General features: G+C 47.5%; 35 protein-coding genes and 5 pseudogenes (2 of these 40 cut by a window edge). 21 read left to right on the forward strand and 19 right to left on the reverse strand.

Translation table 11 applies throughout. The features are described from left to right. The 5 genes from OGY62_RS19270 to trpS all read left to right on the forward strand — a co-directional run. Positions 1–966 carry the 3' portion of a double-cubane-cluster-containing anaerobic reductase gene (locus OGY62_RS19270; protein WP_114847997.1) on the forward strand. 186 nt of this gene lie to the left of the window's left edge, so only the last 966 of its 1,152 coding nucleotides appear in the window; the start codon falls outside the window, past its left edge; its stop codon occupies positions 964–966. Positions 967–975: 9 nt separating this feature from the next. Then, positions 976–1,743, forward strand: a complete 768-nt coding sequence (gene yjiL / locus OGY62_RS19275) for a putative 2-hydroxyacyl-CoA dehydratase activator YjiL (protein ID WP_286460411.1) — start codon at positions 976–978, stop codon at positions 1,741–1,743. Then, the gene (locus tag OGY62_RS19280) at positions 1,740–1,991 is read left to right on the forward strand and encodes a putative Se/S carrier protein (protein WP_286460412.1); all 252 of its coding nucleotides are present in this window, start codon (positions 1,740–1,742) and stop codon (positions 1,989–1,991) included. The genes yjiL and OGY62_RS19280 overlap by 4 nt, the downstream gene beginning before the upstream one ends. Positions 1,992–2,107: 116 nt before the next feature. Further along, on the forward strand, positions 2,108–3,298 hold the full coding sequence (locus OGY62_RS19285) for an MFS transporter (RefSeq protein ID WP_286460413.1): 1,191 nt from the start codon (positions 2,108–2,110) through the stop codon (positions 3,296–3,298). Between the two features lie 253 nt (positions 3,299–3,551). Further along, positions 3,552–4,559, forward strand: a complete 1,008-nt coding sequence (gene trpS, locus OGY62_RS19290) for a tryptophan--tRNA ligase (RefSeq protein WP_115626317.1) — start codon at positions 3,552–3,554, stop codon at positions 4,557–4,559. 396 nt (positions 4,560–4,955) lie between these two features. Here trpS and OGY62_RS19295 read toward each other — a convergent pair whose 3' ends face one another. From OGY62_RS19295 to OGY62_RS19325, 6 genes are all read right to left on the reverse strand, one after another. Then, entirely contained in the window at positions 4,956–6,218 is a 1,263-nt protein-coding gene (locus OGY62_RS19295; RefSeq protein WP_012134247.1) for an aromatic amino acid transporter, read from the reverse strand. A gap of 106 nt (positions 6,219–6,324) precedes the next feature. Continuing rightward, positions 6,325–7,695 carry a tyrosine phenol-lyase gene (locus OGY62_RS19300; protein ID WP_049010418.1) on the reverse strand — a complete coding sequence of 457 codons (1,371 nt, stop codon included), beginning with the start codon at positions 7,693–7,695 and terminating at the stop codon, positions 6,325–6,327. 1,122 nt (positions 7,696–8,817) lie between these two features. Beyond that, positions 8,818–9,861 carry a Wadjet anti-phage system protein JetD domain-containing protein gene (locus OGY62_RS19310; RefSeq protein ID WP_353654541.1) on the reverse strand — a complete coding sequence of 348 codons (1,044 nt, stop codon included), beginning with the start codon at positions 9,859–9,861 and terminating at the stop codon, positions 8,818–8,820. Between the two features lie 19 nt (positions 9,862–9,880). Then, positions 9,881–14,311: a coiled-coil domain-containing protein gene (locus tag OGY62_RS19315; protein WP_286460415.1), complete on the reverse strand. Its 4,431-nt coding sequence runs from the start codon at positions 14,309–14,311 to the stop codon at positions 9,881–9,883. Positions 14,312–14,313: 2 nt separating this feature from the next. Further along, positions 14,314–15,210, reverse strand: a complete 897-nt coding sequence (locus OGY62_RS19320; protein ID WP_286460416.1) for a hypothetical protein — start codon at positions 15,208–15,210, stop codon at positions 14,314–14,316. Continuing rightward, entirely contained in the window at positions 15,147–16,688 is a 1,542-nt protein-coding gene (locus OGY62_RS19325) for a hypothetical protein (protein ID WP_286460417.1), read from the reverse strand. Before OGY62_RS19325 ends, OGY62_RS19320 begins: the two co-directional genes overlap by 64 nt. A 175-nt stretch (positions 16,689–16,863) precedes the next feature. Here OGY62_RS19325 and OGY62_RS19330 point away from each other — a divergent pair, with 175 nt between their 5' ends. The 4 genes and pseudogenes from OGY62_RS19330 (at position 16,864) to OGY62_RS19345 (ending at position 22,129) form a co-directional block, all read left to right on the forward strand. Continuing rightward, complete coding sequence (locus tag OGY62_RS19330; RefSeq protein ID WP_198447317.1) at positions 16,864–17,754, forward strand: BrxR family helix-turn-helix transcriptional regulator; 891 nt, start codon at positions 16,864–16,866, stop codon at positions 17,752–17,754. Between the two features lie 60 nt (positions 17,755–17,814). Continuing rightward, positions 17,815–18,930: pseudogene (locus tag OGY62_RS19335) on the forward strand (IS3 family transposase). Between the two features lie 31 nt (positions 18,931–18,961). Next, positions 18,962–19,378 (forward strand): annotated as a pseudogene (locus OGY62_RS19340) (phage polarity suppression protein); the annotation flags it as partial. A 429-nt stretch (positions 19,379–19,807) separates the two neighbouring features. Further along, on the forward strand, positions 19,808–22,129 hold the full coding sequence (locus OGY62_RS19345) for a P-loop NTPase (RefSeq protein ID WP_286460419.1): 2,322 nt from the start codon (positions 19,808–19,810) through the stop codon (positions 22,127–22,129). A gap of 41 nt (positions 22,130–22,170) precedes the next feature. Here the strand turns inward: OGY62_RS19345 and OGY62_RS19350 are convergent. The 7 genes and pseudogenes from OGY62_RS19350 to OGY62_RS19380 all read right to left on the reverse strand — a co-directional run bounded on the left by OGY62_RS19350 (position 22,171) and on the right by OGY62_RS19380 (position 34,424). Continuing rightward, a pseudogene (locus OGY62_RS19350) lies at positions 22,171–23,304 on the reverse strand (tyrosine-type recombinase/integrase). A 545-nt stretch (positions 23,305–23,849) separates the two neighbouring features. Continuing rightward, positions 23,850–26,999, reverse strand: coding sequence for a helicase-related protein (locus OGY62_RS19355; RefSeq protein ID WP_286460420.1), 3,150 nt, complete (start codon positions 26,997–26,999; stop codon positions 23,850–23,852). Next, positions 26,989–28,785 carry a phospholipase D family protein gene (locus tag OGY62_RS19360; protein WP_286460421.1) on the reverse strand — a complete coding sequence of 599 codons (1,797 nt, stop codon included), beginning with the start codon at positions 28,783–28,785 and terminating at the stop codon, positions 26,989–26,991. The genes OGY62_RS19355 and OGY62_RS19360 overlap by 11 nt, the downstream gene beginning before the upstream one ends. Further along, on the reverse strand, positions 28,779–30,008 hold the full coding sequence (locus OGY62_RS19365) for a DUF6361 family protein (protein ID WP_286460422.1): 1,230 nt from the start codon (positions 30,006–30,008) through the stop codon (positions 28,779–28,781). Before OGY62_RS19365 ends, OGY62_RS19360 begins: the two co-directional genes overlap by 7 nt. Before the next feature lie 180 nt (positions 30,009–30,188). Beyond that, a complete protein-coding gene (locus tag OGY62_RS19370; protein WP_286460423.1) occupies positions 30,189–31,919 on the reverse strand; it encodes a LeoA/HP0731 family dynamin-like GTPase in 1,731 nt (576 codons plus the stop codon). Next, positions 31,891–33,594 (reverse strand): DUF1269 domain-containing protein, encoded by a 1,704-nt coding sequence (locus OGY62_RS19375; RefSeq protein WP_286460424.1) that lies wholly within the window; start codon positions 33,592–33,594, stop codon positions 31,891–31,893. Before OGY62_RS19375 ends, OGY62_RS19370 begins: the two co-directional genes overlap by 29 nt. A gap of 2 nt (positions 33,595–33,596) precedes the next feature. After that, entirely contained in the window at positions 33,597–34,424 is an 828-nt protein-coding gene (locus tag OGY62_RS19380; protein WP_227505086.1) for an OLD family protein, read from the reverse strand. Between the two features lie 175 nt (positions 34,425–34,599). On the opposite strand from OGY62_RS19380, the gene OGY62_RS19385 reads away from it, so the two are divergent. From OGY62_RS19385 to OGY62_RS19395, 3 genes are read left to right on the forward strand one after another with little or no spacing between them, the layout of a single operon-like run. Beyond that, a complete protein-coding gene (locus OGY62_RS19385; RefSeq protein ID WP_286460425.1) occupies positions 34,600–37,491 on the forward strand; it encodes an SNF2-related protein in 2,892 nt (963 codons plus the stop codon). Between the two features lie 20 nt (positions 37,492–37,511). Further along, on the forward strand, positions 37,512–40,829 hold the full coding sequence (locus OGY62_RS19390) for a DNA methyltransferase (protein ID WP_286460426.1): 3,318 nt from the start codon (positions 37,512–37,514) through the stop codon (positions 40,827–40,829). Positions 40,830–40,831: 2 nt separating this feature from the next. Then, positions 40,832–44,209: a DEAD/DEAH box helicase family protein gene (locus OGY62_RS19395; protein WP_286460427.1), complete on the forward strand. Its 3,378-nt coding sequence runs from the start codon at positions 40,832–40,834 to the stop codon at positions 44,207–44,209. 47 nt (positions 44,210–44,256) lie between these two features. On the opposite strand, the gene OGY62_RS19400 is transcribed toward OGY62_RS19395, so the two are convergent. From OGY62_RS19400 to OGY62_RS19410, 3 genes are all read right to left on the reverse strand, one after another. Beyond that, positions 44,257–44,559, reverse strand: a complete 303-nt coding sequence (locus tag OGY62_RS19400; protein ID WP_286460428.1) for a hypothetical protein — start codon at positions 44,557–44,559, stop codon at positions 44,257–44,259. 140 nt (positions 44,560–44,699) lie between these two features. Further along, entirely contained in the window at positions 44,700–48,215 is a 3,516-nt protein-coding gene (locus OGY62_RS19405) for an AAA domain-containing protein (protein WP_286460429.1), read from the reverse strand. Between the two features lie 316 nt (positions 48,216–48,531). After that, positions 48,532–49,311 (reverse strand): HNH endonuclease, encoded by a 780-nt coding sequence (locus OGY62_RS19410; RefSeq protein ID WP_286460430.1) that lies wholly within the window; start codon positions 49,309–49,311, stop codon positions 48,532–48,534. Positions 49,312–49,471: 160 nt separating this feature from the next. Here OGY62_RS19410 and OGY62_RS19415 point away from each other — a divergent pair, with 160 nt between their 5' ends. The 5 genes and pseudogenes from OGY62_RS19415 to OGY62_RS19435 all read left to right on the forward strand — a co-directional run bounded on the left by OGY62_RS19415 (position 49,472) and on the right by OGY62_RS19435 (position 53,684). Then, a complete protein-coding gene (locus tag OGY62_RS19415; RefSeq protein WP_286460431.1) occupies positions 49,472–50,362 on the forward strand; it encodes a hypothetical protein in 891 nt (296 codons plus the stop codon). A gap of 138 nt (positions 50,363–50,500) precedes the next feature. Next, positions 50,501–50,695 (forward strand): helix-turn-helix transcriptional regulator, encoded by a 195-nt coding sequence (locus OGY62_RS19420; protein ID WP_001561320.1) that lies wholly within the window; start codon positions 50,501–50,503, stop codon positions 50,693–50,695. A gap of 79 nt (positions 50,696–50,774) precedes the next feature. Beyond that, positions 50,775–51,257: pseudogene (locus tag OGY62_RS19425) on the forward strand (ParB family protein); the annotation flags it as partial. Between the two features lie 51 nt (positions 51,258–51,308). Then, positions 51,309–52,715, forward strand: a pseudogene (locus tag OGY62_RS19430) (conjugal transfer protein TraG N-terminal domain-containing protein); the annotation flags it as partial. A 96-nt stretch (positions 52,716–52,811) separates the two neighbouring features. Further along, positions 52,812–53,684, forward strand: coding sequence for a phosphorothioated DNA-binding restriction endonuclease (locus tag OGY62_RS19435; RefSeq protein WP_286460432.1), 873 nt, complete (start codon positions 52,812–52,814; stop codon positions 53,682–53,684). 38 nt (positions 53,685–53,722) lie between these two features. Here the strand turns inward: OGY62_RS19435 and glgS are convergent, their stop codons facing one another. Continuing rightward, the gene (glgS, locus tag OGY62_RS19440) at positions 53,723–53,923 is read right to left on the reverse strand and encodes a cell surface composition regulator GlgS (protein ID WP_020845974.1); all 201 of its coding nucleotides are present in this window, start codon (positions 53,921–53,923) and stop codon (positions 53,723–53,725) included. 333 nt (positions 53,924–54,256) lie between these two features. Between glgS and OGY62_RS19445 the strand changes: the two genes are divergently transcribed. From OGY62_RS19445 to OGY62_RS19455, 3 genes are all read left to right on the forward strand, one after another. Continuing rightward, positions 54,257–54,547, forward strand: a complete 291-nt coding sequence (locus OGY62_RS19445) for a hypothetical protein (RefSeq protein WP_020845973.1) — start codon at positions 54,257–54,259, stop codon at positions 54,545–54,547. A gap of 64 nt (positions 54,548–54,611) precedes the next feature. After that, positions 54,612–55,517 carry an ArdC family protein gene (locus OGY62_RS19450; RefSeq protein WP_061382772.1) on the forward strand — a complete coding sequence of 302 codons (906 nt, stop codon included), beginning with the start codon at positions 54,612–54,614 and terminating at the stop codon, positions 55,515–55,517. A gap of 82 nt (positions 55,518–55,599) precedes the next feature. Further along, on the forward strand, positions 55,600–55,971 hold the full coding sequence (locus OGY62_RS19455) for a hypothetical protein (RefSeq protein WP_286460433.1): 372 nt from the start codon (positions 55,600–55,602) through the stop codon (positions 55,969–55,971). A gap of 26 nt (positions 55,972–55,997) precedes the next feature. Here OGY62_RS19455 and OGY62_RS19460 read toward each other — a convergent pair whose 3' ends face one another. Together OGY62_RS19460 and OGY62_RS19465 are read right to left on the reverse strand one after the other, a co-directional pair. Next, the gene (locus tag OGY62_RS19460) at positions 55,998–56,873 is read right to left on the reverse strand and encodes an erythromycin esterase family protein (RefSeq protein ID WP_286460434.1); all 876 of its coding nucleotides are present in this window, start codon (positions 56,871–56,873) and stop codon (positions 55,998–56,000) included. Next, on the reverse strand, positions 56,860–57,312 hold the full coding sequence (locus OGY62_RS19465; RefSeq protein WP_286460435.1) for a patatin-like phospholipase domain-containing protein: 453 nt from the start codon (positions 57,310–57,312) through the stop codon (positions 56,860–56,862). Before OGY62_RS19465 ends, OGY62_RS19460 begins: the two co-directional genes overlap by 14 nt. A 190-nt stretch (positions 57,313–57,502) precedes the next feature. Between OGY62_RS19465 and mobH the strand changes: the two genes are divergently transcribed. Continuing rightward, positions 57,503–57,671, forward strand: the start of a protein-coding gene (mobH, locus tag OGY62_RS19470) for a MobH family relaxase (RefSeq protein WP_286460436.1). Its footprint extends 1,421 nt past the window's final position; the window shows 169 of its 1,590 coding nt (coding positions 1–169); it begins with the start codon at positions 57,503–57,505; the stop codon falls past the right edge of the window.

Below are 57,671 nucleotides of genomic sequence, written 5' to 3' on the forward strand. Positions count from 1 at the left end.
GACGAAACCATCGAAGAAGCCGAAAAGGATCTGCCGCGCAATCTGTGTCCTCTGATCAAAAGCAGCTACGGCTTCGGCAAAACGGACAAATGCCCCTACTTTTATTTTTCCGATCTGGTGGTGGGCGAAACCACCTGCGACGGCAAAAAGAAAATGTACGAATACATGGCCGAATTTAAGGCCGTACACGTCATGCAACTGCCCAACAGCGCCAATGACGCCGCCTCCCGTGCGTTATGGAAAGCAGAGATCCTGCGTCTGCAACAGGCTGTGGAAACGCGTTTTGGCCACCCCATCAGCGAAGCCGCCCTGCGCGACGCGATCGTATTGAAAAACCGCGAACGCCGCGCGCTGGCCAATTTCTACCGCGTAGGCCAGCTTAATCCTCCTGCTCTTAGCGGCAGCGATATCCTGAAAGTGGTGTACGGCGCGACGTTTCGTTTTGATAAAGAAGCGCTTATCGACGAGCTCAACGGCATGGCTGACCGCGTGCGCCAGGAGTGGCAGGACGGCAAGCGGCTGGACGCCCGCCCGCGCATTCTGATCACCGGCTGCCCGATTGGCGGCGCGGCAGAAAAAGTGGTACGCGCCATTGAAGAGAACGGCGGTTGGGTCGTCGGATTTGAAAACTGCACGGGGGCAAAAGCCACCGAACAGTGCGTTGAAGAGACGGGCGATGTCTATGACGCGCTGACCGACAAATACCTCGCAATTGGCTGTTCCTGCATTTCGCCCAACGACCAGCGGCTGACGTTGCTCAGCCAGATGGTAGAGGAGTATCAGGCGGACGGCGTCGTGGATGTGATTTTGCAGGCCTGTCATACCTATGCCGTTGAGTCTATGGCGATTAAGCGCCACGTACGCCAGCAGCACAACATCCCTTATATCGCCATCGAAACGGACTACTCCACTTCGGATATCGGGCAACTCAGCACCCGCGTCGCGGCCTTTATCGAAATGCTGTAAGGAGCGCCCGTGACGTATTCGATTGGCATTGATTCCGGCTCCACGGCGACAAAAGGCGTTTTGCTGGCGGAGGGTGTTATCACACGCCGTTTCCTCTGCCCCACGCCGTTTCGCCCCGCCGATGCTATCCACCAGGCGTGGGAAGCGCTAAGCGCAGGGCTGGACACGCGCCCGTTTCTGACGCTAACCGGCTACGGACGCCAGTTGGTTGATTTTGCCGATAAACAGGTGACGGAAATCTCCTGCCACGGGCTGGGGGCGCGCTTTCTGGATCCTGAAACCCGCACGGTCATCGACATTGGCGGCCAGGACAGCAAGGTTATTCAACTGGATAACGACGGTAATCTCACCGACTTTCTGATGAATGATAAATGTGCCGCCGGAACCGGGCGTTTTCTGGAGGTGATTTCGCGCACCCTCGGCGCCAGCGTGGATCAACTGGATACGATCACCGACGGCGTTGAGCCTCATGCCATCACCAGCATGTGCACGGTTTTTGCCGAGTCTGAAGTAATCAGCCTGCGCTCTGCGGGCGTTGCGCCAGAAGCTATTCTTTCCGGCGTGATCAACGCGATGGCCAGACGTAGCGCCAATTTTATCGGCCGACTGTCTGCCGGGGGACCTTTGCTGTTTACCGGCGGCGTCAGCCACTGTGCGGCATTCGCGCGTATGCTGGAAAGCCACGTTGCGATGCCGGTTTACACCCATCCTGACGCGCAGTTTGCCGGGGCCATTGGTGCGGCGCTGATTGGTCAACGCCAGAGAAAACGCGGATGACGGAATATCTGTTTTTATTTCATTCGACGGTGGGCGTCATTCAGACCCGCAAAGCGCTTCAGGCTGCGGGAATGACCTTTCGGGTGGCGGATATTCCACGCCAGCTACGCGGCGGCTGCGGGTTATGTATTTACCTGCGCTGCGCCCCCGGCGAAGAAACGCGGTGGATTATCCCCGGTTATACCGAATCCATCTATCGCTGTGTGGATGATGGCTGGCACTGCGTAAAAACGATCGACGCCTGCTGAATTTCCCAACGCGTATACCTTGCCGGGCTCTCACACACCCTCTATTTTTTACTTTTTATTATCATTTACACATGTAATATAACAAACACAAATTAACGCGCTAAGTGAGAGCAAGTATGGTTCAGGGCAATGCCGATTCAAACCGTCATGCCATCAGTACGGCACTCTTCGGCTTAATGGTACTGACGCTGGGAATGGGGATCGGACGTTTTCTGTATACCCCGATGCTACCGGTCCTGCTGTCGGAAGGTCAGTTTACCTTCGCGGCGCTTTCCTGGATTGCCAGCGCCAACTACTCGGGGTACCTGGCGGGCAGCCTGTTGTTCTCCTTCGGCGCCTTTCACCTCCCCTCTCGCTTACGGCCAACGTTGTTGACGTCGGCAATAGCAACCGGGGGATTAATCCTTGCGATGGCGATATTTACGCAACCTGCCATCGTGATGCTGATCCGTTTTCTGGCCGGGGTCGCCAGCGCCGGAATGATGATTTTTGGCTCGATGATCGTCCTGCAACATACCCGTCACCCGTTTGTGATTGCGTCGCTTTTCTCCGGCGTTGGCGCCGGTATCTTGCTGGGCAACGAGTATGTTATCGCCGGTTTACGCTATGCGCTTTCTTCCCATGCGCTGTGGTCAGGCGCTGCCGTTATCTCCGCCGTGTTACTGCTGCTCCTGGCGCTCCTCATCCCTGCCCGCGCCCACGCGTTGCCGCCCGCTCCTCCGGCGCCGACGCATAATCCGCTGATGCGCTGGTGGCAACTGGCGCTGCTGTATGGCTTCGCCGGATTTGGCTACATCATCGTCGCCACCTATCTGCCGCTGATGGCGAAAAACGCGGGCTCGCCGCTACTCACCGCCCATCTCTGGTCACTGGTGGGACTGGCGATCGTTCCCGGTTGTTTTGGCTGGCTGTGGGCGGCAAAGCGCTGGGGCGTATTACAATGCCTGACGGCGAATCTGCTGATTCAGGGAGTCTGCGTCATACTCACGCTCGCCAGCGACGCACTGCCGCTTCTTATTATCAGCAGCATTGGTTTTGGCGCGACGTTCATGGGGACAACCTCGCTGGTGATGCCGCTGGCGCGGCAACTGAGCGTGCCGGGGAATATCAATCTGTTGGGTCTTGTCACGCTTACCTACGGCATCGGTCAGATCGTCGGCCCACTGTTAACCAGCCTGCTAGGCAGCGGCACGGAGGCGATCGCCAGCGCAACGCTTTGTGGCGCTGCGGCCTTATTTTTCGGCGCCGTCATCAGCATGATTCAACTTGTTAAGCAGCGGCAGTTTACGCAAAAAAGAGAATGCTGAAGAGCGCTGATGGCAAGCAGAGTGAACAGGTTGCCCATTAACAACCCTGACATAGCAGGTTTACCCCTGCGCTTAACCGTGATACGGTCATTTTTATGAATAAACAGACTGCGATTCCCCAACGCCATAACCGCTGGTGGCTGCCTGACTAAAGGCGGCACGGTTCTGTTTTATCCCCGTATTAATAGCCGCCGAAAGGCGGCTATTGCGTTCCAGAGACGTCTTTCGGTTTTTTCACGTAAAGGAGTCTTTGATGAACACAAAACCCACCATTCTGACCGGCGATCGCCCTACGGGCGCCCTGCACCTCGGGCACTACGTTGGCTCACTGCGCCAGCGCGTTGCTTTGCAGCATACCCATCAACAATTTGTGCTGATTGCCGACCTGCAAGGGCTGACCGATAACGGTACGAACCCGCAAAAGATCCGCGACAACATCCCGGAAGTGCTGGCGGATTATCTGGCCGCCGGGATCGACCCTGAACTCACCACGCTCTGCCTGCAATCCGCCTTACCTGCACTGGCGGAACTGACCATGCTGTATATGAATGTCGTCACTGTCGCCCGCGTAGAGCGTAATCCGACGGTGAAAAATGAAATTGCGCAGAAAGGCTTTACCCGCTCGTTACCGGTCGGATTTATGGTCTACCCCATCAGCCAGGCGGCGGATATCACCGCGTTTAAAGCGGAATATGTGCCCGTAGGAGACGATCAGTTGCCGATGATCGAGCAGACTAACGAAATCGTACACAAGATGAACAGCCTGCTGCCTGCCCCGCTGCTACGTCACTGTCAGGCGATTCTGAGCGACACCGGCCGCCTGCCCGGCATCGATGGTGGCGCTAAAATGTCAAAATCTCTCGGCAATACCCTGCAACTCTCCGCCAGTGAAGAGACGATCCACAAAGCGGTTAGCGCCATGTACACCGATCCTCACCACCTTAACGTCAGCGATCCGGGTCAGATCGAAGGAAATGTCGTGTTCACCTGGCTGGATGCCTTTCACCCGGACAAAACGAAAGTCGCGGCGATGAAAGCGCATTATCAGCAAGGCGGGCTTGGCGATCGCACCTGTAAAAACGAACTGGAAACCTGTTTGCAGGAGTTGATTGCCCCGATGCGCGAGCGGCGGGCAACCTATATTCAGGATAAAGGCATGCTGATGCAGATACTGCAACAAGGCAGTGAACGGGCGCATGAGGTCACACAGACAACGCTACGGGAAGTGAAACGCGGGCTGGGATTGCCCGTACTATTTTAACGCTTGTCAACCCGGCGGCAGAGTTGCCGATTCCACATTTTGCAGAGTGAACAAAAAGCTTTACACCGCGCACACGATAAGAACGACGCGGCGATCTTTTACGCAATGCCTGCGCTGACTAAAATAGCGCCTGCATTTTAAACAGAGGATTGTTGTTATGTTGTTCTGGAAAAAGATGGTGAAGAAGATCGACGCGTTCTCAACGTTGATTCCACCACGCTACTTCCGGGTGTAAATCCAGGCAGGCCTGTCAGCGACAGGCCTGATTGCTTTTATGAGTTTTATTCTTGCGCAGTCCGCATTTTCTTAACACCACCACCCACACCCTCAGCCAGGCGTAACGATAAACCAGCGGATGCTGTAACCTGAGTAATGTCAGAAACATAGCGCCTCCCGCTAACGGAACGTCGGCAGTAAACCAAACACATCCAGCACCACCGTCAGATACACAATCCCTCCGCCGACAATCACCAGATTCAGCACCGTATTGTTACAGGGGGCGGTATAACGCGCCGTGGCAAAACGCTTACGGGACGCTTTCACCAGAAATGGCGGCAGGATCACGCTCCAGATGGTAAACGCCAGTCCCGCATAGCCAATCGCATGGACAAAACCATTCGGGAAAAAGAAACAGACGGCAGCGGGCGGGAAATAGGTCACCAGCGCGGTTTTCAGTCTGCCGATGCCGTTATCCGGGAAGTGGAACAGATCGGCAATATAATCAAACAGACCCAGCGTAGCGGCCAGCAGCGAACTGGCAACGGCAAAGTTACCGAAAAAGGTCAGGATTAAATCCATATAGCGACTGGTAAACAGCCCACTGATGGCTTCCACAAACACATCAATATTGCCGCCTTTGGCAATGATCGGCGAAAACTCGGCGCGGCTGATATTGCCCATCGTCACCGCCAGCCAGAAGATATAGAGCAGCACGGCAAACAGGGTGCCAATCACGATGGAGCGCGTAATATGGGATACGCCGTGAGTGCCATACAGTTTCACCAGGCTCGGCACATTGCCGTGAAAGCCAAAAGAGATAATGCAGAACGGCAGCGTCATCAGAATGTAGGGCAGATATTGCGTATTCGGCAATGCGATGGCGACGCTATCGACCAGTTTCGCCACCTCAATATGGCCGATTAGCCCGGAGAACGTGGCAAAGAACGCCACAAACTTACCGACGATCAGAATGGTAGTGATCCGCCCGACCAGCAGCGAGCTGTACCAGGCGATTACGCCAACCAGCATACTGACGACAATAACGGAGATATTTGCCGGGAAACGAAAACCGCTATATTTAAACACCGTCTGCGCCATCACCGCCGATGACCCGGAGATATACGCATAGGTTAAAATATAGAGTACAAAACCAAAGGCGATGCCAACCACGATATTCCACTTTCGCCCTAATAGATCCTGAGTAAAGGTGTTAAAACTGGCTCCGGCACCATAGTGAAGGTTCACTTCCACCAGCATCAGGCCGGTTAATAACATCATGATGGCAATAACGATCAGAATAACAGAGGCGCCGGGAAACCAGACTCCCGCCATCGCAATAGGCAGGGAGAACATTCCCCCGCCGACTACCGTTGCGATGACAAGCATCGTCCCGCTAATAAGTCCGGGGGAACTCTGTCGTTCAATGGCATTAATATCCATGATAAATGTTCCTGTTGACTATTAATTATAATTACGGCTGTCATTTGTACATCTTCGGATAATAAAAAACAAAAAGCCCCATTTAAAAATGGGGCTATCAATATCATTAAATATAATCAAAACGTGCAGTAAAGAAGCGCAACTGCTTAGGCTCATAAATAAACTTCAGCCCGCGAATATCCTCTTTATGCTTATAGAGTTTAATAATGCCATCGGCCACCACATCCATATGCGCATAAGTATAAACGCGGCGTGGAATAGTCAGGCGTACCGTTTCCAGTTTTGGCCGGTGGTGATCGCCCGTCTCTTTATTACGCCCTGCGGAGATGATGCCACGCTCCATGCTGCGCACGCCCGTTTCCATATAGATGCTTGCCGCCAGACTCTGCGCCGGGAACTGGTCCTGGGTCAGGTGTTCGCAGAAGCGACGAGCATCGAGGAATACCGCATGGCCGCCTACCGGTTCAACAATCGGCACACCTGCCGCCTTCAGCTTATCGCCCAGATAACGAACCTGTTTCACACGGTGCTCAATGTACTCAAACTGCATGGATTCACGCAGACCAATGGCCATTGCTTCCATGTCGCGCCCGGCCAGACCGCCGTAGGATGGCATCCCTTCATATACCACCACCAGCTCTTTAGCCGCCGAGAACATCTCATCATCGTTCATGCACAGGAACCCACCGATATTCACCAGGCAGTCTTTTTTCCCGCTCATGGTACACCCATCGGCGTAGCTGAACATTTCATGGACGATCTCTTTGATGCTCTTGTTCTCAAAGCCTTTTTCCTGCTCTTTGATGAAATAGGCGTTCTCTACGCAGCGGGTTGCATCGTAGAAGACTTTGATGCCATGCGCCTGCGTCAACTCCCTGACGGCACGCATATTCGCCATCGAGACCGGCTGACCGCCCGCAAGGTTCACCGTCACCGCCAGACAGATATAGGCAATATTTTCGGCGCCCTTTTCGTCAATCAGTTTTTGCAGCTTTTTAAGATCGATATCGCCTTTAAATGCGATATTCAGACCGGCATCGTGCGCCTCATCACGGACGATATCCACAAAGGTGGCGCCATTTTTTTCCTGATGATAACGCGTGGTAGTGAAATACATATTCCCCGCAACATATTGCCCCGGTTTAATCGCCAGCTGCGATAGCAGGTTTTCCGCCCCGCGCCCCTGGTGCGTAGGAACAATATGTTTAAAGCCAAACAGCTCCTGAACCGTTCTTTCCAGATGATAAAAGTTTTCACTGCCTGCGTAGGCCTCATCACCAATCATCATCCCGGCCCACTGCTTATCACTCATGGCGTTCGTACCACTGTCCGTCAGCAGGTCGATATAGATATCTTTCGAGTTCAACAGGAAGGTATTGTAGCCCGCTTCCTGCATTTTTTGGATGCGCTCATCACGCGAGATCATAGATACAGTTTCAACGCTTTTAATACGGAAGGGTTCTGCCGGATAATTCATTTTGTTTCTCCAGTTAACAGTGGTCATGTTCGTATTAATGTGAAGTAAAGCATACCTGGTCCATCAATAAAGATTGATGGAATATAACTATCCGCCTCCTGATTCAGGGGGAGAAATAATGTGAGGGCACTATGCAAGATTTAATTCATGAAGAAAATAGCTCCGTCAATATTCGCCATTGGCGTAAATCATAAAATCTGTAAATACGCGTGATTTAAATCACATACCATTTTTTTACTGACTCAATTTCAACAAGTTATTTTTTATCTTTTGAATTGCAGTTTCCCTCCAGACGCGGTAAAAGAGAGAAAGCAGTGAAAACTTAACTTTCCAGCCTCTTTTCCGCTCACATTGTCGATTTTGTATACCAGGCTATTGTGAGATTGCGATCACCCTCCGTGCTTAATTTTGTGACTTACATCACTAAAAGTGTAAAGTAAAGTTTACGATACAGATCGATTTCAGAGATTACGATTTGCTTCAGGGATGAGGTTCACATTTTTTGGCATGGATTTGGGGAGAGTAGATAAGCAGCAAAGTTCACGTAGTTTGAGAATAAAAAGAGACCGTCGAACACAACGTTGCCAGTGGTTTTGATGAAGAACATTACTCTCTGCTGACGAGGTGGGATTCGCTATCCAACAGATACGCAAACAATGTGGCCCATCATAAAAGCTTTGATAAAGGAACGATTGGACCAAACGAGACTATGCACGTACAGATGTCGAAGATGATGAATGGAGGCAGGATTGTCGACAGGCTGTTCTGTGTTCCGCCGACAAGCCGATTGACGTGCCGTAAGGGCTTGTAGAATGGTACATGAGAGAGGTGTTAAGGGGATACAAGGCCGGACTTGCCTTTTCATTTAATTATTTGAAATATTAATGGGTTATGAGGATTTATTTTGGGAGGTTTGCCCCCAAAGTGGGACATAAAAATGAATACTGGGTGGAAGATCACAAAGTTGGATCTTTATTCTCAATAAATGGAGTCCATATGATTAGCAAATATATATCATCGGTCACGATAAATAATAAATCAGCAATAAAGATTACTCTCAGATAGGAGAACCCACCTTTATTATAAGTAGGCTATCCCCTAAAAAACACATTAGGATTCGAACTATATGACTAAACCTAAAGAAGCCACACCTTCTTGGGGTAGACGCTGATGGATCGCCAGAAGAGTCTTCATTTCTCGTAAAACAAACTGTGGCATCCAGCCACACTGTAATTCGAAATCAAACCGTTCGTTGTTGGCGTTCCCTTCTGATGTCATCAGGCCATTTAAGATCAGTTCATTATAAAGCCATTCATCTAAATGCAAGCTGATACCGTAATCGTTAAGCAACTTACAATGTAACTGATGGGCGATTTTTAAGCCCGCAACATCCAGATCGCCAAAATAAAGTAGCTGTTCTACCAGTTCGACCTTAAGAAGTTGTGACACGCACTCCGCCTGGCCGGAAACTTTGTTACCTGCGCCATAAATGACCAGTGACCAGCGAGTCTGAACTTGATTAAGTTGGCATAGTCGATAATACACATCAGAGTTTTCAACAATGATAGCAGGAAGATCGTGGCAGCGTGACGACTCATACGGTAAAGGTGGTGCACGTCGAAACGCGCCCATATCAGCCAAAGTCAGAGTGACATGCTTCCAACCGTCAGGTGGCATAGAATCCAGCGCTTTTTCGTCACCAAATATCAGCAGAGACCGCTCACGGTGCCCTAGAAGGCCAGGGAATAGTGGCTTGTCACCCTTAGTTTGGCGAAAGAGATATGTGTTTAGTTGCTGTAGGCGAGCCTTGATTGGCAGGGTAAGTTGTCCTGTAATACGTTGTGCTAACCAAGGATGCCAGGCTATTTCTGATGTTGCCTTCGTAGGAACGAGGGCTCCTTCGTAAACAAAATTACTTGGCAGGCTCATACCCCGCCAATAGCGCTGCCAACTCGCTTTGTGCTTAGGCTGAGCCCGCCAGTCCTTCTGAAGCAGTTGCGTAACTGCCTGACTCAGCAAATCAGGTGCATCCTGACTCAAGGCCTCCTGGCCGTGTACGCGTAACACCTCATCCAGCACCGCATTAGCTTTTACTGTACGAGCGGCCTTGCCGGCGGCAAGGCGATGTCTATTAGCTGTCGACTCAAGTCGGGATAGCCAGATCATTACACTATTCATCCCATCTCTACCTTAAGTTTTGTGACTTAGCAACCAGAGAAGCCGCCCACAGGGCATGGCGTTCTTTATCAACGGTTACCAAATCCCGCCGCCTCAGTTTTTGAACTTTGTTCAGGAAGAGATGGTTATCAAACATCGATTGGGCGTTTTCATCCGAAATACCAGTCAGGTAGATGAGCTGGATTTTATAGGCTTTGGCCATTTGGGTTTGAATTCGCATTAGATCATCGGCATTCGATTTACCCAGCGGGTTATCGGCTAACAAGAATCCTGCACTTGAAATACCCGTATCGTACTCTCGTACTTTACCAACCGTCACAAACAGTAAAAAGGCAGAGGTAAGGCGCTGTCCACCCGAACCTTCGAGTCGGGTGACAGGAGTCCATTGTGGACGGCTGGCATTCGTCTTCAGCAAACGCACCTCCAGTTCCCCTTCGCCAAATACCGACTGGACCAAATCAGCTGTCAAGGCGTCCCGGTTGGGCGCTCGGGGTATCTGTCCCCTAGTTATCCACTGCTGCAAGCGGCTGCTGGCAAAACCCCTGAGATCAGCGGCAACATCATTCAGTCGGTCGGTCATTTTGATAATGGGCCGACCAGGCAGTACGGGGCAATCCTCAGGAATTTTTACCGACATCGCGCGCTTGAGAAGTTTAATCGCCCCTTCCAGATGAGCAGTCAGATGGGTGACAGTCAGATCAATCGAACGCTGGAATTGTTCCAGGCTATCCTGCACAGCTTCAAATACCTGAGTGATCCCTGTACCGACCCTGTCCAAATCGCCCAGCACTTCATGATAAGTTACGATTGAGTCCAACTGCCGTAAATATTCCTGACTGGCTCGAGCGTCTGGCTCCTTAGCGGACTCTTCTTCGATCCTTTTACGGAATTGTCCCCAAACCGTAGAGACGTTTATATTTTGCTGTTTTAGCGCTTCATTTAGACCGGCATACTTTTGGCATTGTGTTGCCAGATCGTCAGCATATTCAGTAATGCTCTGAATTCTGCCTGGTAGACCCGCTGCTGAGGTCGGCGTAATGGGCTGGATCATCGCTTGAGCTGTTTTAGCATTCTGAAGCCGTTCTTTCACATTTGCCATCTTTTGCAGCTGCAGCTTTTTTTGTTCACACTGAAGTTTTAGCTGGTATTCAGTTTGATGGAGGTTGTTGACGATTTCGTCCAGAGACGTATGGATCGCTTCTATCCCGGTGGGTTTCTCTTCCCAGACAAAATCTTCGTCAAGTGCTTTACTAGCCTCCTCACAGCTTTGGGAACAATTTTGCAGAGTTACCTGAGAGTTAATTAGATTTTGCGTGAATTGCTTCTGCTGTTCGTTGAGGCGTACGATGCGGTTATTAATTACCGTTAGCTCATTGATAGCCGCCGCTTTTACCTCATCCGGATATGTATTGTAAGTGGGTTGAGCTATCAAACGCTCAGAGGCGTAACGTTGTGCCTGTTCAGCATCTTTTAGTTGTTGCTTGAGAGCGGTCACTTGATCACCGTTGGCTGCTTCGAGCAGTTTTTTGTGCGCCTGAGCAGCCATCTCATGGGCATCTTTGGGGCTTCGTCCTTCCATACCTTCAGTCGCCGTAATCTCTGAATAGAACGGCTCGTTACACAGATTACTCCAGTTGCCCATCTGGATATTTAAAAGGGTTTTCTCGGAGCGCTTGTTCTCCTTGATCTCGCTCAGCCGTTCCTGTCTCTCTCTCTGGGTGCAAAGAGTGTCCTTGCTTCGTTGAATCTGTGCAGCTAACTGCTCCAGTTTCATTATCGCCGTTTCACGCTTCGCCCATTCTGTTTCTACAAAAAGACTCAGTTTATCATGTGCTTTTTCTGCCTGAATTTTCTGCTGCTGGGCGTTGTTTAACCGCACCTGGACATCTCTCTTCTCGTCACGCAGTTTTTGCTCATCATGCTCAGCTTGCTTAAGTGCTGCATCAGCATTTTCCAGTATTAAGAGAGCCTGCTCCCGTTGGTCAAGCAGTCCCGCCCAATACTTACCATACTGTTCGTAATGCAAACGCCAGTCACTCCTGAAAGATTTCAGTACATTAAGGGCGCTCTCCGCAGCCTTCACACTGACCTCCTGCGACGCTACAATATTCTCCAGGTCTTGCAGCCTGGCTTCGTAAGCGGCCTGGCTATATCCGTGCTTATCGGGGTTTGAGAGGACGACCTGTACTAATTCAGACGTTTCTCGGCGGAGATCTTGTGCTTCATGCAGCAGGTAAATAGCAATAGGTGCCTTCTTCCAGAGCAGGATCTCACTAATTTTATGGACCTGTTCAAACGTTACATTGTCGAGTGCGACCAAGCTCAGGTAGCGGCCAGGGTTTTGATCGATCACCGCTGCAATCTTTTGTGCATCATCGTTGTAAACAGAGGCCAAATAGTGTGGAAATGTCCAGAGCTTATCCCGTGCAATGCCCGCCGCATAAAACGCTTCAAGTGCCTGATTGACCTGCTTAGCGACCAGTTCATGTCCCGTCTTCCTTAACTCGTCCAGTTCGTGCCGGGCTTGCAGTAAACGCTCTTTCATTCCATTCAGCGTTTGATAGTTTGCATTCAATACCTTGTCGAGCTGCAATCCACACAGCTCGCTGTGCCAACTCGTGTCTTCAATATCTAGGTCATGTTGCATTGACGTTGGCAGTTTTTGATAGGTTTTTGCTAAAACTAAGGCACTATCCACAGCTGACTGGTGTTTTTGTTCAGCCAGAATGAGTTTTTGCTGGGCCTCACTTTTCTCAATTGATGCCTCCCGCACAACATTCAGCTGTGCTTCCAGCGCCTGCTCTTTCTGATGATGAATTGTATTAGCCAGTTCTTCACTCTGCTTTGCATCGCGTAAGGTTAATTCCAGTCGGTATTGGGCTGCTACTGGTGTTTCATCCTTCTGGATCAACCCAGCTTCACATAATTCATTCCGTTGCGATTCGCCCTGCCGTTTGTCTCTTTTATATCTCTCACGATCCGCCTCCAGGCCACCCAGCATCTTTTGTAGTTCGTCGTATGATTGTTTAAGGGTATTACTTTCCCTATCCATCTGCCCTAATTCTTCCTCAAGCGTAGCCTCCTGCTGGCGATGCCTGTCGATTGCCCACTCTAATGTACCCAAGGCCTCGCCAGCAGTACGCTCGAAAATCACCTGTAGCGGTCTTTCCGTTTCACTTTGGAATACCTTCAGATCTTCATCTGCCTGGCGGTACTCATTCAGGGCCTTAGCATAGGCTTTGTAGTCTATAGCAGCGTGAGTAATCTCAATCTGGAGCTGATTGGTATCGGCTTCGTCTTGAAGCGCATCGACTATCGCTTTTTGTTTGTCGAACTGATGCTGCACAAGATCATATTCAAGCAGTGCTCTGCGCTTACCTAACTGCTCACGCAGAGACATCGCCTGGCCAATATGCGTTTGCAAACTATCCATGTTATCTTCAAGCTGCGTCTGTTCAACCTGAGCATCCCCGACAAAGGCTGCGAGATCGCGCATTGCTTCTCGGAAGCCATCATCCAGCAGTTGCTGCTGCGCCAAGGTGCTTTCCAGCTGTTTAGCCGGATCAAGAAACGCCAGCCAGTTAGCCAGCACATCCTTCAGGAAGGACTCGTTACGACGGATCCCCTCTAACTCTCCCTGACGTTCAACTTCATGCGCTACCAGTTCCCGCAGCCGCTCAGCCGCATCTTTAGACATGGTGCAGGCGAAGAACGCACCAAGGAAATCATGTTCAGTTTTGTGTTCGATAAAACGGGTCAGGCCACCTTCTTCGGAGTTGAAGGTCACCATTGTTTTGATAAGATCAACGTTAATTTGCTGTTCCAGCAAAAATGCTCGCCACTCGTTCTGTCTGGTGGTTTTACGCCAATGCATGCCACCTTCACTACCAGCCTTGAGATTAAGCCAGCTATCAAAACTGCGCAGGCTATTGGCATAGGGACGTAGCTCAGAATTGCGTTCCGCGCGGGAATAAGAAGGGATTTCATCAAACGGCGCGCCCATCAGGGAGTCGGGCGCATCACAAATAAACAGTGTGCGGTCAACATCATCTCCATTACGCTGATGAGCATGTCCCAGTAATAACGTTTGTCCTGATTCATTGACCATCTCAACCAAAACAACAGAGAGTTCTTTATAGAAGTAATTGCGGTAGTGGTATTCACTCTGGCGATGATTTGCCAGATATTGGGTGAAGTCACTAACGGACGGCTCAAAAATCGATAACAACAGCGCGATGTAGGTGGACTTACCGCCCCCATTCACAAGCTGCTGATAAGTACTGGTCACCACCTTCGCATTCCTGACGGGCGAGCGCAGGCCTTCAACAACAGGGCTACCGACCGCTTGAGACAGGCCAATATAGTCCAGTGTGAGGTCCTTGTAGAAAGCTTCTTCATGGCCTGCGCCATCCATATAAACCCGTTTAATCAGCCACATGCTTAAATCTCCGTCAAACGTTGCGTTTCTGTGGTTCCAGTTATAACTGGACGTTCATCGATCGGAAGAAACTCCAGGGTATCCGCTAATGCTGCGATATCGCTTTCAACTAAGTCGGAGGATCGCTCTTCAGTGGCTGAACTGATGCTCATGACAAAACGCACCGTCTCTTCGATGCCAGTATGGCGCAGATAATGTCTGAGTTTGTGGGTCGGATACCAGTCGGACTCTCCCGACAGACTGCTGTCTTCGGCCAGAAAGCCTTCCTCTTGCAACACTTGTATCCAGCGCATAACCATTTCTGTTTGTGAGCGAATACTTGAGACACGCCCTACCTTGTCGTTGTGAATACGGGGAATGCGTTCTTCCTGCACAAACCTGGCAGCCATAAGTAGACCATCTACGGTGTCGTCACTCTCGGCCTTGCGCTGGGCAATCACCTGGTCGGCAACATCATTGAGCCGGGCGACCACCGAGGTGGCATTAATGGCACGACTCTGACCGAACTCGACACGAACTGTGTCTGGAGTTGGAAACAAATCAGCCAGCAACGCAATCAGAGTCAACCCTGCAAACAGGCGCTGTTCTTTCCGTTCCTTACCCTGTTGTTCAATCGCTGTTTCAAGTAATAAGCGTTTGTTCAGCCAACCCAAGGATGGAGCAAACGGGCCTCGGCCATCTGCAGCCAGTAATACTCCGTATGTCTCACTAATCCCGAGATAACGCAGCTTCATTCCTGCTGCAACACCACGGATAATCTCAGCAAACAGGACATCACCTTGCAGATCAAGCGCGCACTGAACCGGCTCATCCCCCATTTTATATCCCAGCGAATTCATAATTGCCTGTGTGGCAATTTCGGCGTAGCGTTTCGCTTGTTGATGCGTGTTGTTGTACATAACGACTCCTCAAAGGGGTGTACGGGAGTGGCCGTTAACAGTTTGATATTGTTAGCCCGCCAGAGCGATGTTTCGATAGCATCGTCACCTATCTCTACTTCTATTGTGGGATCGCTGTTAGCCGCCAGACTGCCGATATGGAGTAAACAAACCTGTTGTTCTTGTTCCGATAATTCATCGCACTCATAGGCGTCGAAAACATCTCTAAAGCTCACATGGCCCCAATTCTTCAATTGGTTACTTACCCAATCACTGCATTTCTTAATCACAGATTCAGGGATACCTCTCAGTCTCAGGTTGGTTTCAATAGCTACTGGCTGATCGGTGGGATCCTGTATCTCATGTGGAAGTGCTTGTTCAAATTTATCGAGATAGAGATTCAGCAGTGCCTCAAGGTCAAACAATGTATGCCGATCGTCATCCTGACTTCGGGGAGCCAACAGGCGTGCAATGAGACTATCGATTTCCTTATCGACAGTTTCAGGGGAATGGGATAACAAGGGTTTGAGTACACCTTTTTCTAGCGTTTCCCGGAAAAGGGTATTATCTCTGGGAATAATGAGTTTCAGACGAGCTCGCTCAAAATCTTTATTCACATCCAGTAAGCAGTCTTGATAGCGCTGCGTAAAGGCGCAGACCTCAGCAAAAATCTCCTGTGCCTTACGTAGCTTATTTAATTTGTCGGGATTTAATTTCAAACTTCCTTCAACCAGCATTTCGGTGATGGCCGACATTGAGTTCTGGATATGTTCCAAAACCTCTCGTGTTTTATCAAAGGAATCATTGAGTACCGGACGAATATCGTGTGCATAAGATGCACTCAAATCACCAGACTGGGCGGCACGCACTTTCATCCGCATCCCAATCAGATATTGCTCCAGTTGCCGCTGTGTTGACTGGATTTGGTGAACTGCCTTGTCGATCTCACCGCGACGGATAGTTTTAAGCGTGCGCCAGGCCAGAATCGCAGCGCGTTCTATCGGCGTTTCATCCAAACGGAGGGTATAGAACAGCATTCCTTCATCGGTCAGCGACCAGAGAATATCATCTGAGCCGGATAGCTGGTCGTGGCGTACCAGACGGACTATCTGCTCTTCGGAATGCGTTCGTTGCGAGAAATCATAATAACGGAGGCGGAAAGGATCTTTGATCGCCGCAAAAATCTTGCTGGCCACTTGTGCGTAGTCGGATTCTTCTTGTCCCGGATAGGCTTCATTGAGGTGCCCAACCAGACATAACTCCGCTTCTTTACGCGTCATTCCTGGCTGGCGCTCGCGGTCAGCATAATAAAGCATGGCGTCAAAGAGATACATGATTGCCGCCAGCGCATCAAGCTCAACACCATCGAACGGATTGCGCTGAAGGGCTCTATATATTGAATCCAGCGTCCGCACGACCAGCAAGGCGTGAGATTGAATAGACAGCTCGCGACGTGCCATTGATTCATTACGAGCCTGCTCCAAAAACCCTAGCGACATAACATTCTCCCTCTGAGACGGAAGCCACTATAGTACGCCCCATCCAATTAAGCAAAGAAACTTTGCTTAATTTTCTTTGGTGGCAATGTTATTTGTTTTGATGCCATTCGCCTTCTATAATTAATCCGTATATCAAACCGCAACTGATTAACCTGCAAATAAGAATAAAACTGATATGTATTACTCAATGTTTCTTGAGAAACACAAATCCCCCCTCAGCCACGCACAATGGTTGCGCTTGCGCTATATTGAGCGCCAGCTACTGTGGGAACGAAAAGTCACTTCACGCATGATTGCTGAAGAGTTTGGCGTCTCGGCGCAACAAGCTCGTACTGATGTAAGAACCTATATGGAGGTAGCTCCAGGCAATGCTATTGAGAAGGGGGCCGGCCGAAAAGGGTATTTCCCCAGTACGACATTTTCGCCTGTTTTACTGGGAGACAACGATCTGGTCTGGCGTGCAACGGTAGAATTTCCCCCCCCGCAAGCGGCCCACGCGCAGGAAATTCCGCTCATCCATCGCGCAGTGCATAGCCGCACGCTGGCAATTTTTTTGTCAGCAATCGAACAGAAGGGACAAGTAAAAGTGACTTATGCGTCAATGGAAAACCCGGAAGGCATATCCCGTACACTAAGCCCTACGGTAATTATCACCGTTAATGGGCGCCAGCATGTGCGAGCCTATGATTGGGGTAGTTCGGCGTTTAAGGACTTTGTTTTGGCGCGATTTCTGGACTCGCCGGAACTGATTGTTCCTGCCCCCCCCCCTCCGCGCAAAGATACCGCGTGGGAGGTCGTGATCCCCGTGCGTTTTATCGCCAATCCAACACTAAACAAAGCGCAACAAGAGGTAATTAAGCGGGACTACATACTTGAACCATCTGAATTCAGTATTCGTGCACCAATGATTTTTTATTTATGCCCTGAAAACAATCTGCCTAAAACAGATGATGAATATGCACAAGCTACTGACGCCAGCAGCCACGGCCCCTTTGTCTACCCAGTTCTAGCTGTGCACGCCCAAACAGGTGAGCCTATTCATAAGTACCGCCATGCTGGCGAGTGAATCGCCACGGGTTTAACAGACATTTCAGAGTCATTTAAGATGGCTTAAAGAGAGGTGCACATGAGCAGTGAGCGTTATCCTGAAGAGTTTAAAATTGAAGCAGTCAAACAGGTTATTGATCGTGGCCATTCTATTTCCAGCGTTGCAACACGTCTCGATATCACCACTAACAGCCTTTACGCCTAGATAAAGAAGTACGGGCCAGACTCTTCCAATAACAAAAAACAGTCAGATGCTCAGGCCGAGATCCGCCGACTCCAGAAGGAACTGAAGCGGGTTACTGACGAACGTGACATATTAAAAAAGCCGCGGCGTACTTCGCAAAGCTGTCCGACCGAGGTACGCCTTTATCCGTGACAACACCTGTTGCTGGCCTATTCGTCTGCTCTGTCGGGTGCTGGACGCTCATCCGAGTGGGTTTTACGCCTCCACATTCACTCCGGCATCAGGCGGATCTGAGGCTGACAGGACAAATCAAACAGTTCTGGCTGGAGTCCGGTTGCGTTTATGGCTATCGCAAGATCCATCTAGACCTGCGAGATAGCGGGCAACAGTGTGGGATTAACCGGGTCTGGCGGCTGATGAAGCGTGCCGGGATAAAGGCTCAGGTCGGGTACCGAAGCCCACGAGCGCGTAAAGGGGGACCAGTATCGTGACACCCAACAGGCTCCAGTGGCAATTCAATCCGGAAGCTCCGGATGAACGTTGGGTAACGGACATAACGTAATCCGAATCCACGAAGACTGGCTGTATCTGGCCGTGGTTGTTGACCTGTTCTCGCGCAAAGTTATCGGCTGGTCAATGCAACCCCGGATGACAAAAGATATTGTCCTGAATGCGCTTCTGATGGCCGTATGGCGACGTAATCCCCAAAAACAGGTGCTGGTTCATTCTGATCAAGGTAGTCAGTACACAAGCCATGAGTGGCAATCGTTCCTGAAATCACACGGACTGGAGGGCAGTATGAGCCGCCGCGGTAACTGTCACGATAACGCAGTTGCAGAAAGTTTTTTCCAGCTACTGAAGCGTGAACGGATAAAGAAAAAGATCTACGGGACGCGGGAAGAAGCCCGCAGCGATATTTTTGATTACATCGGAATGTTTTATAATAGTAAGCGGCGGTATGGTTCGAGTGATCAGATGCCACCGACGGAATATGAAAATCAATATTATTAACAGCTCAGGTGAGAATAACCGCTCCCGAAGCCTGCAAACGCTGTGCGATATTATCGACGTAAAAAAATGGGAAATTAATCAGGCTGCTGGTCGCTATATTCGCTCCCATGAGGACGTGCAGCGCATCCGTAACCGACTGAATGATTTTATGCAGACGCACGGCGCGGAGCTGACCGCCGCTCTTGCACCTGAGTTGATGGGCTATAACAACCAGCATCACGCTGTAAAACACTGCGTGATGCAGCATTCGATGGATTACCTGCGTGAAGCGCTGTCGGTGTGGCTGGCCGCTGGTGAAAAAATAAATTATTCCGCACAGGATAATGACATTTTAACAGCCATCAGATTCAGGCCTGACGCGGCTTCACGGGATGATAATCGTGAAAAATTCACGCCTGCGCAAAACCAGAATTACGTCCGAAAACGCGCTGAACTGGCCGCGCAGTAGCCCTTCAAAAAATCCCCGTAAATCCTGCCCTTTTTCCGGAATTAAGCCATGCATTAGGTGCATGGTTTTGCATACGTTTTCACGTCCCTGCCTCTCCCGCCAGCGCCAGCTCTGGCGCTGCCTGAGGCCGCCCATGCAAAGAGACACATCGAGCGAGCAGACGTGGCAGGGGAGAGCATTGCGCGCCAATATGGTTAAATTTTTTAGCATAATTGAATTAGGTTGACTTCATAAAGTTTGTAGCAGTACGACGTTACATCCAGTGCTAACTTAACTGAAATGCATAAATCTCCACTAATCATGCTGTTATGATTTGTTGCATACATCAAAGTAATTGGGATAGATGCAATAAATGATATTGCATCACATCTGTTTATGAGCATAATTCAGAGGGAGCAACATAAACATGTGAACATAAATGGAAAAACTATGAAAATTGATAACCAACCTTTGCTTGAACACAGCCTAAAAAGTGGCATCAATTTATTTCTTGGTGCTGGTTTTTCAGTAGAAGCAAGCTCAAAAGATGGAAAACTCCCAGTCGGAAATGATTTAAAGGATGAATTACTTGATCATTTCAAAAGGAAAAAGCCATCAACTCTAGATCTCCCTCAACTCTGTCAGATATTAAGCAGCTCATCAAAAAAAGAACTTAAAGACTTTTTCATTAACCGCTTTACGGTTACAGAATTTGATGAACTTTACAAATCAATTGAAAACATTAAAATAAAATCTATTTTTACAACCAATATTGATGATCTAATTTTCAAAATATTCAAAGACAGCAGCAGATATTATATAAATGACATTCAACTTAGAGGCCCTGCGATAAGCAACGGTGAAGCCATTGATTATATAGGGCTACATGGGTGTGTGGCATATCCTGGCTCAGAGTTTGCTTTTTCACCTTTAGAAATTTCTTCTAGCTTTGAGAGAGATAAAGATAGGTGGTTCACCTACGTAAATAAAATTCAAACATCACCAACGTTGTATTGGGGCTACAGAGTCCAAGATGCAGGCGTATTACAAGCTTTATCAAACTCTTCTAATAAGGGTAGGCAAAGAGCTGATGCTTGGATCGTATTGAGAGAAGATGATGAAGAAGCCAGAGAGTACTACTCTTCGTTAGGTTTTCAAATAATAATTGGAGAAACTATAGAGTTACTCAAGTATTTCTCTAAACTTAAAAGCGATGATAAATCAATCCCCCAGAAGAATACTATTGAAAATAAGTTCGAAGAATATAAAATACCAACACTTTCCTCTGTTCCTGTACGTTCTCTCACTGAGTTTTTCTTAGGGGCAGAGCCAATATGGTATGATATCTTTACAAATAAAATTCATAAAACAAACCATTTGCAAAAAACAAAAAACGAGTCATTCAAATCTAAGCATGTATTAATTATCGGAGCACCTTTAACCGGCAAATCAACTTTACTAAAGCAATTATCTGTTGAAGCCAAAGAACTTGGCTCGGTTTTATATATCAATGAGATAACGCCAGAAAAAGCGCGACTGCTTTATAGAGAGATAAAGATTTCCAATGAGAAAGTTTATATATTTATAGATAATGCTGTGGATTCTTCTGAAGCAATACAAACGCTAATCCATCTACCCAACATTAAAATAATAGCCGCTGAAAGAGATTTCATTTACGACACTGTTTCATATCGATTCACACCTCAGCAGTTTAATATATTAGATGTGTCTGGCCTAAATGATTTCGATATACAATCGGTTATAGATAGCATTCCTCAAGGCATTAACAAACAGAATGACTCATTTTCTCATAGCGATGGTGATATAAATATTGAGCCAAGCTTCCTTGAGGTTATGACACATGTAATTAAAGACAACGCATTGGCAGATAGATTTGTAGAAGCATTAAAAGAATTTAAAAAAACGGCTGCACCAGAGCATGACTTGTTATTGTTAGCGTGTTATTTGTATAGTTGCCGCATACCAATCTCAGTTGATATTGCTGCTGCATATCTTAGAAGTTATAATTACGATGCATTAAAATCATTCCGAATGCTATCAAGTATGGATACATTCTTATACCCATATGAAGGACAGTTAAGCGTAGATAACCAAGCCTATTTTGTTCCGCGCTCCAGGACCGTTTCAGAGATAGTAATGAAGAAAACTTATCATAAAGACATGGCAAAAATGTTAGAGACTTTCCATCAAGAAGTTTCACCAACCAGAATAAGCCGATATGATATTTTTAAACGCTACGCCTATGACGCCAAATTGATGGGGCGTGCGTTCCCTGATTGGGAGCGAGGGTTAAAATTCTATGAGGAAGCTTTCACTCGTGATAGGACACACTCATTAAAACAACAAGGGGCATTATACTTAGCCCACAAGAAAAAATATGAGTTAGCTTTCATATGGATTGACGAAGCCAAATCAATAACTGGCAACAACAACCCAACAATCAGAAATACCTATGCAGTAATATTGTTCAATGCAAATTATGATAAACCTAACTCTCCAGAGGTGTTATCAACTCTGGAAGAAAGTATGGAAATACTACAACGTTGTTATAATGATGACTATAGGAAAATTTATCACGCAAGGATATTTGCCGAACAATCAATCAAATTCAAGTTGAAATACCCTGATATCTCCAGAAAGAAAGGTTATTTAGAGTTAAGCATGAAATGGCTGGAGTCTGAATTGAAAAATAGGCCAAATGATCGATGGATGAATAACCTCACGCGGACCATTCGAAGAAATTTGCGCTAAAATTCATTAATTGGCATATGGTTGGCTCTGTTAAGAGCCAACTAATCATTATTGTTTTTTGCGAAATAATATGGAGTAATAGCATAATTTTCATTTGCTTCTAAATAATCAGCCCACCATTGAATCATTAATTTACGCTCATCTAAATGCTCTGAAGTGTGAATATATGCTGCACGAACATTATTACGCTCAGAATGGCTCAACTGACGTTCAATCGCATCCTCGCTCCATAATCCAGACTCTCCCAACGCTCCACGAGCCATAGTCCTAAATCCATGTCCACAAACCTCAGTTTTCGTGTCATATCCCATCGCGCGCAATGCGCTGTTTACTGTGTTTTCACTCATAACCTTAGTTGCGTCATGATCACCAGGAAAAAGCAGATCTTTATCACCACGAATCTGCTTTAACTGGTCTAACAAAATCATCGCCCGCTGACTAAGCGGAACAATATGCTCCTCTTTCATTTTCATACCACGATATGAGTAACGCACTCCTTTGATTTCTTCTCGTTTTGCAGGTACTCGCCAAAGAGATTTATCGAAGTCGAATTCATCCCAACGCGCGAAACGTAACTCACTGGAACGCACAAAAATTAGTAAGGAAAGCTCGACCGCGATCCGAGTCATTACCCGCCCGCGATATGCAGCAAGACGAGCAAGAAACTCAGGGAAGCGGCTAGAGGGCAAAGCTGGATAGTGTCGTGTTTGGTAGTCGATAACGCACCGGCCATGTCACTGGCTGGATTTGAGCTGGCGAATGTCGGACGAACCGATATGAGGGAAGATATATAGCTCAAGATAGCGAAGAACCCGCGATCGATGGTCTTCGCTCCAGCACTTGTTACTTTCATGCCATTCACGAGCAATGGTTTCGAAAGTATATGCCCCCGAATTCTCGGCCTGAGCTTCTTTCTGTTCGGCTTTAGGGTCAATGCCCTGCACTAGCAGTTTTTTAGCTTCATCACGCTTTGCTCGTGCCTGAGCAACAGTCACATTAGGCCAAACACCAAAAGCGAGGCGCTCCTCTTTCTTATCGGAGGGGCGCCGGTATTTCATGCGCCAGTATTTAGATCCCTTGGCCGAAACCTCGAGATACAAACCGCCACCATCGGCCATTTTGTAGGTTTTGTCTTTTGGCTTTGCGGTCTCGACCTGTCTGGCGTTGAGCTTCATTTGGGGCACATTTCTAATCTAAGTTAAGATGCCCCCAATGACATACGGATTTCAACGGACAACCTCGGACAACTCAGGACGTAAAAATCGCTGCAGGCGTTGATTTTAAAGGGATAACTGGACTTTCTCGGATGGTCTGGGAAGTACTATTGGTGCGAAGGCCGGACTCGCCTTTTCATTTAATTTATTGAAAATTAATGGGTTGTGAGAATCTGTTTTGGGGATTTGCCCCCAGAATGGGACATAAAATTGAATACTGCGTGGAAGATCACAAAGTTGCGTGATTATCACTCATCGACAATTCCTATCCTAACCCTAAATTGCCTCATTAGCTCTCCACACCACACGTGATTTCGGTTACGGGACAAAAATCAGTACACTACTATATCAGAGATCCTTGTTTTTCCACAAATTGAGCAAATTAACTCAATTTCATCATGTGGTAACAGTAGGTACTGCTATGATTTTCGTTTAATTTTATCTACATTTAGTTAGCAAACTCACACCATCGTATAACAGGATAAAGCTCCTCACACTAAGGAGCATTATATCTTTGGCGGTTCAAGAGAAATAAGCCACTCCGACAAATCAGTTAAAGACTCATTACCACTTTGTTTCAGGCCAAACAATAAATCTTCCTGGCGCGGCTGGCCGAAGACAATACGATAGAGTGCTAGTTCTCGTTTAAGCCGCTTAAACTTAATGCTCTCTTTGCTGTACGGCAATATAGGAATCCGGCGCTCAACGCAAGATGTCCCCTCTTCAAAAATCCAGTAGGGAACCAGCTCCGATTGTCCTGCTTTACGGTGACTTGCCGCAAGTGCGAAGAGCTGTGTCCATGGATCTGAGCTTTCTGCCAACGAATGAAGTGCACGCAAACCATAATGCTCAGCAATGTTCTTCCTTACTGCATGGCCCTTATAACGATGCACCCGCCCTTCACGTTGCTCCATATCGACCGGGTTTGACGGTAGATTCCAGTGCATCACCGCGTGGCACCAGGTATGAAAATCGAGTCCTTCTTGCCCGATTGAGGTGGAGGCCAATATAAAGGGGTGGAAGGGAGAGTTAAACGCATCTTTCACCGACTCCGCATGTGCGACGGCTTGATTTGTGTCGTCCCTCTGCTGGCCGTAGCGTAAAGCAAAGCGACATCGTGTGTGCAAATCGCCCCAGGAATAATTGCCCCCTTTCGTTTTGAACTCATCAATATTCAGTTGCGTGGTACGCAGCGAAACCACGGCCTGAATGCGTGATGCAATAGCCGCTAACTGCGCTTCAGCGGATTCATGTTGTAATCCCATCGACTCTAACAGTGTATGAACATACTCATCCAGCATGGCCTGTATATTGCCATCGATGCCATAGCGCAGCGTTAGCCGCCAGTAAGTGTCATCGCCAGTGCCGCGTAGTAGCGAAATGCTCTCCGCCAGGTTGTAGAGTGAGCGAAATCCAGAAGCGATCTGTGCTGCCCCGGATAACATCTCTGCTGAATCGGTTGCCAGGCCATTGTCGATGCGATTGAGCGCCCGTAGGGCGCACGTACCAGGGCTAGCAAGAGCTAAGTCACAGAGCACTTCAGCCAGGTCATCAGGGCGTGGGCCGAGGGAGATCTCGCCATTTGCCATTTGGATAAAAAGGTCGATATGTTCCTGAAAGTTTTCGGCACTCTCATTTTTCGTTGACCCTATGTACCAGTAATGTTCGCCCTGCCACCAGTCTGGCGTTTCGGTACGAGCATCCAGTAATGCCGGTGCTGCCCAATACCAGCGCTCGTCCACACGCGTACCCGGCTCACCATTATCCAGAGTTTCAAGCAGTGCTTCACATTTAGCCGTTGCAATCGCCCTTACGGCCTTTACACTCAACGGCTCGCTGGCATGCTGGAGAGCAATTTCAAGCGGATCAATATGGCGGGCGAGTGTCGGTGATGGCAACATCCAGGCAATAACAGGCATCCCGGAGAGACGACCATCTTTTGATGATTTTGCAAAATTGAGCAGCGGTTTTACTTTCTTTTTGAACTGACTATGTAGAATCTGGGGATCAGTACCAATCATCCGTCGTTCTGCCTCATAAGAACAAACAGTGGCAATCGCATTAGGTACCGCATTCCAGGCGGAAAATACCAGCGTTTTAGTCAAGCTGCCTTTGTTGGCATAGACCCCACCAGGCGTAATGTAAGGCAGAGAAGGTGGCATCCATAAAAGTTGCCACATGTCTTTATCCAGCGTGTCCTCAAACAGCATTCGCATGCGGGGATTTGCAGCATCAAGGGGTTTGTAGCGCTCTAATTTTGCCTTCGACAGTAACTGCGGCTTTATTGATTTGACGAGTTTACGCACTGTATCGGAAGGGTATTCCAGTACTTTGTCAATAAGAGTACGTAGCTCGTAATGCTTTAGAAAATTGAGAAGGTAAGGCATTGATTTCCAGTATTCGATGATATCGCGAGCTTGTACCTCCATTGCGATAGCATCAACGGCGGCAACGTGATGAAGGTCGGAGAGCGTAATCATTGCCGGTTGTGCAACTTCTTTAGTCATCGCATCAAGCTTTTGCGTCATCGTTACCCGTTCGGTACGGCACATGACCTGTAATAAAGCGTGTTCCAGTGCTTTTTTCGTTTCTGCGGCATTTGTGAAAGCGTGCAATGCAGTACGGTGATCGAGTAAGTGCTGCTGAATACCCTTGATTTGACTGCTATCGTTGTACAAAAACTGCAATGTGCGAATAAAGTCCGCGTAGTGATTATCCCCTTCGCTTTCCTGATCGAGAGTGAACATTTTATACGGAGTCGCGGAGAGTAATAGCACGCGTACGTCCGGCTGTTCAAAGAGTGCTTTTGCCAGCAGTGCGGCTTCATCGTCACCATCAAGTAAAGCTTTAAACCGCTGAAATTCGTCAAGGATAACCAGATTGGGCTCCAGCGCTGACAAACACACCGAAGCCAGTTTACTTCTGAGTTTTCCGATTAGTGTGTAGCGCAGTTCAGAATCGTGAATTTCGCTGTCCTCGTCATCATCGGCAAAGCATTCACAACCTTCTTTGAGTTGAGCGTACAGTTCGGTATCGTCCAGAACCTTGCGACGAAAATCTTTTGCCAGTTCCGTGTCAATGTCATCAACAGATAGCCGGTCTACCGTGGAATGCCAGCCAGAAAAGCCTGCTGCTGCCTGTAGCAGGTTAAGCATTCCCTTGCGTAAACGTTCACGGCGCATGCCTTTTGCCAACGGTAAATCGTACAAAATGCGATATAAGATCGCGCGTTCTTCTTTGTGACCTCCACGGCTTCGGGTGTGATCGAGAGCAGTGTTTGGTGTCAGGCTGATAAAATTTATTCTGTTTTGGCGCAGAGACCGCACCTGCTTTGGCAAAAACGTCAGGCGCGTTGAGTGTGAAAATTGCGCCTCATTACTGACATTCAGGCGTTTGATATTCTGTGCCGCAATAGCCGCATTTGAGCAGATATAAATGATGTCGATACGATCGACATTATCCTGCAAATGTTCGATAACTTTGGCGATGATGCCCCGGGCAACCATTGTTTTGCCCAGCCCCACCTCATCGGCTACCAGAAAGCGATTTTGCGATTTATCACCGTAAAATTGCTGGAAAACATAATTTACGGTGCGTTGCTGGAAATCTTTCAAGCCCGTGAGTGGGGCAATAATACTGGGATGCTTATCGGCCATATCGTCCTCCCATGGCTGATTCAAACACGGCCCACAGTGCAAGAAAATCTTGCGGAATCATGTCGTTCTTCCCTTTTCGCATATTTTCCACCAGCGCGGCGATATCGTTTAAACGCTCGGGTTCGCGGCTATAGATACGTGTCAGCTCTTCCAGAACGCTGAATTCCTCTCCACTGGCTAGCCCTGTAAAGAAATGACCATCACCGAAGGTATTTTCGGCAAAGAAGGATTGATGCCCCGTTTCACCTATCAACATCAACAAGTAACGTAGAAAATCCTGATTCTGCATGCAGTTTTGTAAAATTATTGCATTGCGATCGGGGGGTAAGGCATCAATTGGCAGATTGAGAACGAACCTGAGCGATACGTCCGGGTGCGATGTTTTAAGGGAAAACGCTGTCAGTCCGGTAATTGCCTGGACTGAAAACTCTCCGAGTTCTCTTTTATTCTCCTTATTCGGGTCCTGTAGATTGCAACTCAACACTTCTGATACCGTTATTGGCCATGCTGTTGCCTGAACAACTCCCGGTAACTTAGGAATCTCGCCAATAAGCCACAATGCCCAGCTTTGGTCGTTTTGACCGGGGTGACCATGAAGACTCAATGCAGCTTCAGCAAGCAACGTACGCGCCTGTTCAAGATGGCATTCTGCTTCGATACGCAGGGCATCGGGCTCAAACAGCTGGGCAGGGTCGAAATCTTGCAGATAGCTTCCCATCCCGTCGCTGCCAATGAGGTCATCAATAGTGCCCGTGTGCTTTTTCTTACCCTTGAGCGAGACTAAAATTTCGCAGTTTGTTTTCCCCAGTAGCGCCGCGCTGGTGGCGTTCGCTGAGCCCAGAACCAGTTCGCTGTCTCGGCCATTTTCAAACAGATAAGCTTTGGCATGCAGACCGGAGGCAATGATTTCATCAGGTGAGCTCTCGTCGTGCATCTGCCCTTCTGCTGCGTCGTCAAGATGAAGCTGGTGCGTGAAAAGGTTGAGCGTCTCTTTACTCAAGGCGAGCAGGGTGTCAGGACGTGAAATCAGGGCATCAGCTTGTTGGCAATGTTCCACGATGTGGCGCAGGGCCTCATCGGTGCAAAACGGTGATATAACCACCGCACGATCCGCTTCGGGTGGCTTCCAGTCGTAACCTTCTCCGGGCAGGAAAAACGCGACCTTATCAAAACCAGCGGGACATTCCCATTCAACATACAACAGTTCATCTGCGAAGCGCTGCGCCTGCTTCCGGCGATGTTTCGCCATTTTTCCCGTCGTCCGTTTGGGCAATACAGAGAATAAATGCACCAGTGCTTTATTGGCACTTTGCTTACGTTTTACAGGGTAGCCGTCCAACTGCAACGAGAGGTCCCAGGACGAATCGGTGGTTAAATTTCGGCTCAGTACTACCAACCGGTACATCACTTCGTCTGTTTCAGGATTGATAAAACGAATCGCCCAGATTTTGGGGTGAAAGACCCCGCGGCCTTTGGCTTTTGATTCAACAATCATATCTTCAAGCAAACCGAGCAAGGGATTAGGCTTGAGCTTTGTGGGAACTTGAATGCGACCTTTTTGAACGTACACCGTGATACGTTCGGAATAACGACGAATGGCTTCAAAAATGGATAGCGGATCCTGAGCGCGATTGCTGTCGGTTGCCGTGAAAGCCAAATAGACCGGTGCCTGTAATAAAAATACCGGGTCGAGTGAAAAGCTGGTTGCGATGGCTTCGTCAAACACCATGCAGGGCGGAGAGGTCAATGCCGAAGTATATAAACTGCGATTGTTGGGGTTTAGCATTCTTCTCTCCTGAGACCGTGCGCCAGATCGTTAAGTATTATCTGGACGTTATGCCAGCGATAGACCAGCCGCAGGGTTCCTGCATATCCACTCCATTGCTCCAGTGCACGTCTGTTTTTAAAGCGCGAACGCGGACCTTTGAGGGCTATTTCGCGGGCACGGATAAGTGCACAAGCTTCTTTACTGGTGAGTAATGTCCCAGAGGATTGTCGGATCAGTGCAATCCACTGCTCCACAAAGCGGCGAGTTTTCAGGCTAATGTTATAGCCAGGCCCGGCAGTAAGTTCCCACATGCGGTCGAGTGGCCAGGTAGCGATCTTCTCGCGAACCGGTTCGGCAAACCAGGCGACGAAATTGTCACGGTGTTGAGACAGAAGGTCGTTATCTGCTCGTTCTTTGGCAAGCAAATAGTTATATAGCAATGCTGCGCCGTGCATCGTATAAGAAAAAAACCGCGCGTGGGTCAGCAGTTCCTGGAGAGCGTCCGGGAATTTCGCGTAATCCGGGTGTTCCCACGGTGCGCTTACGTCTGCTGGTTCGCAATGCAGGGTTAACCATGCCAGCAGGCTGCCTTTGCATGACGATTGAATACGGTCGCGAAGAAAACTGGCTTCCTGCCGTGTTAGGGCGAATGTTGCCTCATCAGGAAAGTTGGACGGTGGCGCAGGCAGGCTGGAGTGCCAGCTCTGGGCTGGTTTATTCGCGCTTGTGTCGCCCATATCGCACCGATTTTTTTCATAGTATTCTCGCTCGCTGATTTCCGTGCGTGCACGATACAATTCATCCACACGCCGATGATATTCCTCCTGCGACCACAGAGTCTCGCGAATACCCCAGCGCCGCAGCCCGGACCAGTAAACGGAGCTGGGCAGGCGTTTAAGCTTCTCGCGTGAGTTTTTACCAAATGTACCGGCCGAATCTTCTTCGAGCCGGGAGAGAGTGATAATTAAGGCGCGTTCGTCACGGTCGGCCTGAGTACCAAAGTTTGCGGCGGGTATGCGTTTATTCTCGAGGTGTTGGTAGATCCATGAAATAAAAAGCATGTAGCGTAAACGGGTCTGGATGGTGCTGGTTCCTGGAAACAACTGTTCAGCAAAACTATCTCGGATCGAGCCAATACCTAATTCATCACGGCTCTCTTTTTGTTGAAAGAGCGCAAGAATATTTAACGTTTTAGTCCGTGCGTCTGAATCGTGATCAAGCCAACCTAGCGCAGATACCATACCTATTTCCTTGGTTATATTTATTATCTTTTATTTTCATTTAAATACATCAACAACAGTTCGTTAATCACCAGTCCTGGACCAATACAAACGTTTCTTAGGAAACCAATATTTACTTAGCGTATGTACCATGTTACTGATACCGCCCCCGATTCCTGGGGCGGTACAGTGGCTTTCACATCAAACTGACGGGGATTCCGACGCGAGTGAGGTTAGCTGGGCAAGCTTTGACTGGATAATCGTCAGTTTTTGCTGGTTATCACGGATAACCTGGCTTTTCGCGGTCAGCTCAGTGACCACCTGTTCCAGGTTTTGAATCTGTGGCGCAAAAAAAGCGAACATTTTTTCATCTGAGCTCAGCACATCATAGATTTCTTTAAAGGGCTCTTTAATGATTTTCGCTAACGAGGCTTTCACTTCTTCCAACTCCCGCTCCCGCTCGTGCGCTTTATAGGCATCCCATAGATCGGATCCTATCGTAAACGCAGCACCCGCCGGGCCAGCCCATTTAGTAATACTTCCGGCCAGTTTTGTTGCCTGCCAGGGCTTAAATTTATAAACATAGCCGGTTAATTTGCCAATCGTGTCGCGTGCAGCAAAAATGGTTGTTTTGAGTGTTGCAGGGTTAATTTTTGACACGCCCTTAAAGGCTCCGCCCAGAGAACGAAATGCACCTTCACTCAGGCCGCTTAAAAAGCTTTCGCTGGAGTTCAGCTGACGCGTAATGTCATCCGATAAGCGCTGCGTGACCATCGTTGACTGATCGAAAAATCGATCGACAGACATCTTAATGCGCAGGTGAAGTTTAAAGCCAACTCCCTCTTCCGTATATCCCAACTCATCATCCATAAACGGGCGGATATCTTCCAGGCTGAGTGGTCGCAGCTGGCTCATAAGCTGTTTTTCCATCAGGTTCAGCTCTTCAAATAGCTCACCGGCCAGCCGTTTAACCTCGGTACGACTCTGCTTAATATCGTGACAAAAGCGGCGCGTATCCTCTTCGTTTTTTTCAACAAAAGCGTTCAGTTCACTGAGCTGTAAATGAGCCTGCGTAACGCGTTGATTAACAATATCCTTCACCACGTCCATGCCGGTTTTCGCCAACAGCACTTCGGGGACATTGGCTTTCAGAATTTCAGCAGCAGTTTTTTTGAGATCGTTAATGCGCGAGCGGCTTTCGTAATGTTCAGGTTTGCCGAACCAGAACGGCAGGCCACGACCATTTGGGTTAGAGGCAATGCAGACGATCTTCAACCGTTCGCATTCCGCCGTGTTGAGGTTTGCGGCGCGCTGTAATTTGCCTTTCAGATTCTCTTTTTTAATCGCCGCCTGCTCTTCAAACAATACCTGGTTCGTCAGGTTAGCCACTTCATCCATTTTGTTAATCACAAAGATGGTTGAAGAAAGTTTATTCAGGTCACGTAAAACCCATTTAACGATGTCGCTGTGGCTCTCCTTGAGCGGGTTAGTGGCATCCACCACGTAAAAAATCAGGTGCGCTTCAGAAATATAGCGTTTGGTCAGATCTTCATACATCACCTGCTTACCATCGAGTTCGCGCTCTTTATCACCAAACAGTCCCGGCGTATCAACAATTTCACATTGACCCGGCAGTCCTTCCGGTTTGTAAACGCTTAATCGATCGGAGGACTCATCCATGGAGATATTCATATCCTCCATAACCTTACCCAACCAGGCGGCGATAACACTCGTTTTCCCGTCTGAAAACGCGCCAAGCAACGCTATACGCAGCACATCAGATTCAACGGCGGTAATGGCGGAGGATATTTTTTGTAGATCATCACCAATATCTATTTCCATTTCACCCAGCGCCTCTAACATACCGCGCAATTGTAACAGCGAATCAATGGCCGCCTGTTTCTCAATACTGAACTGCTTGAATTGTTCCATAAGGCATTTTCTCTAATTGATTTTTTAATCGAGTGATTCGGGTGATTTGGGTTTCAAAAATGGTAATTGGCTGCTGCAAGGCACTCTGCATGTCGTTCACTTTCTTCAGTAGGCCAATCTCAAGTTCCTTATTTATGGCCGCCACCAGCTTGCTGGCTTCATCTGCAACACCGTCCAGAGCCTTCTCCCTTGCGCCATCCAACTTGTCACGAACGTTTCCCTGCGCTTTGCGAATTTTTGATGCTTTGCTGGTAAAAAAGCCGATCACCGTCATCACCACGCCGACCAGCGCACCAGCAATAGCACCAATCGCTGTTCCAACAATTGGGAATGCGCTACCAATTGTGCCGCCCGTCATCGCATAGCTGCCAATTTTGAAGGCCATTGAGCCAAAATCGCCTAACCCCAGGTCGTACCCCAACACCATATCCTTGCCAAAATCGAGACCGCCGCTACGCGTAAAACCAACCCGTTGTTGAAATTCCACATGCTTGATATCTTCCAGCAGACGTTCCACCGCATGCAGCATCTGCTGCTGCAATACCTCCACAGCCTGTTCCGTATCCTTCAGCATGTCTGCTTCAACGCCGGTGCGTCGCGTTTTAAACTCGCGCTGAATCCGTTGCGAAATCGCGTCACTATCACCGAAATCGTCTTCGACGATAGCGTCACTGGCCTCGTTCAACCCGTTAAAAAAGGTATTCCAGCGGTTACGACGGTTATTCACAATACGCCGTTCAAACTCAGCAATCGCATTCCGGAACGCGGCACGGCACTTATCAAACTCTGGCTCTGCACCTTTCAGGAAGGTACGGTGTCCGGCTAACTGTGTTTCCAGCACCTGTAAGTATTGCCCCAGCATCTCACGAACTTTGCCTTTGTTGCTTTCGACAATATCCTCCCGGAAGGTGGCAACCTTATTTCTGATTGTCCGGGCTACGGCATCAATTTGGCTAAATGCCCGCATTTCCAGAGGGTCTGGGAACACCGAAAAGTACTCCTGCTGCGATACCGCCAGATTATGCTCCCGGGAGGGATGAATGGTCGTACTTTGCGTGCTGTCGTCATACGCCAGCGCTGAAAATGCCAGCATTCCCTGCACGCAATGCCCCTCCAGCAGTACCTCCGCCCCTAATACCGGAACCAGAACATCAACGGTCTGGCGAAGCGTATTATCAGCGCCGCTCTGACGGCAAAGATCCTCACGATCTTCCTCAAACTCATAGTCATCAGCATAACCGCGCGCGTTGATCAGCGGATAAACCTGAGTACCATATTCCAGATAGGATTTGATCTTCTTGGCAGTCGTCGTTTCGGGTTTTTTATTGGTACCGTTGACGTAAACCACCAGATGCGCTTGCGCAATGGCTTCTTTAACCAAATGTACGTAGTGGGACTCATTACCTTCAATGCCTGGCACATCGATCAGCTGGAAGATTTTATCATCGATATGTAAGTCATAGTGGGTGTTGCCTTTGGTAAAATCCGACTCACCAGTGCCAATGATTAAACCGTCGACGCGCTTTGACGTATTTTTTAATTTTTCCGTTCGGATGACAGATTGAGTAAGACGCGACAAGCTTTGATCCAGCAAGTGCTGAATATCGATAGCCGGTTTGCACACCTCGGCCAACCGTTCTGGATCATTCTCTGCTAGAGACAGTGTGCTGCTCATTGTTAGTGCCCCGCCAACTGATTAAGCAACACCACTGCACCACCAGCCCCTACAAACAAACTGACAATGGCGATCGCCAATAACGTTAAACGCGCTTTTACGTGCGTTTGCCGCTGCAAAATTTTCAGACGAGACTGGCTTTCGTTTTGTTCGATAAGCAGGCGCGCTTTACTCGCCTCTTCTTCCATTTTTAACCGTAAGGCGCTTTCATTGGCGATAATTTGCTGCAGTCGCATGGCGGAAAAGCTGATGCTGCTAATTTTATCGACCACATCGCCGTAGACCCGTCCAAAGTCCTTTCGTAACTGCGTTAAGTTTTCGCGCAACTCTTGCTCCGCCTTATGCAGATCATTTTGATTATTTTGTAGCAGCTGTCGGCGGGTGGTTTCATCGAACAAGATTCTCAAAGACTCAATAATTGTACTTTTTCCAGCGTTAGTTTCGCCAAAAAAAGCAAGGGTAAACTTGTCCCATTCGGCATGTTGCTGTAGATAAGCCAATTTCTGATTGAAAGTATCCTGCAGAATCTGTAGTTGCGCCGTCATAGCATTAAGCTGCTTTTTGCCATCTTCGTTTTCAACATGAAGCCCTGCAATATCAGCTAATGTTTGCTCAATGTTACGCCCTACGTCGGCATAAAGCCGGTTGAAGTCCTCAGCGGTATTCATTTTTAATCTCATTAATGTTCTATTTTCACCGGTTTGCTCAGATACATAGTCTTCCCGGCAGGCTTGTGCAGCATTACTTAACTTGAAGGCAATCTTAGCGTTGAAGAAAAAGTAAAACCACTTCGATTGCAAGGAGATAATGACCGGATTATCACGTATCAACTTTTGTATCAGATATCGGCCTGTAAGGGTTAAAATGATAAGATCGGCATCGCTTAATCCGCATGGTGCTCGCCTGAGGGCATCTAAGACTTAGCAGTTCAGAGGGCACGGTGACATGCTAAAGTCGTGGACCATACACAGTGATTTCAGCGTCAGGAAACAAGGGCGAGCTTAGATGATCGGTACAACTCCCTACCATGCTAAATATTTTGCGCATGAGCTTTCTATCCTCCATTCAAACAATGGCGTGGATCGTCTTTCTCAGTCATTGTTTGATGCCTGCGTTGACCTAAACCCACATCAGATAGAAGCCGCATTGTTTGCTATTGAGAATCCTTTAAGCAAAGGGACTGTCCTTGCTGATGAGGTTGGCTTGGGTAAAACCATCGAAGCCGGTTTGGTACTCTGTCAATACTGGGCAGAAAGGAAGCGAAAACTACTAATCATCTGCCCTGCATCTTTGCGTCGCCAATGGGCAAGTGAGCTACTGGAGAAATTCAACTTACCTTCCCATGTACTCGATGCAAAAACTTTCAGCCAGCTGCAAAAAGAAGGTATCTATAACCCTCTAAGCAACAAATCGATAACAATAATGTCGTACCACTATGCGGCCAGGTTAGAAGACAAACTGGTGGCTGAAATGTGGGACTTGGTGGTGATTGACGAAGCTCATAAACTCCGGAATGCACATCGAGAAAGTAACAAGATGGGGCAAGCATTAAAACGTGCGCTTGATGGCCGGAAAAAGTTGTTATTAACGGCAACGCCTTTGCAGAATTCGTTAATGGAACTGTACGGCATGTCGACGCTTATTGATGAGCATGCTTTCGGCGACCCAAAGGCCTTCAGAAAACAATATATGCAGACAGACAGCGATATAGTGGAGCTGAAAGGGAGACTGTCGCGCTTTATCAAAAGAACATTACGTAAGAATGTACTTGAGTACGTCAAGTACACGGAACGTAAAGCTATCACAATCCCATTCTATCCTAGCGAACAAGAGCATGAACTCTATGAACGAGTTCAAAAGCTGCTGGAACGTGAGGATAGCTACGCGCTGCCTAAGCGACACAGGCATCTGACGGGGCTAATTCTCAGAAAATTGCTTTCGTCGAGTACGAAAGCCGTTTTGAATAACTTACAGATACTTAAGATTCGTCTTGAGAAACTAAAGCACAAAGGCATCGTTGAAGATGAGCTAGATATCATTCAGCAGATTATTGTTGATGATGATCTTGAAGATGGCATCGTTGAAGATGACGAAATATTAAGCGCTGATACAGAGCGCAAAACAATCGATCTAGCTTTACTTCAGGCTGAAATCAATGAGCTTGAGACCCTCATCTTCAAAGCTGAACAAATTGGTGTTGATACTAAAACAAAGGAGTTACTCCTTGGCCTGGAGCAAGGTTTTGCACAGCTTGCAGAAATGGGGGCAGCAAAAAAAGTCATCATCTTTACAGAATCGATGAGAACTCAGCAATATTTAGCTCACTTCCTAGAAAATCATGGTTACCAGGGGAGAGTAGTTACCTTTAGTGGTACCAACAATACGCCGCATTCGAACAAAATTTATCAGCAATGGCGTGAAGAATATCGCGGTTCTTCTCGCATTACAGGATCGGCGCAGATTGATAAACGTTCGGCATTGATCGACCATTTCAAAGATCATGCTGAAATTATGATCGCCACAGAAGCAGCGGCGGAAGGGGTTAACCTGCAATTTTGCTCGTTGCTGATTAATTACGATTTACCATGGAACCCTCAACGCATCGAACAAAGAATTGGTCGTTGCCATCGTTACGGGCAAGAGTTTGATGTGGTAGTTATTAACTTCCTTAACCAAAGAAACCAAGCAGATCAACGCGTTCTGGAATTGCTGACTGAGAAATTCAATCTTTTCGATGGTGTTTTTGGGGCATCAGACAGTGTATTGGGCACCATTGAAAACGGCGTAGACTTTGAAAAAAAGATTCAGTCAATTTATGAGTCATGTCGGACTCCTGAAGAGATTGAAGCCGCCTTTGAAAAACTGCGAAAAGAGCTTGAAGACGAAATTAACCTCAAGATGCAAAAGACTCAAGAGCAGCTGCTCGAGCATTTTGATGAAGATATTCACGATGTCCTAAAGATCAGGCTTGACGAAGCACAAGAGCGCTTAGATAAGGTTGGCCGCTGGTTTTGGGCGGTGACACATTACCAGCTTAAACATTGTGCCAATTTTGATCATAAGCATTACCGTTTCACATTGTGCCAACCCGTCAATGGGTTACCAGTAGGGCATTACCAATTACTGCGCAAAAGTGTTAACCAAAAAAGCGAATTGCAGAAGCAAGAACGCCATAGTTTTGCGTATCGCATCAACCATCCTCTGGGTGAGTATGTGATTGATACCGCCAAAAGACTAGAGACGCAGACGGCAGAGGTTCTCTTCAATTACAGTGACCATACAACGAAAGTCTCCGTTGCTGAGCAACTTACAGGACAAGCGGGTTGGTTGACGCTGAACTTGCTTACTGTGGATGCCTTTAACACACAGCAGTTTTTAGTCTTTACGGCAAAGACCGATAGCGGGCGAATAATAGACGGTGAAGCATGCAAGCGGTTGTTTCAGCTTGCAGCAACACCAGTCCATAGTGAAAATATGTCTGCAGAGGCGAACACATTACCCGATGACTTGCTCTTACTCAAAAATAGACAAATCGATGCCCAACTTGCTGAAGTCATGGAGCAAAACAATGCCCTCTTTGAACTTGAAAGAGATAAGCTGGAAAAATGGGCAGAAGATGTGATTTATGCTGCGGAAGAAGCGTTACGCGATACGAAAATGCAAATCAAGTCTTTGAAGAGAGATGCAAGACTGGCACAATCCATTGAAGAACAAAAACAAAACCAGGAAAGACTAAAACAACTGGAGCGACAACAGAAGCGCCAGCGGATGGAGATTTTTGATATTGAAGATGAAATATCAGACAAACGTGACCTGTTGATCAGTGCCCTTGAAGAGCGAATGAAGCAGAAAACAGAGATCGCAGAATTGTTTACCATTCGCTGGAAAGTTATTTAATTGATTTACAAGAGAAAATAATGAGTAAATACAACGAATTAGTTAAGAAACTTAAAGAAATTTTTCAGATTGATCGACCAGAGCTGGATTTCGGCATTTACCGTATCATTAATGCTCGTGCAGACGAGATTAACGATTATCTTGATCATAAACTTAAGACTAAGATTCAGTCATCGCTTATGGATGCTAGCAATGCTAATAAAGCAGAGCTAGAACAACAGTTACATCTCGCAATCAAAGCAGCAACAGATGCAGGTTTTGAACCAGCAGAAAGCCCTAAAGTCAAGGAACTTAAAACACAGTTAATGTCTTTGGCAACGGGAGCTAACGAGCATGAAAATACCGTGTTCTCACACCTACTGACCTTCTTTTCACGTTATTACGACAATGGTGATTTTATCAGCAAGCGTCGTTACAAAGGCAATACTTATGCTATACCTTATGCTGGTGAAGAAATCATATTGCACTGGGCAAATAAGGATCAGTACTACATAAAAAGTGGGGAAAATTTTTCCAACTACACTTTTAAATTAACTGATGGCCGAAAGGTTAGTTTTAAATTGCTAGCAGCAGACACAGCAAAAGACAATCGCAAAGATAATAATACGGATCGCCGCTTTAAACTCATAGAACCACACGTCCGAACTATATTAGATAAAGATGGGGAGGAATACGAGCAATCCTATGAGCCAGTTGAAGTCATCAAGTCAACATCTATTGTAGATGGGAAGGTAGTCGAGTCTGCAGAACTGATTATTCATTTCGAATATAAGGCTGTAACGAAAGGAACTAAGCAAGATGATTTAGTTCAATCAGCTATTTCCACTATTCTTGAAAACAAAACTGTTCAGCAACATTGGGCAGAACTTACTAAACGAGCACCAACTGAAAAAAACCCCTCTCGAACAGAATTAGAACGTCATCTTAATACTTATACTCAACGTAATACCGCAGACTATTTCATTCACAAAAATCTTGGTGTATTTTTAAAAAATGAATTAGATTTCTATATTAAAAATGAAGTCATGAATCTCGATAATGTGCAAAATGCTGAAGTGTTTTCAAATATTGAGAAGCAGCTTAGAATGATCCAATGCCTGCGCAACGTTGCAATGGATTTAATCACTTTCTTAGCTCAGCTAGAAAATTTTCAGAAAAAACTTTGGACAAAAAAGAAATTTGTTATTCAATCTGATTATTGTTTGACTTTAGATTTGGTTCCGGCGAAATTTTATAAGTCTATACTCAACAATGAAAAACAAATTAATGAATGGAGGGGAATATATAGTATTCAAAGTGAGAGCGTGAATATTGATTTTCTTCATGAGAATAAATTCCTTGTCATCGACACAAGTAATTTCGACGATGAGTTTAAGTACAATCTACTGAATTCATTGGAAAAAATAGATGATCTATGCAATGGTCTTTTATTGCATACTGATAATTACCATGGCCTAAACTTAATACAGAAAAAATTCGATAATAAAATAAAGTGCGTTTACCTTGATCCTCCTTATAATACTGATGTGAGTGCAATTCCTTACAAAAATAACTATAGACATTCGTCATGGGCCACGATGATGAACGACCGTCTAGCACTTGTCCAAAAAACAATGACACCAGCATCTGCATGCTATGTAAGTATTGATAAGAATGAAAGAGATTCATTAGTAGGTGTAATGAATCAAGTTTTTGGAGAAGGCAATAAGGCTGAAGAGTTAATTTGGATTCAAAATACTAATGATGGTCGAGCTAAAACTTTCTCGACTAATCATGAATATATTGAAGTATATGCCAAAGATATCAAGGCTGCGGAAGAGGACTACTCATTATTTAGAGAGCCTAAACCAGGTTTTGAACAAGTTATGCATCTGATTGCTGAATTGAACCCAGATTTCCCTTCGGTTTGCCATATAGAAAATAAGCTAAAAGAGTTATATAAAAATAATAAAAACTCTTTTAAAAAGAGAGTTGAGGCTGAAGGTTTAGATTATACACAAGAGAAAAGAAATGACCTTTGGAATGGGGTCTACCAATATAAGTTTGCAGAATATCGTGATCAAGAAGGGACCTATGTAGAAGAGGAAAAGGCCCGAGAGAAAAATGCAAAAATATGGGTGTTCCGTGAAAGTGATTGGACAATTATGGAGGCCGACCAAAAGCAATCGGGAACGACCAAGGATCCTAGCCATCCAAATTATCGTTATTATCGTCCTTATCATCCAGTTACAGGTAAGCCTGTCGCTATGCCTTCTCGTGGTTGGAAGGGTACACAGTATATAGACCCAAAATATCCAAAACGTAACTCTTGGGAATCTTTGATGAATGATCATAGATTAGCCTGTGGACCTGATGAAACGAAAGTCCCGCAACAAAAACGCTTTTTACATGAAGTAGAAACTAATGTAGCAAAAAGCATTATTGTTGATTATTCCGATGGTGAAAAAGAAACCACCAACCTTTTTGGCGTAAAAGGAATATTCTTAGCCCCTAAGCACACTAATTTTGTGAGTAAATTTGTTCGCCAAGCGACCAGCCAAGGAAGCTATGTTCTTGATATATTTGGTGGTTCTGGTAGCACAGCTGGCGCTGTAATAGAATGTAACAGGGCAGATAATCTTGATCGTAAATTCATTTTAATGGAGACTAACACCTATATTGATTCGACCATTTTACCGCGCATTAAAAAGACTGTATTCGCTTCAAAGTGGCGTAATGGTAAACCAGAATCAAATGACGGAGTTTCACTTTGTCTTAAATTTCAACGAGTTGAAAGTTATGAAGATACATTAAATAACTTAGAGTTGAAGAAGTCAAAAATCGATCTTTTTGACAACAATCCAGGATTTAAAGAGGACTATCTCCTTAATTATATGCTTGAAGTTGATAGTCGTAATTCTTTACTTTCAACTGACGATTTTAAAAATCCGTTTGATTATATGATGAAAATCGCCGTAGATTCAGCAGGGGCTTATGAAGAGCATAAAATTGATCTTGTTGAAACTTTCAATTATCTGATTGGCTTACATGTTAAATCTATTGAATTCAACATTGATCGTGGCTATGCCAGAATAGAAGGAACATTACCCACAGGAGAACGTACGCTAATCCTGTGGCGCGACTGCGATAAAATCGGTTATAAAGAGTTGAATAAATACGCTAACCGTTTTGATTTATATGCTAAAGAGAAAACGTTTGATGTTATTTATATCAATGGCGATCATAACCTACCAACTGCATTTACAGTCGATGAAGAAGACGGTGAAATCGTCCGTAGTTTGAAAATTCGCCAGATCGAACCTGAGTTCCTAAACTTAATGTTTGCTGAGGAGGTTTAAGAATGGCTAAAAAACCCACGACCGGAAAAGCCGTCAAAAAGCAGACTAACAGCAAACTAAGTTTTCATAAGCAGCTGGTTTTAAATCGCTTTATGTTCCGTTTTTTTAAAGATGGTACACTGCATGGTTTGAAAATCCGTTTAGGTGAAGACCGATTTGAAGGTATTCATGAAGATGGCCAAAGCCTGTTCTTCCATGAATTGAGTAACTACTTATTCGAGGTCGATCTCATCGATCTCGATGAATTACGTCGCTACGATCTTAATATTGTTAAGCACTGGCAACAAATAACAGAGCATCGTAATCTTAAAGAAGATACTGTATTGAATATGAAATATTTTCAATACCTGTCTCTTTTGTTCACTGAGATCTATCTCGATTGGTACTTCAATCGTAAACAAGAATTACTTGATGGTCTTAATAGTGAGCTCAATAAATACAATGCTGAAAATAATGAAACAGCAAAGGATAGAGCTAATCAGTTTAAATCATACATCTTGGATGATTTGAATAAACTGGCATACTGGAATGCTACAGGTTCCGGTAAAACATTGTTATTACATGTAAATATTTTACAGTACCTACATTACTATCAGAATGGTAATACTCATCATTATCCTGATAAAATCATCCTGCTTACGCCAGACGAACGTCTTTCACAACAACACTTGGATGAGTTGTATAATTCTGGCTTTTCCCACATTCAGTTGTTTGATAAGAACAAATCAGCTCCGTTTAAAGGCACCGTTGAAGTTATTGATATCAATAAACTTGCTGATGACATGGGTGATAAAACTGTCGCTGTTGAGGCATTTGAAGGCAACAATCTGGTTCTAATTGATGAAGGTCATAAAGGAACAGGGACTGCTGCTGGTGCCTGGATGCGTCGTCGCGACAAATTAACACGAGACGGTTTTGCATTCGAATACTCGGCTACTTTTGGGCAAGCAGTATCTGGCGGAAACAATGTTGAAGCTGTCGAAGCCGAAATCAAAAAGAAAAAAGCAAAATTACTCTTTGAGACAACTGCATTAGGAAAACTGACTGCTGAGCAGTTAGAAAAATTAGAGCTGACCTCAGAGGAATTACGTGATGCACGTATTCAGGCTACAAGAGAAGTTTATGGTAAATCAATTCTTTTCGACTATTCCTATAAATTCTTCTATGAAGATGGCTATGGAAAAGAGTCTCTAATTCTTAACCTTAACCCCAATGAAGATAAAAAAGATGAGCGTCGCTACGAATACTTCACTGCTTGTTTACTCAGTTTTTACCAGCAACAATATTTATTCAATAGGAATAAAGATAAGTTAGATGAGTTCAACATTGAAAAACCATTGTGGGTCTTTGTTGGCAACACAGTAAGTGGTGAAGATTCGGATATTCACGCAGTACTACGTTTTTTAGCATGGTTTTTAAACAACGAAATACAAGCAAAATCATGGATTAAGGATCTTGTCGAAAACAAAGCCAGAATTCTGGATACTAAAGAACGTAACATCTTTGAAAAGCGTTTCACTGCTTTAATGAATGGACCGGAAGATATCTATTTAGATATCCTTGCTCGACTGTTTAATACCACACATTCAGGTCAGAGATTAAGAGTATTAAATTTGATCGGAAGTAAAGGTGAACTTGCATTACAGGTCGGTGAAGCAGAACCTTTTGGCTTGATCAATATTGGCGATTCACCCTCTCTTTATAAAATGTGCGAGGAAGATACGACGTTCGATTATCAAAGAGACGATTTTGCCAAGTCTCTATTCCATACGTTGAACGATAAAGATTCCCAACTGCATATCTTAATTGGGTCCCGAAAATTTACTGAGGGCTGGAGCAGTTGGCGTGTATCAACTATGGGTCTACTCAATATGGGGCGTGGGGAAGGCTCACAGATTATTCAGCTTTTTGGCCGCGGGGTACGCCTGAAAGGTCGCAACTATTCTTTGAAAAGAAGCACACCTGGAGAACGTCCTAAAGGACTGCATCTGGAGAAATTAGAAACACTAAATATTTTCGGTGTTCGTGCTGACTATATGGCAACATTTAAACAATATCTCGAAGACGAAGGAATAACGCCAAGTGATGAGATCCTTGAGCTGAATTTTGAAACTCGGCCAAATATGCCTAATACAAAGCTTAAAACGCTTAAGCTTAAAGATGGCTACAAGGATAATCAAAAAAATGGCTTCAAACGTGTTTACTTTCCTGAGCTTTATGAGGTTCCTGCTGAACTGCAAGGCAAGATAAAGCATCCACACATCAAACTTGATTTATATCCTAAACTTGAGTCGATTGACACAAGCAGGAAGGGTGACAATACGCCTGTTAATGTCAGAAACGAGGCTAAACTTGATTATAAAGTAATCAGTGCGTTTGATTTTGATCGTCTTTATCTCGCTATTCAGGCCTATAAACTACAGCGTGGATGGTCAAATTTACGTCTGGATAAACAACGGTTGATCGATTTTTGCCTTGGAAAGGCGAATATCGCAAATAATTGGTACACGCTTTCGATTCCGGCATCGGAGCTCGAAATTGAGCAGTATTCCGATATTGCTAAGCAAGAAGATATTATGCTTCGCCTTCTGACTGATTATACCGACCGCTTTTATAATGCATTAAAGAATGCTTATGAAGGGCAATTTTATGAAATAACTCAAGTCAATGAAGACGACCCATGCATGATCAAAATGTATCACTTTGAAATTGAAGAGTCTGATGACGGTCTGGATTATACAGAGCGACTTGAACAACTACAGCAGATCGTCGCTCAAGGTGAAATTGGTAAAGCTAAATCTTGGAATGCTCCCGGTATGATTGCTGTAACCTTCGACAAGCATCTATATTATCCTCTTCTCTCTATTGAGAAAAATGCTGATTTACCGTTAAAAATGCGTCCAACAGCATTTGATGCACCGAGCGAAATTACCTTCATTAAGGATTTACAAGGATTCATTGAAACACCAAAAGGTCAAAAAACCATCGGCAATAGGAGCTTATACTTGTTGCGCAATGCTGATTCCAAAGCCAAAGGCTTAGGTTTCGCTACTGCGGGTAACTTCTATCCTGACTTTTTATTGTGGCTAGTTGATGATGAAAGTGGGAAGCAATGGTTAAGCCTGATTGATCCAAAAGGTATTCGAAATCTGAATCTTGACGATGCTAAATTTGGCTTATACAAGGAAATAAAAGAGCTTGAGAAGAAATTATCTGATGATAAATTAAGCCTAAGTGCGTTTATTGTTTCTGAAACTCGTTTCGTTGATTTAATAAATGTATCCGAACCTAAAGATAAAATTGAAGAACGTAACGTACTCTTTCTAGAGGATACTGGTTCTATTTATCTGGAGAAGCTTTTCAAAAAGATGGTTGCTTAACAACCATTCTTCTTGCCCCATTTCTTATTTAAGATATGGGGCAAGCATCACAACCAATGTGCAGGAACTTCTAAATAGAAAGCTCGTGATACATGATTCAGTGTGTTCATTATTTCAGCATGCCTGGATTGATCTATAGGCTGACCAGCCTTTCGCAGCTCAAGTAGTTTTTGCAACTCCGGGAGAGAGAACATTTCTAATTTATAAAAATTACTCCACGTTGCTTGACCAAAAAGATTATAAATAGTTTCCGTACTATCTCTTTCACTAGCAAGCCTTTTCTCACCCGAGATTTTTGTTAATGCATCCTCTGCTTCATCTTTATCTTCGTAAGTGTTTAGCAATTTCATTATAATACTCATATTTATAATAACAGTCCGCAGAATATACCATAATTCAATATATTCTTTCAAGATTGAATATATTACAACAACGAAAATCAGTATAAAAATAGCCATCCGAAAAAAGATGGCTTAATAAAAGAAATTGTCTAAACCTGACGCCTCTCAAGGCTATTGTAAATTGCCTCAATCTCGCCCTTCAGATTATCACCGCAATAAACCATCGATGTATCGTATCGTTCATATCGCACTTCACGTGTCGCACTAAACCAGTTGAACGATCCCACGCACAGCAAACCATCATCACCAATAACAATTTTGCTATGAACACGATTGACCAGTTTTGTCGCAATACCAAGGGCATTCAGTTTATCCAGCGCCGCTTTAAGATTCTGCTGCTTCTCTTTTCGCTTCTCAAAATCATTATGTTCAGTGTTGTAGCTTCTGTCAGTGACTACCGTGACATTAATACCACGTGAACACGCCGCAATCATGGAATCAAGAAAACCGGTTTGCTCGAGTTTTTGCCAGGTTAGCCACGGAGAAACTATCGTGATGTGTTTACCGGTATTTTCAAACGTCTGATTCAGGAAATTATCATGCTGCTCCACACCATGGAGTGTGTAGATTTTGGTCTCGGAAGTTTTTAAATCCTTACGCTCTTTATAATCAAAAGTGAGCGCATTCTTATCTGACTCAAAGAGATATTTTGTCAGTAATCCCCGTGGAGATGAGGCTGGCTGAATCTCAAACAGGTCCATATCGCCGAAGACCAGGAAACTGTCCTTCGCACGGGAAACAGCAACGTTCAGCATGCTGTTATCGCTATCAATAAACCCGCCATCCTCATGCTTTGAATAGACTGGCGAGAATATAACAATCGCTCTTTCCGCCCCCTGAAGAGAATGCACGGTGCCCACCGTGAGCGACGTTTCATTCGCGCCTGAACTGATGCCTTGTTTACCCAGCGCCTGTTTGATGGTCGATACCTGAGCGCTAAAAGGCGTCACGATACCGACAACCTCATGAAGCGATTTGCCGTAATGCGCTTCGATATCTTGCTGGTTATCTGTCAGCCAGGCTGCTATCGTTTCAGCCTCAAGCAAATTATATCGACTTCCGCTACTTGCCAGCTCTCCTTTACCATCAATATGGAGATAACCCATGGCGGGCATTAAATTGCTCTCTTCACACCCTCTTTTGGGCAACAACTTACCGTGATAGCAGAGCGTATTGCAGTATCCAATAATATTATCGAAGCACCGGCGGTGTTCATATAAGTACATGCCACGAGCCAGTTCGGTATCATATTGATAGCGCGAAGCACACTGCGCTATTTTCATAACGCTGCCAGATGCAGCGCTTTTACCAAGCTCTGCGATTGCCGTATATTTCTCAGTAATCTCTTCTTGCGTACTGCCTGACAGAATTTTTTCCGCCAGCATGTTACCTATATCAATAGCGGGAGCAATACTCCATATTGGCGGGATCTGTTCCGTATCACCAATCACTAATGCCTTTTTAGCTAAGGCAAACGAGGCAGCAGCCACTTCAGGAAGCACCTGCCCGGCTTCATCGACAATGAGTAAATCGGCAAAATCATATAAATAACTTTTCTCGAATTTACGCTGACCTTTGTGTTCGCTTATCTGCATATTGCCGGGCAGCATATAGCAGGTCATGACCACGCATGGGGTAAGTTTCATTCGGCGTTGCCAGCGAGCTGTTACCCCTTTAGCACCTTTCTTGCCCTTTTCTTTTTGCAGATCATCAATGCTGGCCATATCCATCAACCACCGACCTTCCCAGTAGTGGGTCGTCAATAAGAATGCAGGGAAGCGAATCTGCGTATCAGCCAGTTCATCTGCCTGTGAGAAACTCAGCTCCTCGTTGCCCTCATGCCCTAAATCAAGTGCCAGCCTCTGCCATTCCTGAGCTACCTGCTGTTCTTTAAGAACAATTTCATGGGTGGAGTCAATCTGCTGCCGGTAGGTTGTTTGCTCGCGCTCAGCGGAGTTGAGCAGTCCATCTATATTACGTTCGATGGTTTCAGGATCAGACCACTGATTTCCCGCAATCAGCGCACCTAATTTATCTTCGAGAAACAGTTGTATTTGGTACTGCCGCTTACTGCGAACCGCTGGTAGCCATGAAAATAATGAATAGATCAGTGATTCACTGGCCCGATATTTTTTCCATTCCGCTTTAGCACTCTTCAGTAGAGTGACTTTTTGTTCTTGCCCGGAAAGTAATTTATTTAAATTATCGAGATATTGCTCAATGTCGTTAGCAATAAGCTCTCGCGCCGCCCGAACCAGGCTTAACGTTTGCCATGTTGCGTTCAGCCTTACCAGTTGTTCGGATTTTGCTGCCAACTGACCATGCAGGAGTTCAATTACCTTTTCAGGGGATGAACAATCTTTTTCAGGGAAGGCTGCTTTAGCTTTCTCGAGATAAAACAGCAGTGCATCCTCTGCATACTCTTTTGACTCAATCTGGTTGAAGAAATCTTCAGTTTGGTATTTTTTGGCTGCCTCGGCTTTACGAGTGCTTGAGGGGAAATAAGCGCCGAAGCTTTTCAGCTCTGGCAACCATCGTCCGGCCATTGCACCAGTGCCCTGGGAAAAATCTTTCCCGAACGCCTCGATAATGTTCGTTACAGCCTGGTTATTCGTTGAAGTCGCGATAATAACCGGAGGCTCCGCTTTTTCGAGAGCCGCTCTGGCCCACTGTGTGGCGATGATAGAAAGCACCAGCGTGGTTTTCCCGGTTCCCGGAGGGCCGTTAACGGCAAGGATATCGCCATGCCTGGCATCCAGAAAATGGCTTAAGGCATCGCGCTGAGCCTTTGCCAGCGGGAACTTATCTCCGGAGTGTCCAAGCCTGTCGCTGAATTTTGCTCCCGGAGCAAGTAAAGACTCTGCAGCATGAACCTCCCGCGAGGCGAAACGATTGAAAAGCGGCACATCCTTTTTGCAAACAAGCAGGTGGTCATAAAGCGAAAGGATATGGAAACTGGCACCGCCAGATTGCGCCGTTTTAACAATATAACCGTGCTCAGCGAGTTCATATTGCTCGGGATTTTTAATCCAGTCGCCGACAACGTTCTTCAGTAGCCTTTCTGAATCATCCAGATATTGACGCCAATCCTGCTGCCAGGCTGCATATCGTGCTTCTCGTTCTTCATCCGTTTCGGCAGTGTTATCAACGCTGTCATCAAAGTTGATAGAGAATGACGTATGTGTCGTTTTGTGTTTGTCGTACTGCTCAATCTCACCAATCGAAAATGCCCCTTTTGGCAAAGGTTCAAGCAGGTCTCTGGGAATGGAGGTCGCTGGCGTCGGATATAAAAAACCTTCACGGCTCAACAGGGCTGGCGTCACTATCGGGGTAACAATATCAGGTGCACCAGCGGAACGGTCCTTTCCATGCTGCAGTAACCGGAAATAAACCTTTGGCCGCAAGATGACATCGACTGTTTCAACGTCGTCTTTTTCTCCCTCAAAAAATTCATCGACGATCGCTTCGTCAAGACGTCCCGACGCTATCCCATGCCAGTGAGTGAAATTTTTGGCGTCTTTGCGTTCAAAACTGCCCTTTCCTGACTCAGCATCTGCAAGCGAGTTGCGCCAGTATGAGGCAAACCCTAAAGCATTTTCATCCATTACCAGTCCTATGACTCAATGAAATCCATTGATTTATCGAATATAAAATCACCGTATGGATAACTATTGTCCACGTTGAAAGGCTGGCTGCAATGTTTTGTTCACGCTTCGATACAAATACTCGGGTTATACGGAGTTCAGGAGGCAACCATATCCTGCTGCATGGCACATAAAAGCTTTATAACCGAAGCAGCAGAGGGTTACCGGCTGCACAGCACGCTCCAGAAGCCAGTGAGCCCTACTGGACAGCATTCAATGCAATATTGGAACCTGTAAGTTCAGAAAATAGCGCTGTCGAAGATAGTTTATAGCTTAACTATCTCAGTAAATTCTCCCGATGCCATTCCAGATAACAATACGATTCAACAGAAAACGTCTTTATTTTCTCTGGCAATAAAAATTGCTCTTTAACACTCATATCCAGCTCATTACTAATTAATAAACGCCCATCGTTCTCAAACGAAATCCATCCCTGATCGAATAAAATATCAATATGTGCGGCCAGTATAATTCCATTAAAAGGATCAAGGCGTTCACTCCCATTCTCGCAGGCAGCCCACGGCTTTATATGGCTGGCACGCAGTAACGGCGCAAAAGTCGTTCCCGTAACAGGGCATGCCGGATACAGCATGAGACAATTTTTCCGAAAGGTACCCTGCCCCAGCCGTGCAGCAATCAGCTGCTCGCGTACGGTATCTTCAATACTTTTATCCTGCTGAATAATAAGACAGTCACGTTGAGCCTTTTCATCTCCATCAGAAGATATTAACGAAAGAACGTGCTGCTCAATTGCACTATCAGAAAGCACACTCAATCGCTGATGAACACGCTGCGCTGAATGAGAAAGCGCAGCAGGAGCGCCCTGCTCGTCACGCCAGCCAACACGCACATCACTAAGCCAGGAATCAAAACGGTCACGACTATTTTTCAGACTATTGTGAAACTCGCTGGCGGTTTTACCCGCTCCAAAGCGAGGATAAAACAAGGCAAAAGCCTCTTTCCATTTCTGAACACCCAGTCCCACGGGTGGTTGAGATTTACCGTACTTCGACAAATACCACGCCACTTCAAGCAAATCGTCTTCCGAGCTATTCAATGTTACATCCTGTTTTTCCAGCGTAATTCATCACCAGATTATGTCTGAAAAGATCGTTAACTAAACTGATCAGGTTAGTTGTTTTAGCAAAAACATCGCACACCGGTTTTCACCATCAACAAGCACTACACGCAACCAACAACACAAAAAGGAAAACCCCATGTCCCCACACAAAATCCGCCAGGAGTGGCTGACGCTGGACGAGGCCGCAGAAGTCATCCGGCAGCACAACATCACGTTGCTGCCCGCCGACCTGATCCGCCATGCCCTGCATGGCGATCTGCCACTCTCGGTCTACTTCCCCTCGCCCGTACTTCTCAGACCACTCAATCCTCCTTGCCGCTTTGCCTGCCGATTCAGCAAGCCGCCCTTTCCACCTTCGCAATGCAACAAACCCGGCAACCGTAAAGTGATGGCAAACTCTCCGCCGTGCAGACGCGACCCTACTCTGCAACTGACCACCAGCCATCTGTGGAATTTGCCGTTGATCGGCCTTGAGCGCCTGCTGCTCCACCAGCAACTGGCGAAAACGTTGAATCGCCCTTGCCCCAATGATACCCATTGCTGCAACCAGATTGGCATCGTGGTCTGCGATGAAAACGACAGCTACTACCAACTCTGTTGCCGCAAATCGTTGCGGGAGCTTTTACTGGAACTACTCGCCACGCAAAACAACCTCCAGGAAGAGCTGCATCTGCTGATTGGCCAGCTGTATGGCAATGGTCGCAATGACCTTAAATCCCGGCTCAGTCTGTCCGTCTGCTACCTTCAGGACACGCTGCCTCCTGACGCTCTGTTCGTCATCCGTCGCACTCATCTCGAAGCCTTCCTGACCCGTCATCAGCCAGAATCAAAGGAACGAATCACCACAGCACTATCCCGTTTGCTGTGGCTGGCCTGCAAGCACAACCCACAGCTGGACGATGAAATGCTGGAGCATCCCTACAAACTGCTGAACATTTTCGAATGCTGGGCGCGCGAGGAAGGTATGCACCTGCCGCTGAGCCCCGAGACGCTGAAAACCGCCCTCCAGCGCGGCGCACCGCCGTAACGCGATCAACTAACCATTTCAACTAACAACTCTCACTAACCCAGATAAGGATTTTTACTGCGTGGCAGGGACGCTGCTGCTTTGATAACCACGCCCATCGTGCTGATGTGAACGAATCTGGACACAGGAGGAATGGTTATGAATAGCGACAGATTTTTACGCTTACGCCAGGTGGAAGACAAAATCGGCTTCGGTAAATCGTGGATTTACCGGCAAATACAGCTGCAACAGTTTCCGCCATCCATCCGACTCAACAGCCGCCACGTCGCCTGGCTGGAAAGCGAGGTGGATGCCTGGATCCACCAGCGCATCCGGCTTACCCGCGATGTCTGAATGCCGGAGGAAGATTATGTGCGCTTCACACCTGCTCAACCGCTGGCTTCACGGTGCCAGCAATACCGGAGAACAGGAGATGGTCCAGGTCAGTCTGGAGCAAATCCAGCCGTTCTCTCTCAATCCCCGCGTCACCCGCAACCCCGGCTATGACATACTGAAAGCGTCAATTCTCGCCCGTGGGCTGGATAACCCGCCGGTGTTGACCCGCCGTCCTGGTGATGAAAAATATATGCTCGCCAGCGGTGGGAACACGCGCCTCGCCATCCTCAATGAACTGTGGCGGGAGACGCAGGATGAGCGTTACCACCGCGTCTGCTGGCCGTTCAGACCGTGGCCGGAAACGCTGTCACCGCAGCAAGGCGAAGTCCAGTGCCTGATCGGCCATCTGGCCGAAAGCGACCTGCATAACGGATTGATGTTTATCGAACGCGCGGAAAGGATCCTGCACCTGCGCGATCTTTACCAAGAGGCAGGCATTGAATGCTCGACGCAGCTGGCGCTGGCAGAGCAACTCACCCGCGACGGCAATCCCGTCAGCCAGTCGCAAATCAGCCGGATGCTACAGACCGTAGACTGGCTGCTGCCCTGCATCCCCAAAGCGCTGTACGGTGCCCTGCCCCTGCTGGCAAAACTGGTTGCCCTGTGGCTAAAAGCGCGCGGCCAGGGGGCGGATGAAGGCAACGTCGCCCGCCTGCTGGTCGTCTGGGTGGAGCACTCGCTCTACAGCGCCCTGCTGGTGATCTTCTTTGCGGGCGTGCCGTTTCTGAATGTCGATATCAATACCCTCACCTACGACAGCCAGCGCACAAAGCAGTGCGGCTGGTCGGTGGTACAGCCCGGCGATTCCGGCTACGCGCCACTGATCAATGAACTCAGCGGCCAGAGCGCTTCCGTGCCGGTGTGGTGGTACTTCACTCATGCGCTGGGCAAAGGTATCACCAGTGCCGCCGTCGCGGTACTGCCCTGCAAGCCGGACTTGCGCCAGTTGCGCTTTGAGGTGCAGCACACCCGGATTACCGATCCGGCGCTGGCGCAGGAATTACAGGATTTCGTTAACGACTGCTACGGGCCATCACGCGCACAGCTGAAACGGCTGGGCAGCGATATTAGCGAGGAACAGAGCCGGGAGGTGGACTGGGTGGGATCGTCTTTTTACCTCTCCACGCCGGGCTATTACGACCACGATCATTCCCGTTCGCCCCGCGCCGCCTGGCCTTATGACGCCAGCCGCGACGACGGCCTGAGCGATACGGGTGGCGGAGGCTATCCTGCGTGTAAGGAGTGGTGGTCCGATGGCGATGCGGGGCTGAAAAACCGCCTGCTGAAGCAGGTCGATACCACTCTCTGGCAGCAACTACAAAAACTGGGGCAGTCTAAAGAGGAGTATGAGGAAGCGGTACTGCGCTCGCTGGTGAGTCCGCGCAATATGCAGGTATCGCAGGGCGGGCTGGTGTACAACGGGTTTGGTGGGAGTGCGGGGGATAATCTCAGCCAGACGCAGTTGCTGAGTCGTGTGGGCGGGATCATCGGCGCGGGGCTTTCGAGTTACGCTCTTTTTCCGGCATTTGATAACGTCCGCCAGGCGCTGCCGATGGTGCAAGCGTTCCTCGAAATGGCGCTGGTGATTTGTATTCCGGTGATCCTGTTGTTCTCAGCATGGGATCTTAAAACGGTCATCACGCTGAGCTTTGTGCAGTTCGCCCTGTTCTTCCTCACCTTCTGGTGGGAACTGGCGCGCTGGCTGGATAACTGGCTGATGCAGATGATGTACGACAGCGACACCCACTCGTACTTCAACCTCTGGGGCCTGCAAAACACCTCCGACGATCTGATTGTGAATATTATTATGGGCGTGATGTTCCTGGTGTTACCCGCATTCTGGCTGGGTGCGCTGACGTGGGCAGGCGTAAGGGTCGGCGCAGCAGTCGCTGGGGTGATGGGCAGCGCGGTCGGCGATATCCGCAGCGCTGGTGAACAGGTCGGGAAAATGATCGTCAGTAAAACACGCATTCCCTGAAGATTTCGTACTGACGGTGTGATGAACGGGGCTTGAGTCACCGGCATTTTGCGAGCATGATCGCAATAACATCAGCCTGTTACCCGGTTCATTCTTATGATTTCTCCAGAAATGCTGCAATCCGCCATCTCTAACGTCTCTGTCTGGCGTCAGGGCGACGTATGCGCGCCGCATAAACCGCTGCTGCTGTTGTATGTACTGTCGCAGTACAAAGCAGGTCATTCGCGCCTGTTTAACTACGGCCTGGAGATCCACGAACCGCTTACTCGCCTGCTGAAAGAGTTTGGCCCCAAGCGACGCACCGACTATCCCAATATGCCGTTCTGGCGGCTGCGAACCGACGGATTCTGGGAGATCGCTCACGCAGAAGGTTGCAAACCGCGCAAGGGCAATACTCAGCCGACAAAGAAAGAACTGATTGATAACCAGGTGGCGGGCGGCTTCGATGAGGCGGCTTACCAACAATTGCTGGCCCGCCCTGAGATGATCGACCAGTTGGCCCAGAAGATCCTCACCGATCGCTTCCCGGAAAGTATTCAGCGGATCCTTGCCAACCAACTGGGATTCGATTTTATCGATCGCTCCAGAAACCGCGATCCGCGTTTCAGGGATATCGTTCTTCGCGCTTACCACTCACGGTGCGCGTTCTGTGGTTACGATCTCAGACTCGATGGCGCGCTGGTTGGTATTGAAGCGGCGCATATTCACTGGAAAGCATATGGCGGTCCGTGCGTGGTGAACAATGGACTGGCGCTCTGCACGTTGCACCACGATGCGTTTGATATGGGAGCATTCGGGCTGGATGAGAGTATGACCATCCGCATCTCCGGCGGCGTCAGTCGTAGTCCGGTGGTAGACCATCTGTTCTGGCACCGGGACGGCCAGCAGTTATTCCTTCCTTATGACAAAACGCAGTGGCCTGCTGAACAGTATGTTGGCTGGCACCGAAAACAGATTTTCAAAGCCTGAAAATACGCAACGGGCCGTTAGGCCCGTTGTTCGTTATATCACCGCAGTTCTATCACTCGCGCCCGCTCAGCCTGCTTTCGGTAGTGGTCGTATCGCTCCCGGAACCATGCTTGCTGTTCATCACTCATATTGCCGGTCACGGCATCAATATCCACTGGCTGGCCCAGGGCGTGCATACGGGCAAAACTGCGTGCCAGAAAATCAAAATTCTTTAATGCGTTTATATCTTGTTGGTTCATTAGCATATCTCTCCAGTCATTGTGTTTACTGTTCAAGGTCATATGCTTTTCTGATTTCAGTATCCGCCTGAAAAAGATCATTTTTTGAGCGATGCGTGCGCATCAATCTGCCTGTGTTCACATTTCAGGAACGACAAAACTCTTCAGCCCCGGTAATGATTTTCCCCTCCCTTTTATCATCCGCGCAGAAAACACTACCGCCAGCCATGCAGTAAGTTCGCCATGTATCCGGAAGGCGCGAACGGCGCAGATGCGCAGGATACCCGTACCATTCCATCCCGCAGGGAAACGCCCTGCGAAGGGTGTTCCCTGTTCATTTACAGGAGAAACACCATGTCGCTTTTCGATAAAAAACCGTCGTTAATGCCGGTGGTTATCGCCCCTGATGTCTGGCAATCCGCTGTGGAATTTCCCGCCGACCCGCAGCAGGTGGAAGAACGGCTGGGCAATCTGTTGCTCGCCGTACTGCTGACCCTGCGCACCGCCGGGGCATCCCGCAAGAAAGTCACCTTTACGATCTACTGCCAGCCACCGCAGGGCGATATGAAAGTCCCTGTCGCATTACCGCTATCACTGAACTATCACGACCACTATGTGCAGGTCTCGATAGCTGAACAGGCATAACCTCTCCCCGCCGGAGTCGCTTCCGGATGGAGGCAGCTCCGGCTTCTTCCATGAGGATCGCACAATGGACAGAAGCAACGATATCTACCAGAAAGTCACCGACCAGATTATTGCTGAGCTGGAAAACGGCAATGTGCCGTGGATCCGCCCGTGGCGCGATGGCGAGCCGCCGTTCCCGATCAATGCGTTATCCGGTCGACCGTATCACGGCATTAACGTGCCGCTGCTGTGGAACAGCGCCGACAAGCAGAGCTTCGCCAGCGACCGCTGGCTGACGTTCCATCAGGTCAGCGCGCTCAGCGGGCAAGTGCGCCGGGGGGAGAAATCCTCTCTGGCGGTGTTGTATCTGCCGCGCACACAGGAAGAGACCGATGCACTCGGCCAGCCGTTGCTGGATAAAGACGGCGAGCCGAAGGTGCGGCATTTCGGGATTATTCGTGAATTTCGGCTGTTTAACCTGTCCCAGTGTGACGGCCTGCCGCAGTCGCTGTCCGAGCCGTTTATCCGGCCCGCAGAGCCTGTAGAGATGGCCGAAACCATTGCGAAGAATAGCGGCGTGACGCTGCGCCATCGCCGCCAGTCGAAAGCGTATTACAAACCCGCGACCGACCTGGTGATGATGCCGCACCCGCAACAGTTTGAAAGCAGCGAGGCGTACTACGCCACGCTGCTGCATGAACTGACGCACGCTACCGGACACACTTCACGCCTGAACCGCCCCGGTATTGCCGGAGCAGAACGCACCGAAGCACTCTACGCCGCTGAAGAGTTAGTGGCGGAGATGGGGAGCGCCTTCCTGTGTGCCCATTGCGGCATTCAGGGCAGGCTCCAGCACGCCAGCTATATCGGCTACTGGCTGGATATTCTGCGCCAGGACAAGCGGGCAGTGATCCGCGCCAGCGGTATGGCGCGCCACGCCAGTGAATGGCTGCTCAACGCGGTACCACAACCCTGTCAGCTTAGCGCCTGACAGCCCACCCGCACGGGGAGTCTTCCCCGTCGGGGAGTCTTCCCCGTCGGGGAGTTGCTCCCCTTTTTTTCTGGAGTGATATATGGGACTCGATCTCTTCTTTTTCGAACGGGCAAAAAACGCGCCCGATGAAAGCCAGTACGCCAGAGTGGGTTATTTCCGCAAGGTGAACCCGTTACTCAAATGGGTGGATAAACACGTTGGGCTGGTGCGTAACCAGGTGCTGTTAGAAGTCACAAAAGCACACTTGCAGGCGCTTTTGAGTGACCTGCTGAGCCTGACGCCGGATAACTGCGGCGCGGTTTATCCCACGATTGATGGCTTTTTCTATGGTTATACCGATTATGGAGAACACTACTGGAAAGATGTCCGCGCCGTCACCCATTGGGTGAAAGAGACGCTGGAGACGTTTGATTTTGAGCGAGACAGGCTGATGTTTTATGCCTGGTGGTAATTTTAAAGTGGCCGACAAAACGTCGGTCACTTTTTTATAAACTCAGGAGGAGTTACCCGACCATACAGCACCACATACTCATATTGCCGCCTGATATCAATGGCTTCCCGCTCAAACGCATGATGGTAAGCCACTTTCATCTGAACCAACTTTTCGCATTTAAACAGTCGCCAGCCGCTACTTTGCTGATCAATTAGCGTTTCAATAGACTGCGGATCGTTAATTTCGAAATCGAAGGCTGTTAGATCGTTATGGCATGCCCTGCCAGCACGGGCAAACTGCGCAATACTGTACATCTGGCCTGCAAAATCCTTATCAAGGTGCTCCCGTGCAGACATCAGCCTCAGTTCTGACCGCTCACTTCGGCCATCACGTTTAATATGCATATTATGCAGGAAAACCAGTAGCTGTGAGGAAGGATTGTGACAGGCTATATCACTGATATTTTGCGCCATTTTTGCCGACCGCCACGATAACCAATTATCAGACTCACGCGCCGTAATGTAGTGGTGGATAAACGACGATCTGTCGGCTTTCCAGTCCTGTGGAAAATCAGCATCACTACGGCGGGGAATAACATCAATGCCCAAGCAGGGAAAACCCTGTTTCTGAGCCAGCGCAATCAATTCTCTTGTCTGGAACGTCTGCATAATGCGGGGAAAATTATCAAGAAATTGATCCTCAGTATCCCCGCGTAACTGCGATAGCTTCATTCCCGGCGCATCCGCTTCGAACAACACTATCCAGTTTCGCCCATTAATGTGTTTTATAAATTCTTTTTTAAACTGACTGAATTCTGCAATGCCGTGTATTGATTCACCGATAAAGACAATCCGGCTCGCCAGAATTGTATCCAGCGATGGAGTAAAGAACGCATATCGCTCTTGTTTATTCTGCTCCATGGCGGCTCCATCCGGATCCAGCTTCCGCCGCCTGAATTACATTGGCCGGATAGCGCGATAGCATCTCCTGCGGCATCTTGCCTGCCAATAAATCATTTGAAGTAGCAAACCACTCGGCGATGCCCCATGGCGTTTTCACCTTTGTCAGAATATCCAGAATCGATTTCATCACCGGTAATGGCCGCAGGTTTTTATCTAACGCATAACCAGGAAATACCTCCCCTACACCATTTTTATGTACCGAGAAAATACAGTGCTCGCATTTCCAATTAGCAAACTGTTCAGGAGTGAAATCCGTCAACAGGGATATTTCATCTGCTGTCAGCCAGCCCTGTGCAACCAATTGCCCTCTGGCCTGCGCCAGTGCTTTTTCATCAATCAAAGTGCACAAATTACCTGCTATTTTTCCATTCAACGCTGTGTGGTTCACTCGCACCATAACATTGGCCTCACCGATTGCATTATTTCAGCCACCAGTACCATATTGAACAAAATTTGTCCGTTGAGATAAGCACAACATTTAACTGTTCCTAGCTGACAAAAAAACCTGATGCACGCTAAAGGCCCAAAGGGAGACACTGCAAAGGAAGGGCGACAAGGGCAAAGGGGCCTGCCCGAAAAGGAGAAATATGCTGAAGTGGCTACAAAGACCATCCCGGAGCCAGCCACCTGCACCAGACGCTACGCTGCCGGAGGGTTGGTTTGCGCCACAATCCGCAGAGCGATTGCTGGCGACACCGTTACGCCAGTCCTGTTTGCAGCAGTTACGGCAACTGACCCCGCTGCCGGATACCCTGT

The organism is Citrobacter sp. CK198 (assembly GCF_030333295.1).
Taxonomy (GTDB): Bacteria; Pseudomonadota; Gammaproteobacteria; order Enterobacterales; family Enterobacteriaceae; genus Citrobacter_B; species Citrobacter_B koseri.

What these genes read in the sequence shown, in the direction of transcription:
- OGY62_RS19280 (WP_286460412.1), top strand. Translation starts at nt 1,740, where the DNA reads ATGACGGAATATCTGTTTTTATTTCATTCGACGGTGGGCGTCATTCAG.
- OGY62_RS19285 (WP_286460413.1), top strand. Translation starts at nt 2,108, where the DNA reads ATGGTTCAGGGCAATGCCGATTCAAACCGTCATGCCATCAGTACGGCA.
- trpS (WP_115626317.1), top strand. Translation starts at nt 3,552, where the DNA reads ATGAACACAAAACCCACCATTCTGACCGGCGATCGCCCTACGGGCGCC.
- OGY62_RS19295 (WP_012134247.1), bottom strand. Translation starts at nt 6,218, where the DNA reads ATGGATATTAATGCCATTGAACGACAGAGTTCCCCCGGACTTATTAGC.
- OGY62_RS19300 (WP_049010418.1), bottom strand. Translation starts at nt 7,695, where the DNA reads ATGAATTATCCGGCAGAACCCTTCCGTATTAAAAGCGTTGAAACTGTA.
- OGY62_RS19310 (WP_353654541.1), bottom strand. Translation starts at nt 9,861, where the DNA reads ATGATCTGGCTATCCCGACTTGAGTCGACAGCTAATAGACATCGCCTT.
- OGY62_RS19315 (WP_286460415.1), bottom strand. Translation starts at nt 14,311, where the DNA reads ATGTGGCTGATTAAACGGGTTTATATGGATGGCGCAGGCCATGAAGAA.
- OGY62_RS19320 (WP_286460416.1), bottom strand. Translation starts at nt 15,210, where the DNA reads ATGTACAACAACACGCATCAACAAGCGAAACGCTACGCCGAAATTGCC.
- OGY62_RS19325 (WP_286460417.1), bottom strand. Translation starts at nt 16,688, where the DNA reads ATGTCGCTAGGGTTTTTGGAGCAGGCTCGTAATGAATCAATGGCACGT.
- OGY62_RS19330 (WP_198447317.1), top strand. Translation starts at nt 16,864, where the DNA reads ATGTATTACTCAATGTTTCTTGAGAAACACAAATCCCCCCTCAGCCAC.
- OGY62_RS19345 (WP_286460419.1), top strand. Translation starts at nt 19,808, where the DNA reads ATGAAAATTGATAACCAACCTTTGCTTGAACACAGCCTAAAAAGTGGC.
- OGY62_RS19355 (WP_286460420.1), bottom strand. Translation starts at nt 26,999, where the DNA reads ATGGCCGATAAGCATCCCAGTATTATTGCCCCACTCACGGGCTTGAAA.
- OGY62_RS19360 (WP_286460421.1), bottom strand. Translation starts at nt 28,785, where the DNA reads ATGCTAAACCCCAACAATCGCAGTTTATATACTTCGGCATTGACCTCT.
- OGY62_RS19365 (WP_286460422.1), bottom strand. Translation starts at nt 30,008, where the DNA reads ATGGTATCTGCGCTAGGTTGGCTTGATCACGATTCAGACGCACGGACT.
- OGY62_RS19370 (WP_286460423.1), bottom strand. Translation starts at nt 31,919, where the DNA reads ATGGAACAATTCAAGCAGTTCAGTATTGAGAAACAGGCGGCCATTGAT.
- OGY62_RS19375 (WP_286460424.1), bottom strand. Translation starts at nt 33,594, where the DNA reads ATGAGCAGCACACTGTCTCTAGCAGAGAATGATCCAGAACGGTTGGCC.
- OGY62_RS19385 (WP_286460425.1), top strand. Translation starts at nt 34,600, where the DNA reads ATGATCGGTACAACTCCCTACCATGCTAAATATTTTGCGCATGAGCTT.
- OGY62_RS19390 (WP_286460426.1), top strand. Translation starts at nt 37,512, where the DNA reads ATGAGTAAATACAACGAATTAGTTAAGAAACTTAAAGAAATTTTTCAG.
- OGY62_RS19395 (WP_286460427.1), top strand. Translation starts at nt 40,832, where the DNA reads ATGGCTAAAAAACCCACGACCGGAAAAGCCGTCAAAAAGCAGACTAAC.
- OGY62_RS19400 (WP_286460428.1), bottom strand. Translation starts at nt 44,559, where the DNA reads ATGAAATTGCTAAACACTTACGAAGATAAAGATGAAGCAGAGGATGCA.
- OGY62_RS19405 (WP_286460429.1), bottom strand. Translation starts at nt 48,215, where the DNA reads ATGGATGAAAATGCTTTAGGGTTTGCCTCATACTGGCGCAACTCGCTT.
- OGY62_RS19415 (WP_286460431.1), top strand. Translation starts at nt 49,472, where the DNA reads ATGTCCCCACACAAAATCCGCCAGGAGTGGCTGACGCTGGACGAGGCC.
- OGY62_RS19420 (WP_001561320.1), top strand. Translation starts at nt 50,501, where the DNA reads ATGAATAGCGACAGATTTTTACGCTTACGCCAGGTGGAAGACAAAATC.
- OGY62_RS19435 (WP_286460432.1), top strand. Translation starts at nt 52,812, where the DNA reads ATGATTTCTCCAGAAATGCTGCAATCCGCCATCTCTAACGTCTCTGTC.
- glgS (WP_020845974.1), bottom strand. Translation starts at nt 53,923, where the DNA reads ATGAACCAACAAGATATAAACGCATTAAAGAATTTTGATTTTCTGGCA.
- OGY62_RS19445 (WP_020845973.1), top strand. Translation starts at nt 54,257, where the DNA reads ATGTCGCTTTTCGATAAAAAACCGTCGTTAATGCCGGTGGTTATCGCC.
- OGY62_RS19450 (WP_061382772.1), top strand. Translation starts at nt 54,612, where the DNA reads ATGGACAGAAGCAACGATATCTACCAGAAAGTCACCGACCAGATTATT.
- OGY62_RS19455 (WP_286460433.1), top strand. Translation starts at nt 55,600, where the DNA reads ATGGGACTCGATCTCTTCTTTTTCGAACGGGCAAAAAACGCGCCCGAT.
- OGY62_RS19460 (WP_286460434.1), bottom strand. Translation starts at nt 56,873, where the DNA reads ATGGAGCAGAATAAACAAGAGCGATATGCGTTCTTTACTCCATCGCTG.
- OGY62_RS19465 (WP_286460435.1), bottom strand. Translation starts at nt 57,312, where the DNA reads ATGGTGCGAGTGAACCACACAGCGTTGAATGGAAAAATAGCAGGTAAT.